This is a genomic window from Massilia sp. UMI-21 (assembly GCA_015277795.1).
Taxonomy (GTDB): Bacteria; Pseudomonadota; Gammaproteobacteria; order Burkholderiales; family Burkholderiaceae_D; genus Telluria.
The window spans coordinates 3271031-3328701 of sequence record CP063848.1 but is presented as its reverse complement, the minus strand read 5'-3'; the positions used below and the strand labels follow the sequence as shown (position 1 = coordinate 3328701).

The following is a 57671-nucleotide window of genomic DNA, read 5'->3' as shown; positions in this document are numbered from 1 at the left end:
TGTCTCCGCTGTACCTGCTGTCGGTGATGGCCATCGTCTGGGCCGCCGACATCTTCGCCTATTTCTCGGGCAAGGCTTTCGGCAAGCGCAAGCTGGCGCCCTCGATCTCGCCCGGCAAGTCCTGGGAAGGCGCGATCGGCGGCGGCATCGCCGTGCTGGTGCTGGCCACGCTCTCCATCGTGTTCGGTGGCGACGCCATGGCGGGCACCTTCGCCGCGCGCGTGCAGGCCAGCCTCGGCTGGGCGGTACTGTACGCGGTGCTCATCCTCATCGTCGCGGCCAGCGTGGTCGGCGACCTGTTCGAATCCCAGCTCAAGCGCCGCGCCGGCATGAAGGACAGCAGCAACTTGCTGCCTGGCCACGGTGGGGTGCTGGACCGCGTGGACGCACTCGTCCCGGTCCTGCCACTGGCAGCCCTGATCGGCGCCTGGCTCTGAAGGCTAGCAAAGGAAACACACAATGCAGCGCATTACCATCCTGGGCGCCACCGGCTCGATCGGCGCCTCGACCCTTGACGTACTCGCCCGCCATCCGGAGCGCTACCGTGTCCACGCCCTGAGCGCGCACGGCCGCGTCGAGGAGCTGGCCGACGCCTGCCGCCGCTTCAAGCCGGCGCGCGCGGTGGTCGGCACTCCCGAGGCCGCCGCGCGCCTGGCCGGGCTCCTGGCGGGCCTGGACATCCAGGTCGACCATGGCGAGCAGGCCCTGTGCGAGATCGCCTCCGGTCCTGAGGTCGACACCGTGATGGCCGCCATCGTCGGCGCGGCCGGCCTGGCCCCGGCGCTGGCCGCGGCGCGCGCCGGCAAGAAGGTCCTGCTGGCCAACAAGGAGGCGCTGGTCATGTCCGGCCAGCTGTTCATGGACGCGGTGCGCGAGCACCGCGCGACGCTGCTGCCGATCGACAGCGAACACAATGCGATCTTCCAGTCGCTCCCGGGTGGCTACGCGCGCGACCCGGGCGCGGCCGGCGTGGCCAGGATCCTCCTGACCGCATCCGGCGGCCCATTCCTGAATCGCGCCGTCGAGACCCTCGGCGACGTGACCCCGCTGGAAGCCTGCAAGCACCCGAACTGGGTCATGGGCCGCAAGATCTCGGTCGACTCGGCCACCATGATGAACAAGGGCCTGGAAGTGATCGAGGCGCACTGGCTGTTTGGCGCCGAAGCAAGCCTGATCGAGGTGGTGATCCATCCGCAGAGCGTGATCCATTCGATGGTATCGTACGCCGACGGCTCGGTGCTGGCCCAGTTGGGCAACCCCGACATGCGCACCCCGATCGCGCATGCGCTCGCGTACCCGGAGCGGATCGCCTCGGGCGTGCCCCAGCTCGACCTGACCGACATGGCCGCGCTGCAGTTCTACAAGCCGGACTTCGCGCGTTTCCCCTGCCTGAAGCTCGCCTTCGACGCGCTGCGCGCGGGCGGCACCGCGCCGGCCCTGCTCAATGCCGCCAACGAGGTGGCGGTGCAGTCCTTCCTCGATTGCGAGATCGGCTTTCGCGACATCGATCGCGTCATCGCCCAGGTCATGGACGCCGTGCCGCACGGCCCGGCGACCTCGATCGACGAGGTCATGGCGCAGGACGCGCGCGCACGCGCGGCGGCGCTCGCCCTGATCGCGCGCCTGCGGGGCTGACATGAGCCTGATCTACACCGTGCTGGCCTTCGCGCTGGCCCTCGGACCGCTGATCGTCCTGCACGAGCTCGGCCACTACCTGGTGGCGCGCCTGTGCGGCGTGAAGGTGCTGCGCTTCTCGGTCGGCATGGGGCGCGTGGTGTGGTCGCGCCGCTTCGGCCCGGACCAGACCGAATGGGCGGTGTCGGCCTTGCCGCTGGGCGGCTACGTCAAGATGCTGGACAGCCGCGACCCGGAAACCGCACCCAAGGACGAGTCCGAGTTTCATCGCGAATTCACGCGCCAGAACGTGTGGCGCCGGATCGCCATCGTGGCGGCCGGCCCGATCGCCAACTTCCTGGTCGCCATCGGCCTGATGGCCGCGCTGTTCATGCATGGCGTCGAGGAGCCGTCGGCGCGGCTGCGCGCGGTGCCGCAGGGTTCTGCGGCGCAGCTGGCAGGGGTGCGCGGCGGCGATACCGTGGTGGCGGTCAACGGCAACCCGGTCCAGTCCTGGTCCGAACTGCGCTGGCAGATCGTGCATGCCACCGTCGACAAGAGCGAAGCGCGGCTGCGGCTGCGCGCCCAGGGTGGCGGCAGCTACGAGGCGAGCATTCCGGCGCAGGCCATCGCGCAACTCGATGTCGAAGGCGACGTCACCGGTGGCCTCGGGCTGGACCTGTGGCGCGCCCGCGCCCGGATCGAGAAGGTGCTGCCGGGCGGGGCAGGGGAGCGCGGCGGCCTGCGGCCGGGCGACCTGATCCTGCGCGCGGACGGCAACCCGGTCGAGGATGGCATGGCCTTCACCGAGATCATGCGCGCCGCCAGCGGGCGCACGGTGCGGCTCGAGGTCGAGCGCGCCGGGCGCGTGCTGCCGCTCGCGGTCACGCCGGACCAGGATCCCGCCAGCGGCCGCGGCGTCGCCAGGGTGCTGCTGTCGCAACCGGTCGAGATGATCACCGTGCGTTCCGGCCCGATCGATGCGCTGGCCAGGGGCGCGGAACGCACCTGGGAAACCAGCACCATGACGCTCAAGATGATCGGCAAGATGTTCACGGGAGAAGCGTCGTGGAAGAACGTGACCGGTCCGATCACGATTGCCGACTATGCCGGACAGACCGCGCGCATCGGCCTGGCCACTTATCTGCAGTTCATTGCATTTATTAGTATTAGCTTAGGCGTAATGAATTTGTTACCAATTCCGGTTCTGGATGGTGGGCATTTACTGTATTATTCGCTGGAAGTTTTGACCGGGCGCCCCCTGCCTGCACGCGTTGGAGAGCTTGCGCAACGCTTCGGGGTCGGCCTGCTGTTCATGCTGATGGCGCTCGCCGTCTTCAATGACCTGGTGCGGTTGCTATAGCGGTTGCCACACAGCGGGCCGCGCACCGGCAAAGGAATGGGCGCTAGGTGCTCAGAATATGTATGTTGTTCAATGACAGACCCAGAAATCCAGCCAATGAATTCACAACCTGATCGTTTTGCCCTGCCGTTCATCCGTCGCAGCATGATTGGCGCAGCCGTGCTGGCGCTCTGCGCCAGCAATGCCATCGCCGCCAACCCGTTCGTGGTCAAGGACATCCGGGTCGAAGGCATCCAGCGTACGGAAGCGGGCACCGTGTTCAGCTACCTCCCGGTGCGTGTGGGCGAGACCTTCGACGACGCCAAGGCCACCACCGCCATCAAGGCGCTGTTCGCCACCGGCTTCTTCAAGGACATCCGCCTGGAAGAGGAAAACGGCGTGCTGGTGGTGCTGGTCGAGGAGCGCCCGGCGATTTCCTCGGTCGATTTCACCGGCACCAAGGAATTCGAAAAAGACATGCTGGTCAAGGCGCTGCGCGAAATCGGCGTCGGCGAGACCAAGATCTTCGACAAGGCGGCCGTGGACCGCGCCGAGCAGGAGCTCAAGCGCCAGTACCTGTCGCACGGCCTGTATGGCGTGAAGATCACCACCACCGTCACCCCGATCGAGCGCAACCGCGTGACGGTCATGTTCAACGTCGACGAAGGCGATATCGCCAAGATCCGCCAGATCTCCTTCGTCGGCAACAAGGCCTTCAGCGACAAGCAGCTGCGCGAAGTCCTGCAGCTGTCGAAGTCGGGCTGGTTCACCTGGTACTCCAAGGCCGACCAGTACTCCAAGCAGAAGCTCACCGGCGACCTGGAAGCGATCAAGTCGCTGTACCTGAACAACGGCTACCTCGAAGCCAACGTCGAATCGACCCAGGTCTCGATCACGCCGGACAAGCGCGACATCTACCTGACCATCAACATCACCGAAGGCGAGCAGTACACCGTCTCGAGCGTGAAGCTGGAAGGCGAGATGTTCGGCCGCGACGAAGAACTGCGCTCGCTGATCCTGCTCAAGCCGGGCAAGACCTATTCGGGCGAGCTGCAGGAGCTCACCAACAAGCTGATCGCCGACCGCCTCGGCACCTTCGGCTACGCCTTCGCCAACGTCACGGCCAATCCGGAGATCAACCGCGAGAAGCGCGAAGCCGCCTTCACCTTCTTCATCGATCCGGGCAAGCGCGCCTACGTGCGCCACATGAACATCTCGGGCAATACCGTGACCCGCGACGAAGTGATCCGCCGCGAGTTCCGCCAGTTCGAAAGCTCGTGGTACGACGCCAACCGCGTCAAGCTCTCGCGCGACCGCGTCGACCGCCTCGGCTACTTCAAGGACGTCAAGATCGAGACCCCGGAGTCGCCCGGCACGACCGACCAGGTGGACGTCAACATGGTGGTCGAAGAAAAGCCGACCGGTAACTTCATGATCGGCGGCGCCTTCTCGCAGTCCGAGAAGTTCACCTTCACCGCGTCGATCTCGCAGGCCAACTTCGCCGGCAGCGGCAACACCGTCGCCCTCGAGCTGAACACCAGCAAGTACAACCGCACGATCGCGTTCTCGCAGACCAATCCGTACTTTACCGACGACGGCATCTCGCGCTCGTTCCAGCTCTACCTGCGCACCATGCGCCCGCCGGCGGTCAACCTCGGCCTGTACACGGTGCGCCAGACCGGCGGCACCATGACCTTCGGCGTGCCGTTCTCCGAATCCGACACCGTGTTCTTCGGCGCCGGCCTGGAACGCACCCAGATCGAGACCGACGTCACCTCGCCGCAGTTGTACAAGACCTTCGTGGCGAACAACGGCGGCCCGTCGAACGGGATCGGCAAGGCCGAGACCAATGCGATTCCGCTGACCGCCGCCTGGGGCCGCGACACCCGCGACAGCGCGGTGACGCCGACCCGCGGCCGCTACCAGCGCGCCAACCTCGAGATCGACGCGCTGGGCGATTCGAAGTACTACCGCGTGGTGTACGAACACCAGTGGTGGCGCCCGCTGACGCGCTGGATGACGCTGGCGCTGCGCGGCGAGCTCGACTACGGCAAGGGCATCGGCAGCAGCAACTACCCGGTCTTCAAGAACTTCTACGCCGGCGGCATCGGTTCGGTGCGCGGCTACGAAAGCTCGTCGCTGGGCGTGGTCGATCCGAACTACTACGATGCGGTGGGCGGCTCCAAGCGCATCATCGCCAACGCGGAACTGCAGTTCCCGTTCCCGGGCAGCGGCACCGATCGCAGCCTGCGCTGGTTCACCTTCGTCGACGGCGGCCAGGTCTACCAGGAGAACGAGAAGATCCGCCTCGACCGCATGCGCTACTCGGCCGGTATCGGCCTGTCGTGGATTTCCCCGGTGGGTCCGCTCAAGTTGAGTTATGCTAAGCCTTTGAACGCCTTGCCGGGCGACAGGCTGGAACGTTTCCAGTTCCAGATGGGTACCGGCTTCTGACCGTCCGGAACGGCGCCGCCGCCGGCGGCCCCTCGATTTACGGAGAGAGATGTTGAAAACGCTGATAGCCTCCTTGCCCCGGGCCTTGCCACGGACCCTGCTGCTGGCTGCGCTGTGCCTGGCGCCGCTGGCCCAGGTTCATGCCCAGAGCCAGATGGGCTCGGGCCGAATCGGTTTCGTCGCCACCGAGCGCCTGATGACCGAATCGAAGATGGCCAAGACCGCCGACGCCCGGATCCAGTCCGAATTCTCGAAGCGCCAGAAGGTCGTCGAGGAAACCGTCACCAGGCTCAAGCAGATGTCGGAGAAGTTCGACAACGAAGCGGCCGGCCTGAACGACGTCGAGCGCACCCGGCGCGCGCGCGAGCTGCTGAACATGGAAAAAGACGTGCAGCGCATGCAGCGCGAGTTCCAGGAAGACCTCATGCAGCGCAAGAACGAAGAACGCGCCGCCATCGCCACCCGTGCCTACAAGATCATCGAGCAGGTCGCCGAGCAGGAAAAGCTGGACGCCGTGCTGGCCGAAGCTGCCTGGTCGAGCCCGCGCATCGACATCACCGATAAAATCCTCAGGTTGCTCGACAAGTAAGGCCGGGCCGGCACCAGGCCAGGCTTGCTTGCATCGCCGCATTGGCAGCAGCTCATTCGTAAAACTTTGAACGCAGCACATTTTGACTGACACCCGACACCCCAACATGGGCATTCGACTTCAAGACCTGGTCGAGCGCTTCGGCGGACAGCTCGTCGGCGACCCGGACACCACCGTCTCGGCCATCGCGCCGCTCGACAACGCGGGCCCCACGCACATCAGCTTCCTCAGCAACAGCAAGCTGCGCGCCCTGGCGGCGCAAAGCCAGGCCGCGGCGCTGATCCTGTCGCCGCTGGACGACCCGACCGTCAGCGCCACCTATGAAGGCGCGCGCATCCTCACCACCAATCCCTACGCCTACTTCGCCCGCGCGGCGCAGTACTTCGTCTCGCTCAGCGAGATCGCGCCGGCGCCGGGCATCGATCCGAGCGCGGTGGTCTCGTCCGAGGCGATCGTCGACCCGAGCGCGCACATCGGTCCGCGCGCGATCGTGGAAGCGGGCGCAGTGATCGGCGCCCACGCCGTGATCGACGCCGGCTGCTTCATCGGCCGCGACGCCCGCATCGGCGCAGCTACCCACCTGTTCGCGAACGTGAGCTTCCACGCCCGCTGCGCGATCGGCGCGCGCGGCGTGATCCAGTCGGGCGCCGTGATCGGCGGCGACGGCTTCGGTTTCGCGGTCGAAGGCGGCAAGTACATCAAGATTCCGCAGACCGGGGCCGTGGTGATCGGCGACGACGTCGACATCGGCGCCAACACCACGATCGACCGCGGCGCGCTGGCCGACACCGTGATCGAGGACGGCGTCAAGCTCGACAACCAGATCCAGATCGGCCACAACTGCCATATCGGCGCGCACACCGCCATGGCCGGCTGCGTCGGCGTGGCCGGCAGCGCGAAGATCGGCAAGCATTGCACCTTCGGCGGCGCCGCCATGGTGCTGGGCCACCTGGAAATCGGCGACAATGTCCATATCTCGTCGGGCAGCATGGTGTCGCGCTCGGTGCTCGAACCGGGGCAGTACACCGGCTTCTACCCGCTGGCCAAGAACGCCGAGTGGGAACGCAGCGCCGCCATCGTGCGCAACCTGGCCTCGATGCGCGCGAAGATCCGTACGCTCGAAAAAACAATCAAAACACTGACAGAACAAAAAAATGACCACTGAAGTTCACAACACCGCCAAGACGCTCGACATCAACGCGATCAAGGAATACCTGCCGCACCGCTATCCGCTGCTGCTGGTCGACCGCGTGCTCGACGTCGAACTGGGCAAGCGCATCACCGCCATCAAGAACGTCACCGTCAACGAGGAATTCTTCAACGGCCACTTCCCGCACAAGCCGGTGATGCCGGGCGTGCTGATGATCGAAGCGATGGCGCAGACCGCCGCGATCCTGTCGTTCATGACCATGAACGTCAAGCCGGACGAGAATTCGGTGGTGTACTTCGTCGGCATCGACAACGCGCGCTTCAAGCGCCCGGTCGAGCCGGGCGACCAGCTCAAGATGGACGTCGAGATCCTGCGCGTCTCGCGCGGCATCTGGAAGTACAAGGCCGTGGCCAGCGTCGACGGCAAGGTCGCGGTCGAGGGCGAACTGATGTGCACGATCCGCGCCAACGACGCGGCCGCGACGCCTGCGGGACAGTAAGAAGAGCAAGGTATGAGCAAAATTCACCCGAGCGCGATCGTCGACCCCAGGGCGGAGCTGGACAGCTCGGTCGAGGTCGGCCCGTATTCGATCATCGGTCCCGACGTGCGCATCGGCGCCGGCACGACCGTGGGCCCGCACGTGGTCATCGAGGGCCACACCACGGTCGGCAAGGACAACCGCTTCTTCCAGTTCTGCTCGATCGGCGCCGCGCCCCAGGACAAGAAGTGGAAGGGCGAGCCGACCCGTCTCGAGATCGGCGACGGCAACACCATCCGCGAATTCGTCACCATGAACCTGGGCACCGCCCAGGACGAGGGCGTCACCCGCCTGGGCGACGACAACTGGATCTCGGCCTACGTCCACCTGGCGCACGACTGCCAGGTCGGCAGCCACACGATCTTCTCGAACAATGCGCAGCTGGCCGGCCACGTGCACGTGGGCGACCATGCCATCCTGTCCGGCTATGCCGGCGTGCACCAGTTCTGCAAGATCGGCGCCCATGCCTTCGTCGGCATGTACACCAGCCTGACCCAGGACGTGCCGCCGTTCGTGCTGGTTTCGGGCAACCCGGCCGGCCAGCGCGGCATCAACATCGAAGGCCTGAAGCGCCGCGGCTTCTCGCGCGAGCAGATCGACGGCATCCGCGCCGCCTACAAGCTGCTGTACCGCTCCGGCCTGACGCTCGAAGAAGCCAAGGCCGCGCTGCTGGAACAGGAGGCGCAACATCCTGCCGCCGCGGCGGACATCGGCGCGCTGCGCGCATTCCTCGACACGGCCACGCGTGGCATCGTCCGCTGAATTCGCGTTGCCGGAGGTGTCGCTGGCGATGGTCGCCGGCGAGGTGTCCGGCGACATGCTCGCGGCCCGCCTGATGGCCGGCCTGCACCCGCAGTTGCCGAACGTCCGCTTCCATGGCATCGGCGGCCCACGCATGATCGAGCAGGGCCTGGTGTCGGACGTTCCGATCGAGACGCTCACCGTGCGCGGCCTGTTCGAGATCATTCCGCGCTACCGCGAGATCAAGGGCATCCAGAACCGCCTGCGCGAGCGCCTGCTGCTCCATCCCCCGGCCGCCTTCATCGGCGCCGACTACCCGGGCTTCAACCTCGGGCTGGAAGAGCAGCTGCGTGCCGGCGGCATCCCGACGGTGCACTTCGTCAGCCCGCAGATCTGGGCCTGGCGGGGCGGGCGCATCAAGAAGATCAAGCGCGCCGTGTCGCACATGCTGGTGATCTTTCCGTTCGAGGAAGCGATCTACCGCGCGGCCGGGGTGCCGGTGACCTATATCGGGCATCCGCTGGCCGAGATGATCCCGCTGGCGCCGGACGTGGCGGCAAGCCGGGCGGCGCTGGGCATCGCGCCCGATGCGCGGGTGGTGACGATCATGCCGGGCAGCCGCATGGGCGAACTGAAGTACCTGGTCGAGCCCTTCGTGGGGGCCGCCGCTCTGCTGGCCCGGCGCGATCCGAAGCTGGTGTTCATCGCGCCGATGGCGGGCGAGCGCCAGCGCGCCTATTACACCGAGATCGTGAACAAAGCCGGCCTGGGCGAGGTGCCGGTGCGCCTGATCGACGGTCAGTCGCACGCGGCGATCGCCGCGGCCGACGCGGTGCTGGTGGCCTCGGGCACGGCGACGCTGGAAGTGGCGCTGTTCAAGAAGCCGATGGTGATCGCCTACAAGGTCATGCGTGCCTCGTGGGAGATCATGCGGCACATGGGCTACCTGCCCTGGATCGGGCTGCCGAACATCCTGGCGCGCGAATTCGTGGTTCCGGAGTATCTTCAGCATGCGGCCACGCCTGCGGTGCTGGCCGAGGCCGTGCAGCGCCAGCTGGACGACCCGGCCGGGAACGAGGCCCTGGCGCGCCGCTTCCTGGACATGCATCATGGCCTCCTGCGCAACAGTGCGCAAGCCAGCGCGGACGCCGTGCTGCGCGTGATTGGACGTAAAAAATGAGCAGAAAAAAGGTCAATTTCTATCCCGGCCTGCCGCCCCGGCTGCGGCCGTTCACCGACGCCGACATCGTGTGCGGCGTCGACGAAGCCGGCCGCGGCCCGCTGGCGGGCCCGGTGTTTGCCGCCGCCGTGATCCTCGACCCGCGCAAGCCGATCGAGGGCCTGCGCGATTCCAAGAAGCTGACCGAGGCGCGCCGCGACGAGCTGGCGCCCTTGATCAGGGAGCACGCGCTGGCCTGGGCGGTCGCCGAGTGCTCGTGCGAAGAGATCGACACCCTGAACATCCTGCACGCGACCATGCTGGCGATGCGCCGCGCGGTGGAGGCGCTGTCGACGATCCCGACCATCGCCCTGATCGACGGCAACCGCTGCCCGCCGATGGAGATCAAGGCGCACGCCGTGGTCGAAGGCGACGACAAGGTGCACGCCATCTCGGCCGCCTCGATCCTGGCCAAGACCGCGCGCGACGCCGCGCTGGTGCGGCTGCACGCCCAGTTCCCGCAGTACTGCTTCGACCAGCACAAGGGCTACTCGACCGCGCTGCACCTGGAGCGCCTGCGCCTGCACGGTCCCTCGCCGGTACACCGCCGCTCGTTCGGGCCGGTGCGCGAGCTGTTGCAGCCCGACCTGTTCGCAGCATGAGGCCGGGATCGTGAAACACATCTCTTCGCGCGACAACCCGTTCTACAAGGAGCTCAAGGGCCTTGCCACCAGCTCGCAGGCGCGCCGCAAGGCCGGGCGCAGCCTGCTGGACGGCGTCCACCTGTGCCAGAGCTGGCTCGACCTGCGCGGCGCGCCCGCGCACTGCGTGGTGTCCGAGGGTGCGCTGGACAACCCGGAAGTGGCCGCCATCGTGGGGCGGTGCGAAGGCCTGGATGCGCCCGTGACCGCGCTGCCGGACGCGCTGTTCGGCGCCATCAGCCAGGTCGAGCACGGCGTGCACATCGTGTTCGTGGTCGCCTCGCCGGCGCCGTCGCGGGCGCCGGGGCTGGTCGAATCGAGCGTGCTGCTGGACGGGGTGCAGGATCCGGGCAACGTCGGCTCGATCCTGCGCAGCGCCGCGGCCAGCGGCATCAAACAGGTCTATTGCAGCCCCGGCACCGCGTTCTGCTGGTCGCCCAAGGTGCTGCGCGCCGCCATGGGCGCCCACTTCGTGCTCGACATCTTCGAGAACATCGAACTTGCCCCGCTGGTGCGCGCGGCGCAGGTGCCGGTGCTGGCCACCAGCGGCTATGCGGCCGAGCGGCTGTACGCGCTCGACCTGCGGCGCCCGGTCGCCTGGGTGCTGGGCCATGAGGGGCAGGGCGTCTCCAGCGAGCTGCTGACGCTGGCCACGCACCGGGTCGCCGTCCCGCACGCCGGCAAGGTGGAGTCGCTGAACGTGGCGGCCTGCGCCGCGGTGTGTTTTTTCGAGCAGTTGCGGCAAAGCCAGGCATAGACGCGGGCCGGGCCTTCAGGTTAATCTGGCGCGAGTTTGTTGAGAAGCAAAAATGGAGTAGGGATGGACATCGCGCATTTGCATTTCCTGGTGGCGGAAGCCGACGCCGCCCAGCGCAGGTCGCTGGTCGAGCTGCTCGGCCAATTGGGCGTCAGCCGCGTCACCGACGTTCCGGACGGGCACCTGGCGCTGCAGCGCCTGGAGGCCGGCTTCGCGCCCCGGGTGGACGTCGCGATCGTCGACCTGGCGCTGCCGGGAATGGACGGCCTGGAACTGCTGCGCAAGCTGGGCAGCCTGGAGGTGGGGGTGCGCCTGGTGGTTACCGGCGCCCAGTCGGCCGACCTGCTGTTCGCGGTCGAGACCCTGGCGCAGGCCTACGGGGTCGACCTGCTGGGCACCACCGGCAAGCCGGTCACGGCCGCCAGGCTCAAGCCGCTGCTCGAGAACTACACGCCGCTCGCGCCGCAGGCCGAGCGCCCGACCGGTCCGCGCTTCAGCTTCCAGGAAATCGGCAACGGCCTGCAGAAGCGCCAGTTCGAGCCCTTCTTCCAGCCCAAGATCGAACTGGCGACCGGCCAGGTGAAAGGGCTGGAGGCCTTTGCGCGCTGGCGCCATCCCGAGCACGGCGTGCTGGGGCCGGGCGCCTTCATCGATGCGCTGGAGCAGAACAACCGGGTCGATTTCCTCGACTGGAGCATGATCGAAATGTCGGCCGAGCGTTGCCGCTGGTTCCAGGACCAGGGCATTCCGGTGCCGATCTCGATCAACCTCGCGCCCGAGACGCTGGCCAATGCCGCGTTCGTGCGCCAGATCACCGCCTGCATCGGCCGCCACCGCATCCTGCCGGAATACCTCACCTTCGAGATGCCGGAATCCTCGGTGCTCAATACCGACCCCGAATTCATCGAGCGCCTGGTGCGCCTGCGCATGATGGGGTTCGGGCTGGCGATCGACGACTACGGCACCGGCCGCTCCAACCTGCAGCTGCTGGCCCGGATCCCGTTCAGCGAACTGAAGATCGACCGCAGTTTCGTGGACGGCGCCTCCAGGCGCCGCCCGCTGGGCACGGTGCTGCGTTCCTGCCTCGGCCTGGCGCACAGCCTCGACCGCATGTCGGTCGCGGTCGGCGTCGAGACCCGCCAGGACTGGGACTTCTTGCAGAACCTCGGCTGCACTTACGCCCAGGGCTACCACATCGCCAACCCGATGGAAGCGGCCGCCTTCCCGGGCTGGCTGGAAGACTGGCGCCACTTCTTCTGAGCGGGCGCCGGCCGCCAGCGCTCAGGCGCGCAGGCGCCCTTGCGCGGCCAGGCTGGCGCTGGCGGCTTCCGGGTCGAGCGGACGGTAGTAGTAATAGCCTTGCACGAAATCGCTGCCCATCGCGCGCAGCAGATCGAGTTCGGCCACGGTCTCGACGCCCTCGGCGACCACGTCCAGGCCCAGCGCGCGCGCCAGCATGATGACCACTTCGGCAATCTGGCGCTTGTCGCCGTGCAGGTCCATCGCGCTGACGAAGGAGCGGTCGATCTTGAGGGTGTCGATCGGCAGGCGGCGCAGGTGGCTGAGCGACGAATAGCCGGTCCCGAAGTCGTCCAGGCTGAGACGCACGCCGAGCGCCTTGAGCTGCCGGAAGATCGCGAGCGCGCGCTCCGGATCGGCCATCACGGCGCTTTCCGTCAGTTCCAGCTTCAGGCTGGCGCCGGGGATGCCGCTCTCGCGCAAGACCTCCGTGACCAGGTCGACCAGGCCGTCGTCGCCCAGCTGGACCGCGGAGAGGTTCACGCTCATGCTCAGGGGCGCGGCGCTGGCGCATCGCCAGGCCCGCAGTTGGGCGCAGGCTTCGCGCAACACCCAGCCACCGATATCGCCGATCAGGCCGATTTCCTCGGCCACCGGAACGAACTCCATCGGCGAGATCATGCCCAGCACCGGATGGCGCCAGCGCAGTAGCGCCTCGAAGCCGTGGATCAGTCCATCCCGCGGCGATACGATCGGCTGGTATTGCAGGAACAGCTGGCGGCCGGGGAGCGCCAGGCGCAGTTCCGCCTCCAGCGTGAGGCGGCGCAGCGCTCCTTCCTGCATCGACTGGTCGAACATCACCCAGCGCGCGCGTCCGTTCTGCTTGGCGTGGTACATCGCGATGTCGGCATCGCGCAGCATGACCTGCACGTCCTGGTAGCCGCTCGAACTCATGGCGATGCCGATGCTTGCCGTGACGTACACCTGCTGCTGGCCGATCGAGAGCGGCATGGCGAGGGCCTTCAGCAGGCGCTCCGCCACGCGCACCGGCGTGGTGGCGTCCTGTACCCAGTCGAGCAGGATGGTGAACTCGTCGCCACCGAGGCGCGAGACCACGGCGCCGCATTCGCCCGCGGCGGCGCTGTCGCGCGTTACCAGGTCGGTCTGGCGCAGGCATTCGGTCAGGCGGCGCGCGGTGGCGACGATGACCTGGTCGCCCGCATGGTGGCCCAGGCCGTCGTTGATCGCCTTGAACCGGTCCAGGTCCACGAACAGGACCGCGAACTGGAAACCGGGATGGCGCTGCGAGCGCAGCAGGAAGTGTCCGAGCCGGTCGAGAAACAGCTTGCGGTTGCCGAGTTCGGTCAGCGGATCGTGCAGGGCGTCGTGGACCAGCCGCTCCTGGGCGCGGCGACGCTCGATCACACGCCCCAGCTGGGTCCCGACCTGCGCCATCAGGCGCAGCATCGATTCGTCCGGCGTCTGCAGTTCGCGGCTGAAGAACTCGACCACGGCGACGACATCGCTCCCGATCATGACCGGGAAGGCGAACAGCGAGGACAGGCCGAGCCGGACCAGCATCGGCATGCGCGGAAAGCATGCCGCATCGGGGGCGTCGACGTTGGCCCAGGCCGGCCTGCCGGTGCCCACGACCCGGCCCGGCAGGCCGATGCCGGCGGAGAAGTCCATGTCCTCGGTCAGCGTGCGCAGGCCGTCGAAGGCGCCGCCGCTGTCGTCATGCCAGATGGTGGTCGAGTCGAGCCGGCCGGCGCCGTGCTCGGGCGCCATCAGCAGGTGACCGAGAGGCCAGCCGGTGTAGCGGCACACCGCCTCGAGCGCATGGCGAAACGCGTCCTCGACGCCGGCGGCTTCGTTGGCGGCCGCGGCGATCCGCTCCAGCAGGACGATTTCCTGCTGGCGCTGGAACAGGTCGCGCAGGCCCTGCTCGGCGATGGCCTCGGCCGCGCGCCGGGCGGCTGTCTCGCGCTCCAGGCGCCGCCGCAGGCGGGCTATCTCGGCGCCGTCGGACGGGGCTGCGGGGGCCGGGATCACGCCGTGAACTGGACGTGGAAGACGCACTTGTCGGCGCCGTCGTGCATGCACCTGGGCTGGGTCAGCCGGGCGGCCTGCCCGTAATGCGCGGCCGCGCCCTGCATGAAGCCTTCCGCCAGGGCGCACAGGCGGCGCGCCGAGTTGTAGCCGATGACCAGGGTGTCGCTGTCGCTGGTATCGAAATCGAACACGGGCGGCGTCGCGCCCGGGTACAGCTTGCGCACTTCGGGGTGGATCAGGCTGTTCAAGGTGAGCAGGAAAGCGCGCGTCGAGGCATGGGGGGCGAAGAACTGCGGGTAGCGCGCCACCAGCAGGGGCATGGCGCGCTGCCCGAACCAGCGCAGCACATCCTGGGGCGCAATCCCCAGGATGCGCGACGCCACCTCGACCAGGCGCACCACTTCGGCATCGTCGTAGCTGCCGAGGGAGGTGTAGGCGCCATCCAGGCCGGCTTCGTCGAGCAGGCGGTCCCATGTTTCCTCGCCGAACTCCGCGCTGACCGCCTCTTCCATCAAATTGAAGACAATACCCTTCATGCCATCCTCAAAACTAAGTAATTTGAGGATATTCTACAGGTGTATCCACAGGGAAACATCAAGATGTTACAAATCGAAGGCCGTAGCAGGCGTTTTGTTGACAAACCACGACGCCGGTTCGGCACGACGATTCAATATTCCCGCCTGTCCGGCTTGATCTCTTGCAGGATGGTGGTGGCGATCTCCTCGATCGACTTGGTGGTCGAGGACAGCCAGCGGATCCCTTCGCGGCGCATCATCGCCTCGGCTTCGTTGACCTCGTAGCGGCAGTTCTCGAGCGCGGCGTACTTGCTGCCGGCGCGGCGTTCGTTCCGGATCTGCGACAGGCGCTCCGGCGTGATCGTCAGCCCGAACAGCTTGGACTTGAACGGCGGCAGCGAGGAGGGCAGCCTGCCGCGCTCGAAGTCGTCGGGAATCAGGGGGTAGTTGGCGGCCTTCAGCCCGTACTGCATCGCCAGGTACAGGCTGGTCGGGGTCTTGCCGGAACGCGACACGCCCACCAGGATCACGTCGGCCTCGGCCAGGTTCTTGTGCGACTGGCCGTCGTCGTGCGCGAGCGAAAAGTTGATCGCTTCGATCCGGTTCTTGTATTCCTCGGTGTCCACGGCGTTGTGGATGCGCCCGATGGTGTGGGTCGACTTCACGCCCAGTTCCTGCTCGAGCGGCGAGACGAAGGTCTGGAACAGGTCCATGTGCATGCCCTTGGCGGCCCGGATCACGCTCGACAGGTCGTGCGTGACCAGGGTCGAGAACACGATCGGACGCTGGCCGTCGCGCGCGAAGCTGTCGTTGATGCGGCGCGCCGCGTCGTGCGCCTTTTCGAGCGAGTCGATGAAGGGCAGGCGGATCTGGCGAAAGCGCATTTCGAACTGGCTCAGCACCGCATGACCGAAGGTCTCTGCCGTGATGCCGGTACCGTCGGAAACGAAGAAAACGGTACGCGAAGTAGGAGGGGACGGAACAGTGGTTTCTACGGTCATGGTGTCGAAATGCTAAGTCTTGCTGCCAAACTTGCAGCATGGTGCGGCGGTCACGGGTTAAAATGCTCGGCAACGGGTCTGCATTGTGCTGCACGACGGCCAGAATAACAAGAATACCCCGTCGCCCAGCGCATTGGACAAGCAGCCACAAGGTTTCTATCATCAAGTAAGGGTGTTTTACCATGTCTAACCTGTCTGCAGCAGCATTGAAGGAGCCTGATCAAGACGCACGCGCCGCATCGCGCACCTACGTCGCCGCGTTCGACAACCTGCGCATGACCGACGTCGAGTCGGTCGGCGGCAAGAACGCCTCGCTGGGCGAGATGATCTCGCAGCTGGCCAGCGCCGGCGTGCGCGTGCCGGGCGGCTTCGCCACCACGGCCGATGCCTTCCGCGATTTCCTCGAGCACAGCGTCGATGGGGGCGCGTCGCTGGCCCAGCGCATCGCCACTCGCCTCGAAGGCCTGGACATCGACGACGTGCGCGCGCTGGCCGCGGCCGGCGCCGAGATCCGCCAATGGATCGTCGACACCCCGTTCCAGCCGCGCCTGGAACAGGAGATCCGCGACTACTACGAGCGGCTGGTGGCCGACTCCGAGACCGAGATGTCCTTCGCGGTGCGCTCCTCGGCCACCGCCGAAGACCTGCCGGACGCGTCGTTTGCCGGCCAGCAGGAGACCTTCCTGAACGTGGTCGGCATCGACAACGTGCTCGAAGCCATGAAGCACGTGTTCGCCTCGCTCTACAACGACCGCGCGATCTCCTACCGTGTCCACAAGGGTTTCACCCACGCCGAGGTGGCCCTGTCGGCCGGCGTGCAGCGCATGGTGCGTTCGGATACCGGCGCCGCCGGCGTGATGTTCACCATCGACACCGAATCGGGCTTCAAGGACGTGGTCTTCGTCACCTCGAGCTACGGCCTGGGCGAGACCGTGGTGCAGGGCGCCGTCAACCCGGACGAGTTCTACGTGCACAAGCCGATGCTGGCCCAGGGCAAGCTGCCGGTCATCCGCCGCAACATCGGCTCCAAGCTGATCAAGATGGAGTTCACCAGCGAAGCCAAGGCCGGCCGCTCGGTGCGCACCGTCGACGTGCCGATCGAGATGCGCAACCGCTATTCGCTCACCGATGCCGAAGTGGTCGAACTGGCCAAGTATGCTGTCATCATCGAGAATCACTACGGCCGTCCGATGGACATCGAGTGGGGCAAGGACGGCCGCGACGGCAAACTGTACATCCTGCAGGCGCGCCCGGAAACGGTGAAGTCGCAGCAGAAGGCCACCGACTCGCAGCAGCGCTTCAGCCTGAAGGGCTCGGGCACCGTGCTCACGGCCGGTCGCGCGATCGGCCAGAAGATCGGCGCCGGTCCGGTGCGGGTGATCACCGATCCGTCCGAGATGGAGCGGGTGCAGCCGGGCGACGTGCTGGTGGCCGACATGACCGATCCGAACTGGGAGCCGGTGATGAAGCGCGCCTCGGCGATCGTCACCAACCGCGGCGGCCGTACCTGCCACGCGGCGATCATCGCGCGTGAACTGGGCGTGCCGGCGGTCGTGGGCTGCGGCGACGCCACCGATGCGCTCAAGGACGGCACCTTCGTCACCGTCTCGTGCGCCGAAGGCGACGAAGGCAAGATCTACGACGGCCTGCTGGAAACCGAGATCACCGAAGTCTCGCGCGGCGAGCTGCCGCCGATCCCGACCAAGATCATGCTCAACGTCGGCAACCCGCAGCTGGCCTTCGACTTCCAGTCGGTGCCGAACGGCGGCGTGGGCCTGGCGCGCCTCGAGTTCATCATCAACAACAACATCGGCGTGCACCCGAAGGCCATCCTCGAGTACCCGAACATCGACAACGACCTCAAGAAGGCGGTCGAGTCGGTGGCACGCGGCCATGCCTCGCCGCGCGCCTTCTACGTCGACAAGCTGGCCGAGGGCGTGGCCACCATCGCCGCGGCCTTCTGGCCCAAGCCGGTGATCGTGCGCCTGTCCGACTTCAAGTCGAACGAGTACAAGAAGCTGATCGGCGGTTCGCGCTACGAACCCGACGAAGAGAACCCGATGCTGGGCTTCCGCGGCGCCGCGCGCTACCTGGCCGAGGACTTCGCCGAAGCCTTCGAGATGGAATGCATGGCCATGAAGCGCGTGCGCGAAGACATGGGCCTGACCAACGTCGAGCTGATGATCCCGTTCGTGCGCACCCTGGGCCAGGCCGAGAAGGTCATCGAGCTGCTGGGCCAGTACGGTCTGAAGCGCGGCGAAGGTGGAGGTGAAGGCGGCCTGCGCGTCATCATGATGTGCGAAGTGCCGTCCAACGCCATCCTGGCCGAGCAGTTCCTGGAGTACTTCGACGGCTTCTCGATCGGCTCGAACGACCTGACCCAGCTCACCCTGGGCCTGGACCGCGACTCCGGCATGGAGCTGCTGGCCAAGGACTTCGACGAGCGCGACCCGGCTGTCAAGGCCATGCTGTCGCTGGCGATCAAGGCCTGCCGCGCGAAAGGCAAGTACATCGGCATCTGCGGCCAGGGGCCGTCGGACCACCCGGACTTCGCCGAGTGGCTGGTGGAGCAGGGCATCGAGTCGATGTCGCTGAACCCGGATTCGGTGATCGAGACCTGGCAGAAGCTGGCCGCGAAGTAAGACATTTGCATGGACGCGCGGCCCGGTCGGCGGCCGCCTCGCGCAGGGTGGCCGGCTTGCCCGGCCGCGCGTTCGAGCAGATCGTGATTTACCTCAACAGTAAGATTATGCGCCTGCGATAAACATCAAACCGGGGCCTTCCACTGCCGGATAGACCTGCTACACTGACATCGAACACTCTTTGCCAGAAAGCACACAATAAGCAAGCGCATCGACATCGTTGAACCCTCGCCGCCTGTTGCAGGCCGCGGGGGTTTTTTACTTTCCTAAAACGAGAAGGAGACACAATCATGACCCACTGGATGATCTGGCTGGTCGTTGCCGGCGTCCTGGTGATCGCCGAGCTGTTCAGCGGCACCTTTTACCTGTTGATGATCGCGATCGGCCTCGGCGCCGGCGCCCTGGCAGCCTGGGCCGGCGCGAGCTGGCCGCTGCAGGTCCTGGCCGCCGCCGCGGTCGGCCTGGCCGCCACCGCCGTCCTGCACCGCAGCCGCTTCGGCAAGCCGGCCAAGAACAACGCCGCGCGCGACCGCAACGTCAACCTCGACATCGGCCAGCGCGTCGCGGTGCCGGCCTGGCAGGACGGCCGCGCCCGCGTGATGTACCGCGGCGCCCTGTGGGACGTCGAACTCGGCCCGGGTGCGCAGGCCGACGCCGGCGATTACCGCATCGTCGAAGTCCTCGGCAGCCGGCTCATTGTCGCCAATGCCCACCATTCATAAGTTCAACTAATAAATGCCTATATATCTAGAAGGGATGCTCATGGAATTCTCGTTCGGCACGGTCGCGCTCGTCATCTTCATCATCGCGCTGGTATTCATCTTCAAGACCATCAACGTGGTGCCGCAGCAGCACGCGGTGGTGGTCGAACGCCTCGGCAAGTTCCATGCGGTGCTGGCGCCCGGCCTGAACATCGTGGTGCCCTTCATCGACCGCATCGCCTACAAGCACAGCCTCAAGGAGATCCCGCTCGACGTGCCGCCCCAGGTCTGCATCACGCGCGACAACACCCAGCTGCAGGTGGACGGGATCCTGTACTTCCAGGTGACCGACGCCATGCGCGCGTCCTACGGCTCGTCGAACTACATCCAGGCGATCACCCAGTTGGCCCAGACCACCTTGCGCTCGGTGATCGGCAAGATGGAGCTGGATAAAACCTTCGAGGAACGCGACCACATCAACACCACCATCGTCAACGCGATCGACGAGTCGGCCGCCAACTGGGGCGTGAAGGTGCTGCGCTACGAGATCAAGGACCTGACCCCGCCGGCCGAGATCCTGCATGCGATGCAGCGCCAGATCACCGCCGAGCGCGAAAAGCGGGCCTTGATCGCGGCCTCCGAAGGGCGGCGCCAGGAGCAGATCAACATCGCCAGCGGCGAGCGCGAAGCGGCGATCGCCCGCTCGGAAGGCGAGCGCCAGGCGGCCATCAACCGCGCCCAGGGCGAGGCCAGCGCCATCGTCGCGCTGGCCGACGCCAGCGCCGCCGCGCTGCGCCAGGTGGGCGCGGCGATCCGCGAGCCGGGCGGCATGGATGCGGTCAACCTGCGCGTGGCCGAGCACTACGTCGACGCCTTCGGCAAGCTGGCCAAGACCAACAACTCGCTGATCGTGCCGGCCAACATGGGCGACATGAGCAGCCTGGTCGCCAGCGCGCTGCAGGTGGTGAAGTCGCAACAGCCGGACATCGTTCGATGACCCGCGTGGTGCTCATCACCGGGGCATCCGACGGCATCGGCGCCGAGATCGCGCGCCAGCTGGCGGCGAAGGAGGGCGCTGCGCATGGTGAAGGGATCGCCCTGGTGCTGGCGGCGCGCAACGCCGCCCAACTGGAGGCGGTGGCCGGCGAATGCGCGGCGCTCGGGGCCCGGACGCTGGTGGTGCCGACCGACGTCGGCATCCAGATCCAGTGCCGCCGGCTGGTGGTCAGCGCGGTGGAACACTTCGGCCGCATCGACGTGCTGGTCAACAACGCCGGCCGCTCGGCGCATGCGCTGTTCGAGGAGGTCGAAGACCTGTCCTGGTACGAGGAACTGATGCGGGTGAACCTGTGGGGCGCGCTCTGGTGCACCCAGGCGGCGCTGCCGGCGCTGAAGGCATCGCAGGGGAAGATCGTCGCGGTGTCTTCGCTGGCGGGGCTGGTGGGCGTGCCGGGACGCACCGCCTACAGCGCCACCAAGTTCGCGATGACCGGCTTTTTCGAAGCGCTGCGCGCCGAAATGAAGGCTTACGGCGTCAGCGTCACCACCGCCTATCCGGGCGTGGTGGCCACCCGGATCCGCTACCGCGGCTTCAACGCCCACGGCGAAGAGATGGGCGCGAGCGCGCTGAAGGAAGAAGGCGCGATGCGCGTGGAGGAGTGCGCGCGCCTCATCATCGAAGGCATGGACGCGCGCCGGCGCGAGGTGGTGATGACGGCCAAGGGCAAGTTCGGGCGCTTCCTGAAGCTGGTCGCGCCGGGCCTGGTGGAGAAGATGGCGCTGGCGGCCGTCAAGCAGGACCTGCGGCCGCCGCAATAGCGGCCGCGGCCCGCATCAGAAGTCGACCGTCGCCGACACCGCCAGCGTGCGCGGCGCACCCTGCACCAGGTAGCCGAAGCCCGGATAGCCGCCGCTCGACGCCCAGTAGTCCTTGTCCGCCAGGTTGTCGATGCGCGCGCGCAGCGTCAGGTTGCGGTCCATGAAGCGGGTGAGGTAGTTGGCGCCGATGTCCAGGCGTGACCAGGACGGCAGCTTCTGGAAATTGGCCGCGTCCGCGAACTGCGAGGAGGTATGCAGGGCCCTGGCATTGAGCGACAGGCCTTGCACGCCCGGCACCTCCCACTCGGCGCCGATGTTCAGCTGGGTGCCCGGCACGCCGATCGCGTCCTTGCCGTCGTTGACGCCGTCGGCAGTGCGGCGCTGCTCGGCTTCCAGCACCGTCAGGCCGCCCAGCAGGCGCAGGCCGCGCGTGGGCATGCCGAATACGCTCAGCTCCAGGCCGCGGTTGCGCTGTTCGCCGAACAGGCCGAAGCGGCGCTCCGCCACGTAGGCGCTCGGCTGCGCGGTGGTGAAGAAGGCTGCCGTCATGCCCAGCTTGCCGCTGTCGACCTTGACGCCGACTTCCTTCTGGCGCGAGACGTAGGGGGCGAACACCTCGCCCTGGTTGACGATGTCGGTGCCGAAGGCCACCGGGCCTTGCTGCAGCGCTTCGCTGTAGTTGGCGTAGACCGATACCCCTTTGGCGGGCTTGTAGACGACGCCCGCCACCGGCGTGAGTTCGCTTTCTTCGTAGCGCGCGCTGGATGCGCCGCTGTTGTAGTCGTAGCCGGCATCCTTGATCTTCTGGTGGCGCGCGCCCACGGTCACCAGGAGGCGATCGTCCATGAAGCCCAGGGTATCTGCCAGCGCCACGCTCGACAGGATCGCCTTGTGGGTCAGCAGCGGCTTGTCCAGGCGGCCGCCGGTGAAGAAGGCGTTCGAGGGCGCGGCCACGTCGCGCGGCGTGTAGATGTTCGAGGCGAAACCGGCGAAGTCGCTCATGGCGTAGGCGTTCTTCGACTCGGAATGGAAGCCGGATGCGCTCGCGCTCAGCTTGTGGGTCACGGCGCCGGTGCGCAGTTCGCCGCGTACGCCGACTTCGCCGGTGCGCACCTTGTCTTCGCGCACGTTGTCGAAGCGGCTCATGCTGGTGTCGCCGTTGGCGTCGATGACGGTCGCCGACGACAGGATGTTCGATTCCACGCTGGAGCGCAGGCCCAGGGCCGCCCAGGCGGTGGCGCCGCCCGGCAGGTCGACTTCCGCGCGGAGGGTGCCGAAGGTGTCGCGCTCGCCCGAGAAGGTCCAGGGCTGGGCGTAGTTGCTGTCGCTGTCGGGGGCGGCGACGATCGGCACCCCGGCCGCCACGGTCACGCTGGGACGCGCACCGGTGAGCTGGTGATCCTGGTGGCCGACGTCGGCCGACAGGCGGTAGCCGCGGCCGCGGTAGTCGAGGCCCACCGAATACAGGCTCAGTTCGCGGCCTTCGCGGTCCACCGCGGTATCGCCGTCGCGGCGCACCGCGTTCACGCGCAGGCCCAGGCGCTCGCCTTCGCCGAAGCGGCGCGCGGCGTCCAGCGCCACATAGCCCTGGCCGCCCGATTCGGCGCCCACGGTCAGCTGGGTCAGCGGCGCATTCGGCGCCCGCTTGGGCAACAGGTTGATGGCGCCGCCGATGGCGCCGCCGCCCGGCGCCGCGCCGTTCACGAAGCTGTTCGCGCCGCGCAGCACTTCCACCCGTTCCAGCAGTTCCGCGGCCACGTACTGGCGCGGCAGCATGCCGTACAGGCCGTTGTAGGCCAGGTCGTCGGAGTTCAGGGCGAAGCCGCGGATCACGTACAGCTCCTGGTAGTTGCCGAAGCCGCGCGCCACGCGCACCGAGGGGTCGTTCTGCACCACGTCGGCCACGCTGCGCGCCTGCTGGTCCTGGATCAGCGCCTGCGTGTAGTTCATGCTGTTGAAGGGCGTGTCCATGATGTCCACGTTGCCCAGCAGGCCGAGGCGGCCGCCGCGCGCGACCTGGCCGCCGGCGTAGGCGGCCGGCAGGCCCTGGCTCGATGCGTCGGCCGACGCGCTGACGACGACGGTGGCGACCGGCTCGGTGGCAGTGTCCTGGGCCTGGGCGGCAAACACGGCGGCGGCAAGGGCGATCGGGGAAAGGCGGAGCAGTTTCATGAGGCGAACTCGTTTTTCTTAATGAGAATGATTGTTATTCTAGCCGCTCCGGCTTGCTTCTGTAAATGAGAACGATTATTATTTGCGGAAGTTTACATTTCCCACGCCCCATGTCACCTATCTCCCTGCGCCGCTGGAGCTGGATCCACAAGTGGAGCAGCCTGGTCTGCACCGTCTTCATGCTGCTGCTGTGCCTCACCGGCCTGCCGCTGATCTATCACCACGAGATCGGCCACCTGCTCGGCACCGACGTCGAGGCGCCAGCCTTGCCGGCGGCGTGGCCACAGGATGCCCCGCGCGGGAACATCGACGCGGTGCTGGCCTCGGCCAGGGAGCTCTACCCGAACAAGATTGCGATGTACATGTCGCAGGAAATCGACGAACCGGCGATCTGGAACGTCACCCTGGGCGACCACCCGACCGACGAACACTACAAGCCGATCGCGGTCGACGCGCGCACCACGAAAGTGATCACCGAGCCGGCCTTCGAGGGCGGCGCCTTCATGTCCACCATGTTCAGCCTGCACGTCGACCTGTTCGCGGGCATCTACGGCAAGCTGTTTTTGGGCTTGATGGGCCTGCTCCTGATCGTGGCCGTGGTCAGCGGCGCGGTGCTGTACGCCCCCTTCATGCGCAAGCTCGACTTCGGCGAGGTGCGGCGCGAGCGCAGCCGGGTCATCCAATGGCTGGACCTGCACAACCTGCTCGGCATCGTCACCCTGGTCTGGGTGTTCGTGGTGGGCGCCACCGGCATGGTCAACACCTGGGCCGACCTGCTGCTGAAGCTGTGGCAGAACACCGAGGTCGCCGCGATGCTCGAGCCTTATGAAGGGCAGCCGAGGGTAGAACGGCTGGCCTCGATCCACGACGCTATCCTGCGCGCCGAACGTGCCGAGCCGGGCATGCAGGTAGCCTTCGTGGCCTTCCCCGGCACGCCCTTCGCCAGCCCGCATCACTACGGAATCTTCATGCGCGGCAGCGAAGCCTTCAGTGCGCGCCTGTACAAGCCGGTGCTGGTCGACGCCGCCACCGGCGAGATCACCGACCGCCGCGCGCTGCCCTGGTACCTCAAGGCGCTGCTGCTGTCGCAGCCGCTGCATTTCGGCGACTACGGCGGCCAGCCCATGAAGCTGCTGTGGGCGCTGCTCGACATCGGCACCATCCTGATCCTGGGCAGCGGGCTGTATCTGTGGCTCAAGCGCAGCCGCAAGGTCGGCACCGCCAAGGACGCCCCGGCCGCGGTCCGGGACCGCCCGGCGCTGGCCCGCTCGACCGAGACGCCATGATCCGCACCCGCACCCAAATCTGGGCCATGCCGATTCTGCTGGCGGTGCTCACGGCGGTCGGCCTGGTGGCGGCCCTGCTGGGCGACGGCGCCTGGGACCTGGTCTCGGCGGTGACGCTCGGCGTCCCGGTTGCGGTGGGCGCCTGCCATGCGCTGCGGCGCCCGCGCACGCGCCGCTAGCGCCCACCGGGCGCCGCGCTTGGCTTTTAAGCATGCTTAAAGCCTGGCCGCGTATAAGCTTCTCATCGTCGTCGTCAACAGAGGAGAGAAGCTCGATGAAAGCCTTCGTGCGTGCCAACAAGGGGTTCCTGATGTTCATGCTGCTGTTCGGTGTGTTCCGCACCGCGGTGGCCGACTGGAACCCGATCCCGTCCGCTTCGATGCGGCCCAACCTGCTCGAGGGCGACGTGGTGTTCGTCAACCGGCTGGCCTACAACCTCAAGCTCCCGCTCACCGATGTCGTGCTCGCGCGCACCGGCGAACCACGGCGCGGCGACGTCGTCACCTTCGCCTCGCCGCTTGACGGCACGCGCCTGATCAAGCGCGTGCTGGCGCTGCCGGGTGACCGCGTCGAGATGCGCAACGAGCGCCTGGTGATCAATGGCGTCGAGTCGCAGTATTCGGTGGAGGAGCTGGTGCGCGAATCCACCGCGCAGGGCGGCATGGATGCGCTGCGCATGCTGGAAGTCGTCGACGGCCGCCGCCATCGTATCCAGGTGCTGCCGCAGCGGCTGGTGGCGCGCGATTTCGGGCCGGTCGTGGTGCCGCGGGACGCCTACCTGATGTTGGGCGACAACCGGGACAACAGCGCCGATTCGCGCTACATCGGTTTCGTGCCGCGCCACCTGCTGATCGGGCGCGCCGAGCGCATCCTGGTCTCGGCCGACTACCAGGGCAACTGGATGCCGCGCACCGAGCGTTTCGGGATGTCGCTGCGCTGAAGAATGCACTGCCATCCCGCTTTTGAAGGGGTGGCAGATTTGTTTTATTGAAATCCAGTACAATCGCGTCCCCTCCGGACGCGCGCCTGTCGCAGTGCCGGTTTCCACTCCAAGGCACTGCCATGCAACGACTCCTTACCACCATCCTCGCCTGCCTCGGCATGATCGGGGCCCTCGCGATCGACACCTATCTGCCCTCGATGCCGGCGATCGGCGCCGAGTTCCGGGTCGGGCCGGTGGCGGTGCAGCAGACCCTGAGCGTATTCCTGTTCACCTTTGCGTCCATGATGCTGTTCTACGGGACGCTGTCGGACTCGTTCGGCCGGCGGCCGGTGATCCTGGGGGCGCTGTCGCTGTATACGCTGGCCTCGATCGGCGCCGCCTGCGCCCCGAGCTTCGGCTGGCTGCTGTTCTTCCGCGCGCTGCAGGGCCTGGCGGCCGGCGCCGGCTCGGTGGTCGGCCAGGCCATCGTGCAGGACCGCTTCGAGGGCGCCCAGGCGCAGAAGATGATGTCGCACATCATGATGGTGTTCGGGCTGGCGCCGGCGATCGCGCCGGTGCTGGGCGGCTGGCTGCACGTCACCTTCGGCTGGCGCTCCACCTTCCTGTTCCTGGCCGTGTTCGGCGCGACCATGATCGTGCTGGTGACGCGCCTGCTGCCGGAAAGCCTGCCGCGAGACAAGCGCCAGGTCTTCCATCCGGGAACGATCGCCGGCAACTATCTGATGGTGCTGCGCAATCCGCAGTTCGTGATGCTGGCGCTGGCGCTCGGCCTGGTGTTCGGTGGCCTGTCGCTGTACATCGGCTCGGCCGCCAACTTCGTGATGGAGATCCTGGGCCTGCCGGAAACCGCCTTCGGCTGGATGTTCATCCCGCTGATCGGCGGCATGGTGATCGGCTCGGCCTGGGGCGGCAAGCGCGCGGCCAAGGCGCCACCGGGGCGCCTGCTGTGGATCGGCTACGCGGTGATGGCGCTGGCATCGGTCCTGAACGTCGGCTACAACGCACTGTTCCCGGCCAGCGTGCCATGGGCGGTGCTGCCCCTGGCCGTGTTCACCTTCGGCCTGGCGGTCGCCATGCCGGGCATCCAGCTGTCGGCCATGCGCCTGTTCCCGCGCAACCGCGGGCTGGCGGCCTCGATGGTCGGCTTCATCCAGATGATGTCGTTCGCGCTGGTGTCGGGCCTGGTGGCGCCCTTGCTGTTCGGCAGCGCCCTGAAACTGGCCTGCGGCACCGCGGTCGGCTGCCTGCTGAGCTTCCTGATGTGGCGCCTGAGCCGGCGCTTCGCCGCGCCGGCCGCCTGAGCAGGGCAGGGGAAGGGCGGCGCGGCCGCCCGGATCAGCGGCGGTGCGTTTTCATCGCCGCAGCGACTTCGCGCTTGGCGTCGCGGTCTTTCTCGGTGGCGCGCTTGTCGTGCTGCTTCTTGCCCTTGGCCAGGCCGATCTCGCACTTCACACGGCCGCCCTTGAAGTGCAGGTTGAGCGGCACCAGCGTATAGCCTGATCGCTCGACCTTGCCGACCAGCTTGTCCAGTTCGGCGCGGTGCAGCAGCAGCTTGCGGGTGCGCAGCGCTTCGGGGTGGCTGAAGGCGGATGCCGTGACCAGCGCGCTGATGTGGGCGCCGAACAGGAACAGCTCGCCGTTGCGCACGACCACGTACGCTTCCTTGATCTGTACCTTGCCTTCGCGGATGGCCTTGACTTCCCACCCTTCGAGCACGAGGCCGGCCTCGTACCGGTCCTCGATGAAGTAGTCGAAGAAAGCTTTTTTATTGTCAACAATACTCATGAGATAGCGAAAATCCGCGTGTCGGTTAAACTACTGCTGTGGCGCCACGGCGAAATTCATCGAACTCGCGTGGCGCAAAATGCAACTCGTCCAACATCATAACAAACGGTTGACCAATGGCAGTAGTGCACAAATCAGTTTTTCTCGGCTACAGCACCGAGCAGATGTTCGACCTCGTCGCCAAGGTCGAGGATTATCCAAAATTCCTGCCCTGGTGCGGCGGGGTCAAGGTGATCGAGCGGTCCGAAGACACATTGGTCGCCAGTTTGCAGATCAACTTCCATGGCGTGAAGCAAAGCTTTACCACCTCGAACCATAACAATCGCCCTACCCAGATGAAGATGCACCTGGTCGACGGCCCATTCAAGGTGCTGGAAGGGACCTGGAATTTCAAGCCCCTGCGCGCCGACGCCTGCAAGATCGATTTCGAGCTGCATTACGAGTTCTCGAGCATTATCCTGGAACAGATCATCGGCCCGGTGTTCGGCATGATCGCCAACACCATGGTCGATTCCTTCAGCAAGCGTGCCGAGGCGATCTATGGCTGAGGCAGCGGACGGCCGCTTGCAGGTTGCGGTGTGCTACGCCAGCGCAAACCAGGAATTCCTGCGCTCCTTCATGGTAGCGCCTGGCACGACAATCGGGGCGGCCATCGAAATGAGCGGCGTGCTCGAGGCCTGTCCGGAGATTAACCTGAGCACCCAGCCGGTGGGCATCTACGCCCGGAAGAAGACGCTCGACACGGTACTGCGCGGACACGACCGGATCGAGATCTACCGGCCGCTGGTGGCCGATCCGAAAGACTCGCGCCGCCGGCGCGCGGCCAGGAGGGACGGCGGCGCAGCGGCCGCCTGAGTCTTGCAGGCTGGGCAGTATTGACGAATTGCTTAGTTGTAAAATTCCAACCAGGCAAATATTCCAGTGCGCTTCAGGGTATCATGGCGGCTACCTCCGAGCCGGTAAGCGAATGGATGCTGCCTGGGAGGCCGATCGCGCAGGGCGCTTCGGCCCGGCGCGAGGCTTTCATCTTCGTTGGCTGCCTGCCCCATGCTGATTACCGTGAGTTTGTTGTTGGTTACCACTGCATTGTCGGTGGTCATGTTGCTGGTCCTGTCGTCGCTCGCCGGCAGCAAGGTGGCGGGCCTGACCGAATGGCGGCAGGCAAATGGCCTGGCGGTGATCGCGCTGCTGATGTTCGCGGCGCGCGGCGCGGCGCCCGAGCTGCTCAGCATCGAAGTCGCCAATGGCTTGTTCCTGATGACCATCAGCCTGATGTATGCGGGCTTCCGGCGCTACTGCGGCCGGCCGGTGCCCTGGCGCCTGCTGGCGGCCGGCAGTCTTGCCGCTTTCTGCGGCGTCGTGTGGTTCCACCGCGTGCACGACTCGCTGCCCCTGCGCGTGGTGGCGATGTCGGCCTACCATGCGGCCATCTGCTTCGCCATCCGCGCCAGCCTGCCCGGCGTCGCCGACGGGCGCCTGCGCTACCCCAGCGCCTTTACCCGCACCGCCGCGCTCCTGCTGGGGCTCGCGCATCTGGTGCGCGGCGGCTTCTATGCGTTCGACGCCTACGACCCGGTGGCGCTGCTGGCGCCCGACACCGCCAACCTGGTGTTCTTCGCGATCGGCACGCTGGCCCTGCCGGCGCTGAGCCTGGGTGCGGTGATGCTGGCGAATGCGCGCATCCTGTCCGAGACCGCGTATGCCGCCGAGCACGACCACCTCACCGGCGCGCCCTCGCGGCGGGCCTTTTTCGACATCGCCGAGCGCGAGCTGGCGCGGGCCAGGCGACACGGCAGCGGCCTGGGCCTGCTGCTGCTCGATGCCGACCACTTCAAGCGCATCAACGATACCTACGGCCACGGCGTCGGCGACGAGGTCCTGCGCGACCTGGTGCGACGGACCCAGGACGTGATCCGGAAGATCGACTATTGCGCCCGCCTCGGCGGCGAAGAGTTCGGCGTGCTGCTGCCGGATGCGAACTACCAGACGGCCGAGGCGGTCGCGGAACGGCTGCGCGCCGCGCTCGACCGCTCGGCTGCGCGCAGGCCGGACGACGCCGGCGTCGCCTATACCGTCAGCATCGGCCTGGCGATGCTGGAGCGCGGAGAAGATATCGCGGGCCTGATGCGGCGAGCGGACGCGGCCTTGTACCAGGCCAAGGCCGAAGGCCGCAACCGGGTGGTGTGCGCGCAGACTACCGCGCCGGTCACGAAGCAGGGCGGCAGCGCGCAGGTGATCAGGCTGCGGCCCTGACCCCTGCCTGGTTCGCGGTCAGCGGCACTCGGCCAGGATCCGGTCGGCCCGGGCCAGCTGCGCCGCGCGCTCCTCGTCGCTGACGAAGCTGCGTTCGCCGCTGGCGTCGAAGCGCGCGATGCGCGCCCCCGATGCCACCTGGGCCCGCACGTCGCGCGCGGCCTGGCAATGCTCGGCCTGCGCGCGCCGGCGCTGCGCTTCGGCGGCTTCCTTCTTGTCCTGTTCCTCGCGCTGCAGCAGGCGCTTGCGGTAATCGGCCTCGCGCTGGGCCAGTGTCGGGGCCGGCTTTGCCGCAGGGGCGTCGGCATCCGGCGCGCTGCGGGGCGCAAGTGCGGGCAGGCTGCGACCGGGCGCCTTGAGGATCTTGTGCGGCGGCGTGTCCGGCGGAGGAGGGCGGTCCGAGAACTGGCGCACGCCGTTCTCGCCGATCCACGCGTATTGGGCATGGGCCAGACCGCTGCTCAGTACCAGGGTGCAAACGGCGATCAGGCGCAAGGGAAGGGATGAGCGCAGCATAAAAGTTTTCCTTGGGTAACAAGCGGATTTCGCCATGCTTCGCTGGCGCTGTCAATCCCGCCTCTCGCAAAAGGCCGAATTTTGGGCAGGGCTGCGACAGTCCTGGCTACATTCTGTATAATTCACTTTTGCGCCTATAGGAAAATGCTATGCGTCTACTCCAAAAAGCACTCACGTTCGATGATGTGCTGCTCGTCCCGGCTTACTCCAATGTTCTTCCGGCCAACACTTCCCTTCGCACCAAGCTGACCCGGAACATCACCCTGAACATCCCGCTGCTGTCGGCGGCGATGGACACCGTGACCGAAGCACGCCTGGCGATCGCGATGGCTCAGGAGGGCGGCATCGGCATCATCCACAAGAACCTCAGGCCAAGCGACCAGGCCCGTGAAGTAGCGCGCGTCAAGCGTTTCGAGGCAGGCGTCCTGCGCGACCCGATCACCATTCCTCCCACCATGAAGATCCGTGAAGTGCTGGCGCTGTCGCAACAGCACGGCATCAGCGGCTTCCCGGTGGTCGAGGGCAAGCAGGTGATCGGCATCATCACCAACCGCGACCTGCGCTTCGAGGAAGACCTGGACGCCGAAGCGCGCGCCAAGATGACCCCGCGCGAAGACGTCGTGACCGTGAAGGAAGACGCCGACCTGGCCGAAGCCAAGCGCCTGATGAACAAGCACCGCCTCGAGCGCGTGCTGGTCGTCAACGACGACTTCGAACTGCGCGGCCTGATCACGGTCAAGGACATCCAGAAGTCGCACGAGCACCCGCTGGCGTCGAAAGATTCGCAGGGCAAGCTGCTGGTCGGCGCGGCCGTGGGCGTGGGCGCACGCGACGAAGAGCGCATCGAGCTGCTGGTCCAGGCCGGCGTCGACGTGTTGGTGGTCGACACCGCCCACGGCCACTCGCAGGGCATCCTCGACCGCGTCAAGTGGATCAAGGACCGCTTCCCGCACGTGGACGTCATCGGCGGCAACATCGCCACCGCGGCCGCCGCCAAGGCGCTGGTCGAGTTCGGCGCGGACGCGGTCAAGGTCGGCATCGGCCCGGGCTCGATCTGCACCACCCGCATCGTGGCCGGCGTCGGCGTGCCGCAGATCACCGCGATCTCGAACGTGGCCAAGGCGCTGGAAGGCACGGGTGTGCCCTGCATCGCCGACGGCGGCATCCGCTTCTCGGGCGACATCTCCAAGGCCCTGGCTGCCGGTGCGCACACCGTCATGATGGGCAGCATGTTCGCCGGCACCGAGGAAGCGCCGGGCGAAGTCATCCTGTACCAGGGCCGCAGCTACAAGTCCTACCGCGGCATGGGCAGCCTGGGCGCGATGGCCGAAGGCTCGGCCGACCGCTACTTCCAGGAAGCCTCGAGCAAGGCCGACAAGTTCGTCCCGGAAGGCATCGAAGGCCGCGTCGCCTACAAGGGCAGCGTGCTGGCGATCATCTTCCAGCTGATCGGCGGCGTGCGCCAGTCGATGGGCTATTGCGGCTGCGCCACCATCGAAGAACTGCGCGAGAAAGCGGAGTTCGTCGAGATCACCTCGGCCGGCATGCGCGAATCGCACGTGCACGACGTGCAGATCACCAAGGAAGCGCCGAACTACCGTTCCGAGTAAGACATCCAATGAAACGCGGCCCCCATCGGCCGCGTTTTTGCATCACCCGATTCATCTTCTATCGTTGCCTATCCACATGCATTCGAAAATCCTCATCCTCGATTTCGGTTCCCAGGTTACCCAGCTGATCGCGCGCCGCGTGCGCGATGCGGGCGTGTTTTCCGAAGTCTTCCCGTATGACGTCAGCGACGAGTTCGTGCGCAACTACGGCGCCAGCGGCATCATCCTGTCGGGCAGCCACAATTCCACCCTGGAGGGCGACTCGCCGCGCGCCCCGCAGGCCGTGTTCGAGGCCGGCGTGCCGGTGCTGGGCATCTGCTACGGCATGCAGACCATGGCCGCCCAGCTCGGCGGCAGGGTCGAGAACGGCAAGCTGCGCGAGTTCGGCTACGCCGAAGTGCGCGCACGCGGCCATACCGCGCTGCTGAACGGCATCAACGATTTCGTGACCGATGAAGGCCACGGCATGCTGCGCGTCTGGATGAGCCACGGCGACAAGGTGCTGGAGATGCCGGACGGCTTCAAGCTGATGGGCTCCACCGACAGCTGCCCGATCGCCGCCATGGCCGACGAGGAGCGCCGCTTCTACGCGCTGCAGTTCCATCCGGAAGTCACCCACACCACCCAGGGCGAAGCCATCATCGGCCGCTTCGTGCACGAGATCTGCGGCTGCAAGTCGGACTGGAACATGCCCGACTACATCGGCGAAGCCGTGCAGAAGATCCGCGACCAGGTCGGCAGCGACGAGGTGATCCTGGGCCTGTCCGGCGGCGTCGATTCGAGCGTGGCCGCAGCCCTGATCCACCGCGCCATCGGCGACCAGCTCACCTGCGTGTTCGTCGACCACGGCCTGCTGCGCAAGGACGAGGGCAAGATGGTCATGGACATGTTCTCGAAAAACCTCGGCGTGAAAGTGCTGCGCATCGACGCCGAAGACCAGTTCATGGGCCACCTGGCCGGCGTGACCGACCCCGAGCAGAAGCGCAAGATCATCGGCCGCGAGTTCGTCGAGGTGTTCCAGGTCGAGGCGGGCAAGCTGAGCAATGCCAAGTGGCTGGCGCAGGGCACCATCTACCCGGACGTGATCGAGTCGGCCGGTAAAGGTAAGAAAGGCCAGACCATCAAGAGCCACCACAACGTGGGCGGGCTGCCGGAGACCCTGAACCTGAAACTGCTGGAGCCGCTGCGCGAGCTGTTCAAGGACGAAGTGCGCAAACTCGGCGTCGCGCTGGGCCTGCCGCACGACATGGTCTACCGCCACCCGTTCCCGGGCCCGGGCCTGGGAGTGCGCATCCTCGGCGAAGTCAAGAAGGAATACGCCGACCTGCTGCGCGAAGCCGATGCGATCTTCATCGAGGAGCTGCGCAACGCGCCGTTCGAGTTGCCTGCAGTGGCAGGCATCGACCCGGGCAAGGCGCCGCTGAACTGGTACGAGGCGACCAGCCAGGCCTTTGCCGTGTTCCTGCCGGTGAAGTCGGTCGGCGTGATGGGCGACGGCCGCACCTACGAATACGTGGTGGCGCTGCGCGCCGTGCAGACCCTGGACTTCATGACGGCGCAGTGGGCGCACCTGCCGCATGCGCTGCTGGGCAAGGTGTCGAACCGGATCATCAACGAGGTGCGCGGCTTGAATCGCGTGGTGTATGACATTTCGGGGAAGCCGCCGGCGACGATTGAGTGGGAGTGAGCAGCGTAAAGCTAGCCGCTGAATTCTAAGAGAATCAGGCAAGCCGTTGAGCGTTCGATTGAATGCTCAACGGCTTTTTTCTTCGCTAAAGCGATGCACCGATTGTTCCGTAAAAAAGTAACTAACCCACGTTGGAATACTGCGCGACGCACTATCTCGACGCTAAGGACTTCGGCCGGGACAACGACCCATCAACAGGCATCCAGGAAGCACCCGGCCACAGCGCCCAAGCCGGCTACTTGCTCAGCCATCGACGCTGCTGCACATGACTTCAGGACGGCCCCGCCGACGATGTCGGCCTGTCGCCGCGCTTGCGCAACCCATGGTCCAACCGAGCGTGCCGTGTCCGGTATACAGGCAAAGATTTGGATAAGGGGTTCTTCCGATACACGGCAGCTTGGGTGGCGTAAGCGGGCGTCATCCTGTCGAGTAGTGCGGTCGCTCGTAGTCGCCGGCCTCGGGAAGGCGTTCTCGGCCCATGCGCGTGATCGCCTCGCAGCGTAGGGTATTCAGATCGCCCGTACAGCTGTTCAGCGTACAGTTTCCGGACACCCGTAGGCGCGATCCCGGGCGTGACAGCTAGAGCTTTTCACTGTCGTCCGACAGCGAAACGCTTGGGGCGGCGTGGGCGTCAGTGATGTCATCGGTCGCCGAGTAGCCCTGGCGGGATAGATCAGCAGCGTGATGCCCGCCGATTCCGGCGGCTTCGCCGTTGGCTGTCAGCGCGGAAGCGGGCTTGTAGACGTCTCCCGATTCCCAATGCAGTCGATCGGCGCGCAAGTGAAACAGCAGCGGCGCGTCTTTGTGCGCGAGGGAGCGCGGAATGCTCGGCAAGCCGGCGGGATTGGCCCAGGGCTGTGAATGCGACACCGCCGGGGTGCCGGCTTCGGCTTGCTCGAGGATGGCGGCCATATGGCTATCGGTAAAGCGGGACGACGATGGGTAGTGCTTTCTGCGTCCTGCGTACGACATTTTGCTTCTGGTGAGATCGTCATGCCGGTGTTCCGGTACGCGCGGCCGGGGCGTCGGGCCGCCGACTCCCACCGAATTCCGCCGAATCCCGCCGAGGACATCGCATCCGGTTCTGTTTGAAAAAATCCCGTTCAAGTCTTGTCGATTACCTGGAATATGACCGGGCGATTGGAGCACTCGGGCGGGCGGAGATCTGCACAGAGTGTTGTATTTTTCGAACATCGACAGGAGCTTGCATTAAGCCTTACGCGATTTTTTCATTCAACCGGAATAGTGCATGAATATTGCCGCACTTATTACGGCCTACGCTGATTGCATAATAATTCGAGCCCAGTGGAATAGAGAACGGCTATTGCCACAGGCGATATTGCTAAAAGCCGGGAATTTTAAATATGCATATTGCGTGAAAAGCGATCAGCATGACCGGCGACGGCGCCAGACTGCGTTTGCGCGCCAGTTGAACGGCTCGGCGGCTTCACTCGGCAGCACTAGGGGCGGGATGGTGCCGAGCCAAGGAGAGAAACTTTCCTCATTACTAAATGAGCGTAAGAATTTCTCTAAAAAATGTTCTAAGCGAGTAACAGGCATTTTCATTTTTCCGGATGGTGGACTCCGCTGCGCGATCGCGTTTTCTGCCGCCGGCCGCCCTGGCGGGTGGTACAAGCAGGTGCCGGTGGGCATACATATTTTGATTTCATAAAATTACTTTGCCGATATTTTCTGTGCTACATTTGATTCATCGCAAAGCCGCTAACAAAGCGTCGCGACTGAAACAAGTTTCCTCTCCGTGGTATTCGATAAGAGTAATGACAGGGATATGGTTGACTTTATGATTCAGTTTGGTGTGAGCACTGAAAGCGTTGTTGGATCGTCGATTGCACTCGCTTCTCGCGGCTTTGTTTTTCTTGCGCCAAAGCAAGAAATTACTCAGCAGCGCTTATTGCAGACTCTTTGTGGCTTGCCTGTATTTAAAGGCTTTCTCTCATCTGGTCTCGCTTCCCCCCGGCGTCGGTTTTTCCGATCGGCCCGATCATTCAAATCCGGTCACTCTCGTATTCCCTGACTGACTGTATCCCACACTGATTCATGGCTCGGCCGGTATAGCGGCACGATGAATCAGCGTTAGCCCCCTGGATTCGCGCCGCGAGGTAGCGTCACGTCCTTCCATGCCATATGCAATCCGCATGGGCCGTGTCGCGGGCCAGCCGTGCGTCCGTTGGAATTGTGATTTCGGCGCGCGAAACCGCAGCCGCATATTGATCCGCTTGGAGACCCCATGGCCATCTCGAGACTTTCTGAAGTTCAGGCAGAACTGTTTGTCGAGCAGTCGCTCGTTCCTGCCAGTCCCCTCAATAATTTCGCCGCTGCCTATCAGGTGGAGGGGGCGGTCGATGAGCTCGTCCTTCTGCGCGCGATCGACATGACGGTCGCCGCGACCGACATGCTGCGCGCGATGGTACGCGAACGTGAAGGTGGCCAGGTCCAGGAGGTGTTGTCGAGCGTGAATGCACCGATCGCGACACACTGCTTCGACAGCGACGAGGCCTTGCAGGACTGGATGGCGTCGGATTACCAGCGTCCGTTCGAGATGGTCGATGCGCTTCTCTACCGGTTTGCAGTACTGCGTTCGAGAAGCACTCCAGGCAAGCTCATCGTCTATTTCGCGTTTCACCACCTGATCGCCGACGGCTGGTGCGTCTCCGTAATGCTGAAGCGGCTGGCGGAAATCTACAGCGCACTGGAGGCCGGAAAAGCACCGAGGAATGACTATCCGGGCTACCTCGGGTTCATCGAGAACAAGCCTGCCTACGACGACGCCGAGCGCGAACGCGATCTCGCGTTCTGGTCCGGCCATCTGGCCGACCTGCCGCCGGCGGCCTTCCCGCGCCTGCATGGCGGCGACGGCATCGGCCGCGGCGCGGAGGCCACCATCGTGAACATCGAGATTCCAGCCGAGCGATTCGAACGCTTCGCGCGGCAAGGCAAGGCAGCCGGCGGCAGCGCACCCTGGGCGCTGATGGCCGCAATGTATGTGTTCTTTGCACGGCTCCAGGGTGTGGACGACATGGTCATGGGCGTGCCCATGCTGAACCGGGACACCGCCGCCGAGCTGGACACCGTGGGCGTGCTGACGAATATCCTGCCTGTGCGCATCAGTGGCGGCGTTGACCGTTCGTTCGACGACATAGTGCGTGCGATTTCGCGCGAAATCCGACGGGTGTACCGCCACCGGCGGGTGCCGATCACGGCGTTGAACCGCCAACTGGGCTTGTCGCGCTCCGGTCGTGACCAGGTGTTCGAAATCGCGTTCTCCTACATGCGTCAGGCGCACGACGGCGTGAGTTTTGGCGCCGCACCGGCGCATACCCAGTTGTTCCTGAACCGGCACCAGCGTTCGGCCTTGCAGATCTACGTGCGCGAGTGGACGCAGGGTGGACCTGTGCTGCTGGACCTGGTGTGCGGCGCACCGCATTTCGATCCTACCTCTGTCGAGCGCATGGCCGAACGCGTGAACACGTTCCTGGACACGCTCGCAAACGACTGGACGCAGAAGCTGGGCCAGATTCCCCTGATGCCCGCGGCCGAGCGCACGCAGCTGCTGGTGGAATGGAACGACACCGCGGCCGGCTGGCCGCAGGAGCGCTGCCTGCACGCGTTGTTCGCCGAACAGGCGGCGCGCACGCCGGAGGCCTTGGCCCTGATCGACGCGGCCGGCCAACTGAGCTACGCCGAACTCGATCGCCGCAGCAACCAGCTGGCGCACCACCTGCAGACGCTGGGCATCGGCCCGGAACGCCTGGTCGGCGTGGGCATGGAACGCTCACGCGAGCTGGCGGTGGCGGTGCTGGCCGTGCTCAAGGCCGGCGGCGCCTACCTGCCGCTGGACCCGAGCTACCCGGCCGAGCGCCTGGCCTACATGCTCGAGGATTCAGGCGCGGCGCTGGTGCTGACCCGCCAGGCGCTGGCCGCGCGCCTGCCGCTGGAGGGCAGGCAGGTGCTGTGCGTCGATGCCGAGCAGGACGCGATCGCGGCCCGGCCGGAGACGGCGCCGGCCGCCGCGGCCACGGCGCACAACCTGGCCTACGTGATCTATACCTCGGGCTCGACCGGCAAGCCGAAGGCGGTCGGGGCGCCGCACGCGGGGATGGTCAACCGCATCGCGGCCGATGCGGCGATCGCCGGCAGCGATGCCGCCGACGTGTTCTGCCAGAAGACCTCGATCGGCTTCGTCGACGCGGTGCAGGAGCTGTTCGGCCCGCTGCTGTTGGGCCGGGCGCTGGTGGTGGCGGACGACGAGACCGCGCGCAGCCCGCAGGCGCTGGCGGCGCTGTTGGCCGCGAGCGGGGTGACGCGTTTGGTGACGGTGCCGTCGCTGGCGCAGGCGATGGCCGAGGCGCCGGACGCGGCGCGCCAACTGGCCGGACTGCGCCAGTGGACGCTGTCGGGCGAAGCCTTGAATGCGGACGTGCTGGCGCAGCTGGCGCAGGCGCTGCCGGGTTGCCGCTTCGTCAACCTGTACGGCTCGACCGAGGTGGCGGCCGACGCCACCATGTACCTGGCGCGCGGCGACGAGCGCGGCGTGGCGCCGATCGGCCGGCCGATCGCGAACGTGCGGGCGTATGTGCTGGACGGCGCGATGAACCTGGCCCCGGTGGGCGTGGTGGGCGAACTGCACGTCGGCGGGGCCGGGCTGGCGCGCGGCTACCTGGGACGTGGTGGCTTGGGACGCGGCGGCCTGACGGCCGAGCGCTTCGTGGCCGACCCCTTCGGCGAGGCCGGGGCGCGCCTGTACCGCACCGGCGACCTGGCGCGCTACCGCGCCGACGGCACGCTGGAATACATGGGCCGGCAAGACCACCAGGTCAAGATCCGTGGCTTCCGCATCGAGCTGGGCGAAATCGAGGCGGCGCTGCGCGCGCATCCCGCGGTGGCGCAGGCGGTGGTGGTGGCGCTGGACGAGGCGGGTGGGGGCAGGCGCCTGGCGGGCTACGTGGTCGGCACGGTCGATGGCGGCGAACTGCGCGCGCACCTGCTGCGCAGCCTGCCGGAGTACATGGTGCCGGCGGTGTTCGTGCAGCTGGATGCGCTGCCGCTGTCGCCGAACGGCAAGGTGGACCGCAAGGCGCTGCCGGCGCCGCAGGCGCAGGCGGCCGGCGACGCCCACGTGGCGCCGCGCACACCGCTGGAAGAGACCCTGGCGGCGATCTGGAGCGAAGTGCTGGAAGTCGGGCAGATCGGCATCCACGACAACTTCTTCGAGCTGGGCGGGCACTCGCTGATGGCGGCGCGGGTGGTGGCGAGGATCCGCGACAGCTTCGGTGTCGAGCTGCCCCTGCGTACCGTGTTCGAGGCGGCGACAGTGGCCCAGCTGGGGGAACGCATCGAAGACCTGCGCGAGGAAAGCCAGGGTCTGGTGGTGACGCCGCTGGTAGCGCAATTGCGCGACGATCGCGCGCCGCTTTCCTTCTCCCAGGAGCGCCTGTGGTTCCTGGAACAGCTGGAGCAGCTCGGCGGTACCTATAACGAATCGCTGTCCTTCCGCCTGGTTGGCGCACTGGAAGTCGATGCGCTCGAGCGCAGCTTCACCGAGATGATCCGCCGCCACGAGACCTTGCGCACGCGCGTGGAGTCGGTGGAGGGGGAGGGCTGGCAGGTGGTGGAGCCGGCGCGGCCGTTCCGACTGACCACGATCGATCTGACCGGCATGGCTGGCGAAGCACGCGACGCCGAGCTCGAACGCCTGACGCAGTCGGAGATGCTGCGCCCATTCGACCTCGGGCACAGCCCGCTGTTCCGAGCCACGCTGTTCCGCCTGGAGCAGGACGCGAACCTGCTCCTGATCACCCTGCACCACATCATTTCCGATGGCTGGTCGCTGCGCGTGGTCCTCACGCGTGAACTGCAGGCGCTGTACGCCGCCAATGTTACCGGACGTCCCTCGCCGCTGCCGGAACTGCCGGTCCAGTATGCCGATTACGCCATGTGGCAGCGCGAGTGGCTGCATGGCGAAGCGCTGGGGCGCCAGCTGTCGTACTGGAAGTCGCAGCTGAGTGGTGCGCCCGCCGCGCTGGAGCTGCCGACCGACCGTCCACGCCCCTCGGTGAAAAGCTATGCGGGCCGTCGGCTGCCGATCGATCTTTCGCCCGCGCTCAGCGCCGCGGTGACCCGGCTCGCGCACCACGCCGGCGCCACGCCGTTCATGGTGCTCATGGCCTCGTTCCAGCTATTGCTCTCGCGCTGGAGTGGACAGGACGACATCGTCGTGGGTTCGCCGATTGCAGGTCGCAGCGCGCGCCAGACCGAAGGCCTGATCGGTTTCTTCGTCAATATGCTGGCCTACCGCAGCCGTCTCGACGGCGACGCCAGTTTCCGCGACCTTCTTGCGCAAGTGAAAAGCACGGCCTTGGCCAACTATGCGCACCAGGACCTGCCGTTCGAGAAGCTGGTGCAGGAGCTGCAGCCGGTGCGCGACCTGAGCCGCCATCCCCTGTTCCAGGTGACGTTCGCCTTGCAGAACGTGCCGGAGCAATTCCTGAATCTCGACTCGATCGCGCTGACGGCGGTCTACGGCGAGAACACCACCGCCAAGTTCGACCTCTTCCTGCAGATGGTCGAAACCCCGGACGGGATGCAGGGCTTCTTCGAATACGCGACCGACCTGTTCGACCGTTCCACGATCGAACGGATGGCGCGCCACTTCGGGAACCTGGTGGCGGCCGTGGTCGCCGAGCCCGACGCGGCGATCGGCACGCTGCCGATGCTGGACGCGGACGAGCGCGAACGGCTGCTGGTCGAATGGAACCGCAGCGCCGCGCCGTTCCCGGCGGAGCAGGGGCTGTACGCGCGCTTTGCCGAACAGGTGGCGCGCGATGCGGCGGCGGTCGCGGTGGTCGACGACGGGCGTGACCATTCCTACGGCGAGCTGGATGCCTGGAGCGGACGGATCGCGGCGGCGCTGCAGGCGCAGGGCCTGCGCGCGGGTGAAGCGGTCGGCCTGTCGGGCCAGCGCTCGGCCGCGATGGTGGCCGGCATGCTGGGCATCGTGCGCGCAGGCGGCGCCTACCTGCCGCTCGACCCGGACTACCCGGCCGAGCGCCTGGCCTTCATGGCCGCCGACGCCGGTCTGCGCATGATGGTCGGCGCGCCGGGCGGGGCTGCGCTGGACGGGCTGGCGCTGGTCGATACCGGCGCCGTGCCGGACGCCGTTCCCGCCGACGCGCCGGCGCTGGGCGGCGACGCCCCGGCCTGCATCATCTACACCTCCGGTTCGACCGGCACGCCGAAAGGCACGCTGGTGCCGCAGCGCGCCGTGATGCGCCTGGTGGTCGGCTGCGACTACGTGAGCTTCGGCCCTGGCGACCGGGTCGCCCACCTGGCCAGCCCCTCGTTCGACGCCACCAGCTTCGAGCTGTGGGGGCCGCTGCTCAACGGCGGCACGGCGGTCGTGATCGAGCGCGACACGGTGCTGTCGCCGGCCGCGTTCGCGCAGGCGCTGCAAGAACGCGCCATCGACACCGCGTTCGTGACGACGGCGCTGTTCAACCTGGTGGCGCAAGGGGCGCCGGATGCCTTCGCCGGCATGCGCGCCGTGCTGTTCGGCGGCGAGGCGGTCGATCCAAGCATGGTGCGCGCCGTGCTGCAGGGCGGCGCCCCGCAGCGCCTGCTGCACGTGTACGGACCGACCGAGGTCACCACCTTCAGCTGCTGGCATGCGGTCGATGCGGTTCCCGAACAGGCCGCGACGGTGCCGATCGGGCGTCCGCTGGCCAACGGCAGCTGCCATGTGCTGGACGGGCACATGCAGCCGGTGCCGGTGGGCGTGGTCGGCGAGCTGTACCTGGGCGGGGCCGGACTGGCGCACGGCTACCTGGCGCGCGGCGGGATGAGCGCGGCGCGTTTCGTCGCCGATCCGTTCGGCGCGCCAGGCGCGCGCCTGTACCGCACCGGCGACTTGGTGCGCCGGACGGCGCAGGGCGAGATCGTGTACGTGGGGCGGATCGACCACCAGGTCAAGATCCGCGGTTTCCGTATCGAGCCGGGCGAGGTCGAGGCGGCGCTGCGCGCGCATGCCGCGGTCGGTCAGGCCCTGGTGATGGTGGACGAGGGCCCGACGGGCAAGCGCCTGGTGGCCTACGTGGTGGCCGATACTGGCATGGCCGAGCTGCGCAGCTACCTGAAAGACAGGCTGCCCGAATACATGGTGCCGGCGGTCTTCGTGGCCCTGGCCGCGATGCCGCTCACACCGAATGGCAAGGTCGACCGCAAGGCGCTGCCGGCGCCGGACGGACATGCGTCCGGGGCCGCCTACATCGCCCCGCGCACGCCTGCGGAAACGACGCTGGCGGCGATCTGGAGCGAAGTGCTCGGTGTCGAGCAGGTCGGCATCCAGGACAACTTCTTCGAACTGGGCGGACACTCGCTGATGGCAACCCGGGTCGTCGCCCGTATCCGGGACGCGTTCGCAGTCGATCTCCCGCTACGTGGGGTATTCGAGGCGCCGACTGTCGAAGCGCAGGTGCGCCGTATCGAAGAGGCACGGCGGGAAGGGCAGGGACTCGTGCTGCCGCCCCTGCTTGCGCAGGAACGCGGCGATCGTTCCGCGCCGTCGTTTGCGCAAGAACGGCTGTGGTTCCTGGAGCAAATGGAGGAATTGAGCTCCGCTTACCACGTACCTGCCGCCTATTATTTGGAAGGAACCCCGGACCTCGAGGCCCTCGAGCGCAGCCTCGCCGAGCTCGTGAACCGGCACGAAAGTCTGCGCACCCGTTTCGAAACGGTGGGCGGTAAGAGCCTGCAAGTGATCGAGCCGTCGGGCAGTTTCGCGCTCGTCCGCAAGGACTTGACGCGCGTGCCGCCGCAGCAGCAGGCGGATGCCGTCCGGCTCGCCCTGCGCGAGGAAATGTGGCGGCCGTTCAACCTGTCGCGCGGTCCGCTGTTCCGCGTCGCGCTGCTGGCGCTGAACGCGGAGCGTCACGTGCTCGTGGTCACCATGCACCACATCGTTTCGGATGGTTGGTCGATGGGCGTGCTGCTCGATGAACTGGGTACTCTGTACACAGCCCAGGTATGCGGCCGCTCGTCGCCGCTGGCGGGGCTGCCGGTCCAGTATGCCGACTACGCGCTGTGGCAGCGCGAGTGGCTGCAAGGCGAGGTGCTGGAGCGTCAGCTGGCATACTGGAAGAAGCAACTCACCGGCGCACCGGCCGCGTTGACCTTGCCGGCCGACCGTGAACGTCCGGCCGTGCCCAGCTACGATGGCGGCTGGCTGCCGCTGTCCTTGCCGTCTCACCTGTCCCGCGCAGTCGGGCAACTGGCGCGCGCCGAAGGCGCGACGCCGTTCATGGTTCTGCTGGCGACGTTCCAGCTGCTGCTGGCGCGCTGGAGCGCACAGGACGACATCGTGGTCGGCTCGCCGATCGCCGGACGCACGGAGCGCCAGACCGAAGGCCTGATCGGCTTCTTCGTCAATACCCTGGTGTTCCGCGCCCACGTCGGACAGGATATGAGCGTACGCGAGTTGCTCGCGCAGGTGCGTGAGACCTCCCTGGGGGCGTACGCCCACCAGGACCTGCCCTTCGAGAAGCTGGTGCAGGAACTGCAGCCGGTGCGCGACCTGAGCCGCCACCCGGTGTTCCAGGCCATGTTCGCGCTGCAGAACGTGCCTCATCATCCGCTCGAGCTGGCCGGATTGGCCATCGAGCCGGTAGCGGGCGGCCAGGCCGCCGCGAAGTTCGACCTGTTCATGGAGCTGGTCGAAACCCCGGACGGATTGCGCGGTGCGATCGAATATGCCACCGACCTGTTCGACGTGGCGACCGTGGAGCGCATGGCGCGCCACTTCGAGACCCTGCTGGCGGCGATCGTGGCCGACCCGGACCGCAGCATCGGCGCCCTGCCGATGCTGGACCAGGCCGAGCGCGCGCAGCTGCTGGTGGAGTGGAACGACACGACGGCCGGCTGGCCGCACGAGCGCTGCCTGCACGCGCTGTTCGCCGAACAGGCGGCGCGCACGCCGGAGGCCGTGGCCTTGGTCGACGCGGCCGGCCAACTGAGCTACGCCGAACTCGATCGCCGCAGCAACCAGCTGGCGCACCACCTGCAGGCGCTGGGCGTCGGCCCGGAACGCCTGGTCGGCGTGGGCATGGAACGCTCGCGCGAGCTGGCGGTGGCGGTGCTGGCCGTGCTCAAGGCCGGCGGCGCCTATCTGCCGCTGGACCCGAACTACCCGGCCGAGCGCCTGGCCTACATGCTCGAGGATTCAGGCGCGGCGCTGGTCCTGACCCGCCAGGCGCTGGCGGGGCACCTGCCGCTGGAGGGCAGGCAGGTGCTGTGCGTCGATGCCGAGCAGGACGCGATCGCGTCCCGGCCGGAGACGGCGCCGGCCTGCGCGGCCACGGCGCACAACCTGGCCTACGTGATCTACACCTCGGGCTCGACCGGCAAGCCGAAGGCGGTCGGGGCGCCGCACGCGGGGATGGTCAACCGCATCGCGGCCGATGCGGCGATCGCCGGCAGCGACGCCGACGACGTGTTCTGCCAGAAGACCTCGATCGGCTTCGTCGACGCGGTCCAGGAGCTGTTCGGCCCGCTGCTGCTGGGCCGTGCGCTGGTGGTGGCGGACGACGAGACCGCGCGCAGTCCGCAGGCGCTGACGGCGCTGCTGGCGGCGCACGGGGTGACGCGCCTGGTGACGGTGCCGTCGCTGGCGCAGGCGATGGCCGAGGCGCCGGACGCGGCGCGCCAGTTGGCCGGACTGCGCCAGTGGACGCTGTCGGGCGAAGCCCTGAATGCGGACGTGCTGGCGCAGCTGGCGCAGGCGCTGCCGGGTTGCCGCTTCGTCAACCTGTACGGCTCGACCGAGGTGGCGGCCGACGCCACCATGTACGTGGCGCGCGGCGACGAGCGCGGCGTGGCGCCGATCGGCCGGCCGATCGCGAACGTGCGGGCGTATGTGCTGGACGGCGCGATGAACCTGGCCCCGGTGGGGGTGGTGGGCGAACTGCACGTCGGCGGGGCCGGGCTGGCGCGCGGCTACCTGGGACGTGGTGGCTTGGGACGCGGCGGCCTGACGGCCGAGCGCTTCGTGGCCGATCCGTTCGGCGAGGCCGGCGCGCGCCTGTACCGCACCGGCGACCTGGCGCGCTACCGCGCCGACGGCACGCTGGAATACATGGGCCGCCAAGACCATCAGGTCAAGATCCGCGGCTTCCGTATCGAGCTGGGCGAGATCGAGGCGGCGCTGCGCGCGCATCCCTCGGTGGCGCAGGCGGTGGTGGTGGCGCTGGACGAGGCGGGCGGTGGCAGGCGCCTGGCGGGCTACGTGGTCGGCACGGTCGATGGCGGCGAGCTGCGCGCGCACCTGCTGCGCAGCCTGCCGGAGTACATGGTGCCGGCGGTGTTAGTGCAGCTGGATGCGCTGCCGCTGTCGCCGAACGGCAAGGTGGACCGCAAGGCGCTGCCGGCGCCGCAGGCGCAGGCAGCCGGCGACGCCCACGTGGCGCCGCGCACGCCGCTGGAAGAGACCCTGGCGGCGATCTGGAGCGAAGTGCTGGAAGTCGGGCAGATCGGCATCCACGACAACTTCTTCGAGCTGGGCGGGCACTCGCTGATGGCGGCGCGGGTGGTGGCGAGGATCCGCGACAGCCTGGCGGTCGAGCTGCCGCTGCGCATCGTGTTCGAAGCGGCGACCGTCGAATCGCTGGCGCACCGCATCGAAGCGCTGCGCCAGGAAGACCAGGGACTGGTGCTGCCGCCGCTGCTGGCGCAGCCGCGCGACGACCGTTCCCCGGCCTCGTTCTCGCAGGAGCGCCTGTGGTTCCTGGAGCAGCTCGAGGAACTGGGACAGGCCTACCATGAAGTTCTGTCGTTCCGCCTGGAGGGAGAGCTGGACGTCCCCGCCATGGAGCGCAGCATCACCGAGCTCATCCGGCGCCACGAGACCCTGCGCACGCGCTTCGAAACCGTGGACGGCATGGGTATTCAGGTGATCGCGCCGCCGCGCCAATTTCACCTGCCGGAAGTCGACCTGATCGGCCTCCCGCAGGACCAGCGCCAGGTGCGGCTGGACATGCTGGTCCTGGAAGAAAAGCGGCGCTCTTTCGACCTCGGGCGCGGACCGCTGTTCCGTGCAGCCCTGTTCCGCCTGGCGGAACAGGAGAACGTACTGGTCATCACGATGCACCATTCGATCTGCGACGGCTGGTCGCTGCGCGCGGTGCTGACCCGTGAACTGCAGGCGCTGTACGGGGCCTACGTCAGCGGGCGGCCGTCGCCGCTGCCGGAGCTGCCGATCCAGTATGCCGACTACGCGCTGTGGCAGCGCGGCTGGCTGCAGGGCGAAGTGCTGGAGCGCCAGCTGGCGTACTGGAAGGGCCAGCTGGCCGGCGCCCCGGCGGCGCTGGAACTGCCGACCGACCATCCGCGTCCGGCCGTGCAGAGCTTCCGCGGCAGCCGGCTGGAGCTGAAGCTGCCGGTGCAGCTCTCCGACAGCCTGGCGGCGCTGGCACGCAACGAAGGCAGCACCATGTTCATGGTCCTGCTGGGCGGGTTCCAGCTGCTGCTGTCGCGCTGGAGCGGACAGGACGACGTCGTGGTCGGTTCGCCGATCGCCGGGCGCAGCGCGCGCCAGACTGAAGGCCTGATCGGCTTCTTCGTCAATACGCTGGTATTCCGTGCGCGCCTGTCGGGCGATATCAGCTTCCGCGAGCTGCTGGCGGGCGTGAAGGAGTCCGCGCTGGGTGCGTACGCGCACCAGGACCTGCCGTTCGAGAAGCTGGTGCAGGAACTGCAGCCGGTGCGTGACCTGAGCCGCCAACCCGTATTCCAGGCGATGTTCGCGTTGCAGAATGTGCCGCAACAGCTCCTTGCCTTGGAAGGCCTGAGCCTGAGCCCCCTGGTGAGCGACCAGGGATCGGCGAAATTCGACCTGTTCCTGGAGCTGGTGGAAACCCAGGACGGGGTGCAGGGTTCGCTGGAATACGCCACCGACCTGTTCGAGGTGGAAACCGTCGAGCGCATGGCGCGCCACTTCGAAACCCTGCTGGCGGCGATCGTGGCCGACCCGGACCGCAGCATCGGCACCCTGCCGCTGCTGGACCAGGCCGAGCGCGCGCAGCTGCTGGTTGAATGGAACGACACGGCGGCCGGCTGGCCGCAGGATCGCTGCCTGCACGCGCTGTTCGCCGAACAGGCTGCGCGCACGCCGGAGGCCGTGGCGCTGATCGACGCGGCCGGCCAACTGAGCTACGCCGAACTCGATCGCCGCAGCAACCAGCTGGCGCACCACCTGCAGGCGCTGGGGGTCGGTCCGGAGTGCCTGGTCGGCGTGGGCATGGAACGCTCGCGCGAGCTGGCGGTGGCGGTGCTGGCCGTGCTCAAGGCCGGCGGCGCCTACCTGCCGCTGGACCCGAGCTACCCGGTCGAGCGCCTGGCCTACATGCTCGAGGATTCGGGTGCGGCGCTGGTGCTGACCGTCCAGGCGCTGGCCGCGCACCTGCCGCTGGAGGGCAGGCAGGTGCTGTGCGTCGATGCCGAGCAGGACGCGATCGCGGCCTGGCCGGAGACGGCGCCGGCTTGCGCGGTCATGGCGCACAACCTGGCCTACGTGATCTATACCTCGGGCTCGACCGGCAAGCCGAAGGCGGTCGGGGCGCCGCACGCGGGGATGGTCAACCGCATCGCGGCCGATGCGGCGATCGCCGGCAGCGACGCCGACGACGTGTTCTGCCAGAAGACCTCGATCGGCTTCGTCGATGCGGTGCAGGAGCTGTTCGGCCCGCTGCTGCTGGGCCGGGCGCTGGTGGTGGCGGACGACGAGACCGCGCGCAGTCCGCAGGCGCTGGCGGCGCTGCTGGCGGCGAGCGGGGTGACGCGCCTGGTGACGGTGCCGTCGCTGGCGCAGGCGATGGCCGAGGCGCCGGACGCGGCGCGCCAGTTGGCCGGACTGCGCCAGTGGACGCTGTCGGGCGAAGCCTTGAATGCGGACGTGCTGGCGCAGCTGGCGCAGGCGCTGCCGGGTTGCCGCTTCGTCAACCTGTACGGCTCGACCGAGGTGGCGGCCGACGCCACCATGTACGTGGCGCGCGGCGACGAGCGCGGCGTGGCGCCGATCGGCCGGCCGATCGCGAACGTGCGGGCGTATGTGCTGGACGGCGCGATGAACCTGGCCCCGGTGGGGGTGGTGGGCGAACTGCACGTCGGCGGGGCCGGGCTGGCGCGCGGCTACCTGGGACGTGGTGGCCTGACGGCCGAGCGCTTCGTGGCCGATCCGTTCGGCCAGGCCGGGGCGCGTCTATACCGCACCGGCGACCTGGCGCGCTACCGCGCCGACGGCACGCTGGAATACATGGGCCGGCAAGACCACCAGGTCAAGATCCGTGGCTTCCGCATCGAGCTGGGCGAGATCGAGGCGGCGCTGCGCGCGCATCCCGCGGTGGCGCAGGCGGTGGTGGTGGCGCTGGACGAGGCGGGCGGAGGCAGGCGCCTGGCGGGCTACGTGGTCGGCACGGTCGATGGCGGCGAACTGCGCGCGCACCTGCTGCGCAGCCTGCCGGAGTACATGGTGCCGGCGGTGTTCGTGCAGCTGGATGCGCTGCCGCTGTCGCCGAACGGCAAAGTGGACCGCAAGGCGCTGCCGGCGCCGCAGGCGCAGGCGGCCGGCGACACCCACGTGGCGCCGCGCACGCCGCTGGAAGAGACCCTGGCGGCGATCTGGAGCGAAGTGCTGGAAGTCGAGCAGATCGGCATCCACGACAACTTCTTCGAGCTGGGCGGGCACTCGCTGATGGCGGCGCGGGTGGTGGCGAGGATCCGCGACAGCCTGGCGGTCGAGCTGCCGCTGCGCATCGTGTTCGAAGCGGCCACCGTCGAATCGCTGGCGCACCGCATCGAAGCGCTGCGCCAGGAAGACCAGGGACTGGTGCTGCCGCCGCTGCTGGCGCAACTGCGCGACGACCGTTCCCCGGCCTCGTTCTCGCAGGAGCGCCTGTGGTTCCTGGAGCAGCTCGAGGAGCTGGGACAGGCTTACCATGAAGTCCTGTCGTTCCGCCTGTCGGGCGCGCTCGAGCTCCCGGCGCTGGAACGCGCATTCACGGAACTGGTGCGTCGTCACGAAACCTTGCGCACCCACTTCGAGACCGTCGAGGGCAAGGGCGTGCAGGTAGTGGAACCGGCACGGGCCTTCCACTTCGCGCTGTTCGACCTGTCCGGGGAGCCGGAGGCGGAGCGCGAGGCAAGGATGGTGGAGCTGGTCCTGAACGAACAGAAGCGTTCGTTCGACCTCGGCCGAGGACCACTGTTCCGTGCGGCGCTGCTGTGCCTCTCGGACCGCGAACATGTCCTGACGATTACGATGCACCATTCGATCTGCGACGGCTGGTCGCTGCGCGCGGTGCTGACCCGTGAACTGCAGGCGCTGTACGGGGCCTACGTCAGCGGGCGGCCGTCGCCGCTGCCGGAACTGCCGATCCAGTATGCCGACTACGCGCTGTGGCAGCGCGGCTGGCTGCAGGGAGAGGCGCTGGAGCGCCAGCTGGCGTTCTGGAAGGACAAGTTGGCCGGTGCCCCGGCCGCACTGGAGTTGCCGACCGACCGTCCGCGTCCGGCCGTGCAAAGCTTCCGCGGCAGCCGGCTGGAGCTGAAGCTGCCGGTGCAGCTCTCCGACAGCCTGGCGGCGCTGGCGCGCAACGAAGGCAGCACCCTGTTCATGGTGTTGTTGGCAAGCTACCAGCTCCTGCTGTCGCGCTGGAGCGGGCAGGACGACATCGTGGTCGGTTCGCCGATCGCCGGGCGCAGCGCGCGCCAGACCGAAGGCCTGATCGGCCTGTTCGTCAACACGCTGGTGTTCCGTTCGCGCCTGTCGGGCGATATCAGCTTCCGCGAGCTGCTGGCGGGCGTGAAGGAGTCCGCGCTGGGCGCGTACGCGCACCAGGACCTGCCGTTCGAGAAGCTGGTGCAGGAACTGCAGCCGGTGCGCGACCTGAGCCGCCAGCCCGTGTTCCAGACCATGTTCGCGCTGCAGAACGTTCCGCAACAGCTCCTCAGCCTGCAGGACGTCGAACTGCGTCCGCTGACTGGGGGGCATTCGGCTGCGAAATTCGACCTGTTCCTGGAGCTGGTGGAAACCCAGGACGGGGTGCAGGGTTCGCTGGAATACGCCACCGACCTGTTCGAGGTGGAGACCGTCGAGCGCATGGCGCGCCACTTCGAGACCCTGCTGGCGGCGATCGTGGCCGACCCTGACCGCAGCATCGGCACCCTGCCGCTGCTGGACCAGGCCGAGCGCGCGCAGCTGCTGGAGGAATGGAACGACACCGCGGCCGGCTGGCCCCAGGAGCGCTGCCTGCACGCGCTGTTCGCCGAACAGGCGGCGCGCACGCCGGAGGCCGTGGCGCTGGTCGACGCCGCCGGCCAGCTGAGCTACGCCGAACTCGATCGCCGCAGCAACCAGCTGGCGCACCACCTGGAGACGCTGGGCGTCGGTCCGGAGCGCCTGGTCGGCGTGGGCATGGAACGCTCGCGCGAACTGGCGGTGGCGGTGCTGGCCGTGCTCAAGGCCGGCGGCGCCTACCTGCCGCTGGACCCGAGCTACCCGGCCGAGCGCCTGGCCTACATGCTCGAGGATTCGGGCGCGGCGCTGGTGCTGACCCGCCAGGCGCTGGCGGGGCACCTGCCGCTGGAGGGCAGGCAGGTGCTGTGCGTCGATGCCGAGCAGGACGCGATCGCGGCCTGGCCGGAGACGGCGCCGGCCTGCGCGGCCACGGCGCACAACCTGGCCTACGTGATCTACACCTCGGGCTCGACCGGCAAGCCGAAGGCGGTCGGGGCGCCGCACGCGGGGATGGTCAACCGCATCGCGGCCGATGCGGCGATCGCCGGCAGCGATGCCGCCGATGTGTTCTGCCAGAAGACTTCGATCGGCTTCGTCGACGCGGTGCAGGAGCTGTTCGGCCCGCTGCTGCTGGGCCGGGCGCTGGTGGTGGCGGACGACGAGACCGCGCGCAGTCCGCAGGCGCTGGCGGCGCTGCTGGCGGCGCACGGGGTGACGCGCCTGGTGACGGTGCCGTCGCTGGCGCAGGCGATGGCCGAGGCGCCGGACGCGGCGCACCAGCTGGCCGGACTGCGCCAGTGGACGCTGTCGGGCGAAGCCCTGAATGCGGACGTGCTGGCGCAGCTGGCGCAGGCGCTGCCGGGTTGCCGCTTCGTCAACCTGTACGGCTCGACCGAGGTGGCGGCCGACGCCACCATGTACGTGGCGCGCGGCGACGAGCGCGGCGTGGCGCCGATCGGCCGGCCGATCGCGAACGTGCGGGCGTATGTGCTGGACGGCGCGATGAACCTGGCCCCGGTGGGGGTGGTGGGCGAACTGCACGTCGGCGGGGCCGGGCTGGCGCGCGGCTACCTGGGACGTGGTGGCTTGGGACGCGGCGGCCTGACGGCCGAGCGCTTCGTGGCCGACCCGTTCGGCCAGGCCGGGGCGCGCCTGTACCGCACCGGCGACCTGGCGCGCTACCGCGCCGACGGCACGCTGGAATACATGGGCCGGCAAGACCACCAGGTCAAGATCCGTGGCTTCCGCATCGAGCTGGGCGAGATCGAGGCGGCGCTGCGCGCGCATCCCGCGGTGGCGCAGGCGGTGGTGGTGGCGCTGGACGAGGCGGGCGGAGGCCGGCGCCTGGCGGGCTACGTGGTCGGCACGGTCGATGGCGGCGAGCTGCGCGCGCACCTGCTGCGCAGCCTGCCGGAATACATGGTGCCGGCGGTGTTCGTGCAGCTGGATGCGCTGCCGCTGTCGCCGAACGGCAAGGTGGACCGCAAGGCGCTGCCGGCGCCGCAGGCGCAGACGGCCGGCGACGCCCACGTGGCGCCGCGCACGCCGCTGGAAGAGACCCTGGCGGCGATCTGGAGCGAAGTGCTGGAAGTCGAGCAGATCGGCATCCACGACAACTTCTTCGAGCTGGGCGGGCACTCGCTGATGGCGGCGCGGGTGGTGGCGAGGATCCGCGACAGCCTGGCGGTCGAGCTACCGCTGCGCATCGTGTTCGAAGCGGCGACCGTCGAATCGCTGGCGCACCGCATCGAAGCGCTGCGCCAGCAAGACCAGGGACTGGTGCTGCCGCCGCTGCTGGCGCAGCTGCGCGACGACCATTCGCCGATGTCGTTCGCCCAGGAGCGCCTGTGGTTCCTCGAGCAGCTCGAGCACCTTGGGGGCACCTACAACGAATCGCTGTTGTTCCGGCTGGACGGCGACCTCGAGATTCCTGCGCTGGAACGCGCGTTCACGGAACTGGTGCGGCGCCACGAAACCTTGCGCACCCGTTTCGAAACGGTCGACGGCGAAGGCGTCCAGGTGGTCGACCCACCGCGGCCGGTGCTGATGGCCATGACCGACCTGTCGGGCCATCGGGGGGAGCAGCGCGAAGCGGCCCTGGCCGCCATGGTGCAAAGCGACATGCAGCGCGTGTTCGACCTGGCGCGCGGCCCGCTGTTCAGGGCAACGCTGTATTGCCTGGAACAGGAATCGCACGTGCTGTTGATATCGATGCACCACGTGATTTCCGACGGCTGGTCGATGCGCGTCGTGCTGACCCGCGAATTGCAGGCACTGTACGACGCTTACCTGGCCGGCCGGCCGTCGCCGCTGCCGGAACTGCCGATCCAGTATGTCGACTACGCGCTGTGGCAGCGCGGCTGGCTGCAGGGCGACGTGCTGGAGCGCCAGCTGGCGTACTGGAAGGGCCAGCTGGCCGGGGCTCCGGCGGCGCTGGAACTGCCGACCGACCGCACGCGTCCACCGATGCAGAGTTTCCGCGGCCGCCGCCTGCCGGTGACGCTGCCGCGCGCGCTGTCCGATTCGGTCGGGGAACTCGCACGTAGCGCGGGCGCCACCCCGTTCATGGTACTGCTGGCGGCGTTCCAGCTGCTGCTGTCGCGCTGGAGCGGACAGGACGACATCGTGGTCGGTTCGCCGATCGCCGGCCGCACCGCGCGCCAGACGGAGGGCCTGATCGGCTTCTTCGTCAACATGCTGGCCTACCGCAGCAAGCTGTCGAGCGACCCGAGCTTCCGTACCTTGCTGGGACGGGTGAAGGAAACGGCCCTGGGCGGATACGCCCACCAGGACCTGCCGTTCGAGAAGCTGGTGCAGGAATTGCATCCGGCGCGCGACCTGAGCCGCCAGCCGCTGTTCCAGGTGGCCTTCGCCCTGCAAAACGTGCCCCAGCAGCTGCTCGACCTGGAAGGCCTGCGCCTGGTGCCTGTCGAGTCCGAGCACACCAGCGCGAAATTCGACCTTTACCTGCAAATGGTCGAGACGTCGGAAGGCATCGAAGGCACGCTCGAATATGCGAGCGACCTGTTCGAGGCCGCCACCATCGAGCGCATGATCGGCCACTTCACGACCCTGTTGCAGTCGATCGTCGCCGATCCGGACTGCCGGGTCGGGGCCCTTGAGATGCTTGGCGAGGCCGAGCGCGCACGCCTGCTGGTGGAGTGGAATGATACCGACACGGCCGAGCCGCAGGCGCAGACGCTGCACCAGCTGTTCGCGGCGCAGGCGCGCCGGCGGCCGGCGGCACCCGCCCTGGTCCACGGCGGCGCGACCTGGAGCTACGCCGAACTCGACCGGCGTAGCAACCAGCTGGCGCACCGCCTGCAGGCGCTCGGCGTCGGAACCGAGAGCGTGGTGGCCCTGAGTGTGGAGCGCTCGTTCGACCTGGCTCTGGGGATCCTCGCGATCCTGAAGGCCGGCGGCGCCTACCTGCCGCTGGACCCGAATTACCCGGCCGAGCGCCTGGCCTACATGCTCGAGGATTCCCGTGCCGCGCTGGTGCTGACCCAGACCGGCGTCGCGGCGCGGCTGCCGGTGCACGGCAAGCCCGCCCTGACCATCGACGAGGACCGGGACGCGATCGCGTCGTGCCCGGCGACGCCGCCGGCATGCGCGGTCGATGCGGACAACCTGGCCTACGTGATCTACACTTCCGGTTCGACAGGCCGCCCGAAAGCCAGTGCGCTGGCGCATCGCGGCGCCACCAGGCTGGCCGCGGCTGCCGACTGCTTCGGCATCGGCGCCGCCAGCCGGATGCTGCAGTTCGCCTCGATCAGCTTCGACGCCGCGGTATGGGAGTGCATTTCCGCCCTCTGCAACGGTGCCGCCCTCTATACGGCCGACAGCGAGACGCTGACGTCGGCGGCCGCGCTGACCGGCCTGCTGGAGTCGCAGGCAATCACCCACGCCCTGTTGCCGCCGTCGCTGCTGCCGGCGTTGCGGACGGAACTCTTGACTTCCCTGGAGTGCCTGGTGGTGGGCGGTGAAGCGCTGCCGCTCGACGTTGCCGGACAGTGGTCGGCCGGGCGCCGGCTGATCAATGCCTACGGGCCAACCGAGTGCACCGTCATGGTCAGCTACGCCGAGATCCACCCCGACGCGTCGGCGGTACCGATCGGGCGCCCGCTGCAGAACGTGCGGGTCTACGTGCTCGATGCGCGGATGGCGCCCACGCCGGTCGGGGTCCCCGGCGAACTATACGTGGGCGGGGCCGGCGTCGGCCGCGGCTACCTGCATCGTCCGGGCTTGACCGCGGAGCGCTTCGTCGCCTCGCCATTCGGCGCCGGCGATCGCCTGTACCGTACCGGCGACCGCGTGCGCTGGGGCGCGGACGGGCAGCTGGAATACCTGGGCCGTCTCGACCACCAGGTCAAGATCCGCGGCTTCCGCATCGAACTCGGCGAAGTCGAAGCAGCGCTGCGGGCCAGCCCCGCAGTGCGCCAGGCGGTCGTCACGGCGGTGAGCGACGATGCCGGCAACAAGCGCCTGCTGGCATATGTCGTCGGCGACGCCGACACCGCCGAACTGAAGGCGCATCTGCAGGAGCTGCTGCCGGAATACATGGTGCCCTCGGTGATCATGGTGCTCGACGCCTTGCCGTTGACGGGCAACGGCAAGGTGGACTACAAGCTGCTGCCGGCGCCGGAAGGGCGCCTGGACGGCGTCGATTTCGTGGCCCCTCGCAGCGATACCGAGCAAGCGCTGGCGGCGATCTGGAGCGACGTGCTGAAGATCGACCGCATTGGCGTGCATGACAACTTCTTCGAGTTGGGCGGCGACTCGATCCAGTCGATCAAGGTCGTGGCGCGCGCCGCAGCCGCCGGGATCAAGGTCACGGTGCGCCAGATCTTCGACCACCAGACCGTGGCCGGCCTGGCCGGCGTGGCGAGCGCGGTGAACCTTGCCGCGGGCGAGCAGGGCGCGGTCGAGGGCAGCGTGCCGCTCACGCCGATCCAGCGCTGGTTCTTCGACGGCGAACGCGCGGAGCACAATCATTTCAACCAGGCTTTCCTGCTCGAGACAGGCGAAGCGCTGTCGCTCGGGGCGATGGAGCGGGCGCTCCAGGCCGTGATCCGCCACCACGACGCCCTGCGCCTGCGCTTCGCCCGGAACGGCGCCGGCTGGGAACAGCACCACGACGCACATCCGGCCGCGCTCCACATCGAGCCGATCGACCTCGGCGCGCTCGACGCCGCGGCGCAGGACGCAGCCCTGGCCGATGCTGCGCAGCGCCTGCACGCCAGCCTCGACGTGACGGCCGGCCCGCTGCTGCGCGCGGCCCTGGTCGACCTTGGCGCCGGGCGCGGACAGCGCCTGCTGCTGGTCGTCCACCACCTGGTGGTCGACATCGTCTCGTGGGGACCGATGCTCGAGGACCTGCAGACCGCTTATGCGCAGCTGCGCGACGGGGTGCCGGTCGTGCTGCCGGCCAAGACGACCTCGTTCAAGTCCTGGTCCGAGCGGCTGCTGGCGTACGGCCAGTCGGCGGCGGCGCAAGACGAGGCCGCTTATTGGCTCGACTTGCCGTGGCATCGCAGCCCCGCGCTGCCGGTCGACCATGCCGGCGGCGGCAACGAGGTCGCAGCGGCAGGCACCATCGAGCTCGTGCTCGGCGCGGACGAGACCGAAGCGCTGCTGCGTGACGTGCCGGGCGTCTACCATACGCACATCAACGACGCGCTGCTGGCGGCGGTGGCCATCGCCTTCGCGGAGTGGACCGGCGGCCCGGCGCTGTCGGTGGCTCTGGAAGGCCATGGACGCGAAGACCTGTTCCACGATGTCGATCTGTCGCGTACGGTCGGCTGGTTTACCAGCATGTATCCGGCGCTGCTCGACCTCGGCGGTGCGCGCGATCCGGGCGCCGTGCTGAAGGCGGTCAAGGAGCAGCTGCGCGGCGTGCCGAACCGGGGGATCGGTTTCGGCGTCCTGAGCTACCTGGCCGGCGACGAACGGATCCGTGCGCTGCCGCAGCCGGAGGTCAGCTTCAACTACCTGGGGCAGCTGGGTGACGCGATCTCCAGCGGCAAGCTGTTGACGATCGCGCGCGAGGATAGCGGTCCGCTGCGCAGTGCGAGAGGCGAGCGCAAGCAGCTGATCGATATCGAGGCGAGCGTCATCGATGGCCGCCTGCACATGGGGTGGACCTATGGCGCGGCGCTGCACGATGAGTCGACCATCGCACGGCTGGCCGCGCGTTGCGTGGCCGCGCTGCAGGAATTGATCGCGCACTGCAGCACCAGCGAGGGCGGGTACACGCCGTCCGACTTCCCGCTGGTGCGCCTCGACCAGCCGGCCCTCGACGCCATCGTGGCGATGCTGGGCGGCGCGAAAGCGGTACAGGACGTTTATCCGCTGTCGCCGCTGCAGCAGGGCATGCTGTTCCATTGCCAGTACATGCCGCACGCGCCGCTGTACGTGACGACGCTGAGCTGGCGCTTCACGGGCCCGCTCGACGCCAGCGCCTTCCAGCGCGCATGGCAGCATGTGGTCGACCGCCACGACGTGCTGCGTACGGGCTTCGTCGGCGACTACCTGAAGTCGCCGCTGCAGGTGGTCATGCGGCGGGCCGCGGTGCCCTTTGAAGCTCACGACTGGAGCGACATGCCGGAAGCGGCTTCGATGGAGCGGCTGCTCGCCTTGCAGAAGTCGGACCGCGAACGCGGGTTCGACGTGATGCGGGCGCCGCTGATGCGGCTGTCGCTGGTGAAGACGGCGCCGCAGGTGCATTACATGCTGTGGACCCATCATCACATCATCCTCGACGGCTGGTCCCTGCCGGTCCTGCTGGGCGAAGTCTTCGCCGCCTACGAGGCGTGCACGCGCCAGCAGTCGCTGGAAGTGGCGGCGGTGCGTCCGTACCGCGAATACATCGGCTGGCTGCTGGACCAGGACGCGGCCGCCGCGGACGCATACTGGCGCCGCCAGATGGACGGATTCGACACCCCCACCCGCATCGGCGTGGAGCGTCCGGCCTCGAACCTGACGCTGGTGGGCGACCAGCATGCAGAGCTCGACCACAAGTTCGGGATCGACTACGGCCTGCTCGAAGCGTTCGGCCGGAAGCACCAGGTAACGGTCAACACCCTGGTGCAGGCCACCTGGGCAATCCTGCTGAGTCGTTACAGCGGACATGACGACGTGGTGTTCGGCGTGACACTGTCTGTGCGTCCGGTCGAACTCGCGGACAGCGACAGCCGGGTCGGCTGCTTCGTCAATACGCTTCCGCTGCGTATCGGCATCGACCACGGCATGCCGCTCCACCGTTGGCTGGCCGAGGTGCAACGCAGCCAGAGCGAGTTGTTCGAGTACCAGTACACACCGCTGGTCGACGTCCAGCGGCTCAGCGCAATGGCGCCGGGCGCCTCGCTGTTCGAGACCATCATGGTATTCGAGAACTACCCTGGCGAAATCGGCGCGGTCGCGCAGGCGAAGTCCGAGATCCAGGTCGATGGCATTCAAATGGTCGAGCGGCCGCACTATCCGCTCAACCTGACCTTCTTCCCGCGCGACGCCTTGTCCCTGACCGTCACCTACGACAGGGGGCATTTCGCAGCGGCGGCCGTCGAGCGCATCGTGCGCCACTTCGAGACCCTGCTGGCGGCGATCGTGGCCGACCCGGACCGCAGCATCGGCACCCTGCCGATGCTGGACCAGGCCGAGCGCGCGCAGCTGCTGGTGGAATGGAACGACACGGCGGCCGGCTGGCCGCAGGAGCGCTGCCTGCACGCGCTGTTCGCCGAACAGGCTGCGCGCACGCCGGAGGCCGTGGCGCTGACCGACGCGGCCGGCCAACTGAGCTACGCCGAACTCGATCGCCGCAGCAACCAGCTGGCGCACCACCTGCAGGCGCTGGGCGTCGGCCCGGAACGCCTGGTCGGCGTGGGCATGGAACGCTCGCGCGAGCTGGCGGTGGCGGTGCTGGCCGTGCTCAAGGCCGGCGGCGCATACCTGCCGCTGGACCCGAGCTACCCGGCCGAGCGCCTGGCCTACATGCTCGAGGATTCGGGTGCGGCGCTGGTGCTGACCGTCCAGGCGCTGGCCGCGCACCTGCCGCTGGAGGGCAGGCAGGTGCTGTGCGTCGATGCCGAGCAGGACGCGATCGCGGCC

At 67.6% G+C, this 57671-nt stretch carries 35 protein-coding genes (2 of these 35 running past the window's edge); 27 read left to right on the top strand and 8 right to left on the bottom strand.

The annotated features are described in order from the left end of the window. From IM543_14670 to IM543_14615, 12 genes are all read left to right on the top strand, one after another. Positions 1-437 carry the 3' portion of a phosphatidate cytidylyltransferase gene (locus tag IM543_14670; GenBank protein QOY92842.1) on the top strand. The gene continues 394 nt to the left of window position 1, outside the view, so only the last 437 of its 831 coding nucleotides appear in the window; its start codon lies beyond the left edge, outside the window; the stop codon is at positions 435-437. A gap of 22 nt (positions 438-459) precedes the next feature. After that, complete coding sequence (locus tag IM543_14665; GenBank protein ID QOY92841.1) at positions 460-1635, top strand: 1-deoxy-D-xylulose-5-phosphate reductoisomerase; 1176 nt, start codon at positions 460-462, stop codon at positions 1633-1635. A 1-nt stretch (position 1636) separates the two neighbouring features. Next, positions 1637-2977, top strand: a complete 1341-nt coding sequence (gene rseP / locus IM543_14660) for an RIP metalloprotease RseP (GenBank protein ID QOY92840.1) — start codon at positions 1637-1639, stop codon at positions 2975-2977. Between the two features lie 96 nt (positions 2978-3073). Further along, complete coding sequence (bamA, locus tag IM543_14655; protein ID QOY92839.1) at positions 3074-5410, top strand: outer membrane protein assembly factor BamA; 2337 nt, start codon at positions 3074-3076, stop codon at positions 5408-5410. Positions 5411-5459: 49 nt separating this feature from the next. Next, positions 5460-5999 (top strand): OmpH family outer membrane protein, encoded by a 540-nt coding sequence (locus IM543_14650; protein QOY92838.1) that lies wholly within the window; start codon positions 5460-5462, stop codon positions 5997-5999. Positions 6000-6105: 106 nt separating this feature from the next. Then, the gene (lpxD, locus tag IM543_14645) at positions 6106-7164 is read left to right on the top strand and encodes a UDP-3-O-(3-hydroxymyristoyl)glucosamine N-acyltransferase (GenBank protein ID QOY92837.1); all 1059 of its coding nucleotides are present in this window, start codon (positions 6106-6108) and stop codon (positions 7162-7164) included. Next, a complete protein-coding gene (fabZ, locus tag IM543_14640; GenBank protein ID QOY92836.1) occupies positions 7154-7648 on the top strand; it encodes a 3-hydroxyacyl-ACP dehydratase FabZ in 495 nt (164 codons plus the stop codon). The genes lpxD and fabZ overlap by 11 nt, the downstream gene beginning before the upstream one ends. Positions 7649-7660: 12 nt before the next feature. Then, the gene (gene lpxA / locus IM543_14635; GenBank protein QOY92835.1) at positions 7661-8449 is read left to right on the top strand and encodes an acyl-ACP--UDP-N-acetylglucosamine O-acyltransferase; all 789 of its coding nucleotides are present in this window, start codon (positions 7661-7663) and stop codon (positions 8447-8449) included. A 28-nt stretch (positions 8450-8477) separates the two neighbouring features. Beyond that, entirely contained in the window at positions 8478-9608 is a 1131-nt protein-coding gene (lpxB, locus tag IM543_14630) for a lipid-A-disaccharide synthase (protein QOY96695.1), read from the top strand. After that, positions 9605-10249 (top strand): ribonuclease HII, encoded by a 645-nt coding sequence (gene rnhB / locus IM543_14625; GenBank protein QOY92834.1) that lies wholly within the window; start codon positions 9605-9607, stop codon positions 10247-10249. Before lpxB ends, rnhB begins: the two co-directional genes overlap by 4 nt. Before the next feature lie 10 nt (positions 10250-10259). Continuing rightward, positions 10260-11045, top strand: a complete 786-nt coding sequence (locus IM543_14620) for an RNA methyltransferase (protein QOY92833.1) — start codon at positions 10260-10262, stop codon at positions 11043-11045. Positions 11046-11108: 63 nt separating this feature from the next. Continuing rightward, positions 11109-12305 carry an EAL domain-containing response regulator gene (locus tag IM543_14615; protein QOY92832.1) on the top strand — a complete coding sequence of 399 codons (1197 nt, stop codon included), beginning with the start codon at positions 11109-11111 and terminating at the stop codon, positions 12303-12305. 21 nt (positions 12306-12326) lie between these two features. Here IM543_14615 and IM543_14610 read toward each other — a convergent pair whose 3' ends face one another. The 3 genes from IM543_14610 to IM543_14600 form a co-directional block, all read right to left on the bottom strand. After that, positions 12327-14336, bottom strand: a complete 2010-nt coding sequence (locus IM543_14610; GenBank protein ID QOY92831.1) for an EAL domain-containing protein — start codon at positions 14334-14336, stop codon at positions 12327-12329. Beyond that, the gene (locus tag IM543_14605; protein QOY92830.1) at positions 14333-14872 is read right to left on the bottom strand and encodes a heme NO-binding domain-containing protein; all 540 of its coding nucleotides are present in this window, start codon (positions 14870-14872) and stop codon (positions 14333-14335) included. Before IM543_14605 ends, IM543_14610 begins: the two co-directional genes overlap by 4 nt. Before the next feature lie 131 nt (positions 14873-15003). After that, positions 15004-15852, bottom strand: coding sequence for a kinase/pyrophosphorylase (locus IM543_14600; GenBank protein QOY92829.1), 849 nt, complete (start codon positions 15850-15852; stop codon positions 15004-15006). Positions 15853-16034: 182 nt separating this feature from the next. On the opposite strand from IM543_14600, the gene ppsA reads away from it, so the two are divergent. The 4 genes from ppsA to IM543_14580 all read left to right on the top strand — a co-directional run bounded on the left by ppsA (position 16035) and on the right by IM543_14580 (position 21013). Further along, a complete protein-coding gene (gene ppsA / locus IM543_14595; GenBank protein ID QOY92828.1) occupies positions 16035-18494 on the top strand; it encodes a phosphoenolpyruvate synthase in 2460 nt (819 codons plus the stop codon). A gap of 290 nt (positions 18495-18784) precedes the next feature. Further along, a complete protein-coding gene (locus tag IM543_14590; GenBank protein QOY92827.1) occupies positions 18785-19216 on the top strand; it encodes an NfeD family protein in 432 nt (143 codons plus the stop codon). Positions 19217-19256: 40 nt separating this feature from the next. Further along, positions 19257-20192 (top strand): paraslipin, encoded by a 936-nt coding sequence (locus IM543_14585; protein ID QOY92826.1) that lies wholly within the window; start codon positions 19257-19259, stop codon positions 20190-20192. Further along, positions 20189-21013 (top strand): SDR family oxidoreductase, encoded by an 825-nt coding sequence (locus IM543_14580; GenBank protein QOY92825.1) that lies wholly within the window; start codon positions 20189-20191, stop codon positions 21011-21013. Before IM543_14585 ends, IM543_14580 begins: the two co-directional genes overlap by 4 nt. 15 nt (positions 21014-21028) lie before the next feature. Here IM543_14580 and IM543_14575 read toward each other — a convergent pair whose 3' ends face one another. Further along, on the bottom strand, positions 21029-23185 hold the full coding sequence (locus tag IM543_14575) for a TonB-dependent receptor (GenBank protein QOY92824.1): 2157 nt from the start codon (positions 23183-23185) through the stop codon (positions 21029-21031). A gap of 110 nt (positions 23186-23295) precedes the next feature. Here IM543_14575 and IM543_14570 point away from each other — a divergent pair, with 110 nt between their 5' ends. From IM543_14570 to IM543_14555, 4 genes are all read left to right on the top strand, one after another. Further along, positions 23296-24471 (top strand): PepSY domain-containing protein, encoded by a 1176-nt coding sequence (locus tag IM543_14570; GenBank protein QOY92823.1) that lies wholly within the window; start codon positions 23296-23298, stop codon positions 24469-24471. Beyond that, a complete protein-coding gene (locus IM543_14565; protein ID QOY92822.1) occupies positions 24468-24650 on the top strand; it encodes a hypothetical protein in 183 nt (60 codons plus the stop codon). The genes IM543_14570 and IM543_14565 overlap by 4 nt, the downstream gene beginning before the upstream one ends. 95 nt (positions 24651-24745) lie before the next feature. Next, positions 24746-25411 carry a signal peptidase I gene (gene lepB / locus IM543_14560; GenBank protein QOY92821.1) on the top strand — a complete coding sequence of 222 codons (666 nt, stop codon included), beginning with the start codon at positions 24746-24748 and terminating at the stop codon, positions 25409-25411. A 122-nt stretch (positions 25412-25533) separates the two neighbouring features. Continuing rightward, positions 25534-26715 (top strand): multidrug effflux MFS transporter, encoded by a 1182-nt coding sequence (locus IM543_14555; protein ID QOY92820.1) that lies wholly within the window; start codon positions 25534-25536, stop codon positions 26713-26715. A gap of 34 nt (positions 26716-26749) precedes the next feature. On the opposite strand, the gene smpB is transcribed toward IM543_14555, so the two are convergent. After that, on the bottom strand, positions 26750-27199 hold the full coding sequence (gene smpB / locus IM543_14550) for an SsrA-binding protein SmpB (GenBank protein QOY92819.1): 450 nt from the start codon (positions 27197-27199) through the stop codon (positions 26750-26752). A 116-nt stretch (positions 27200-27315) separates the two neighbouring features. Here smpB and IM543_14545 point away from each other — a divergent pair, with 116 nt between their 5' ends. Together IM543_14545 and IM543_14540 are read left to right on the top strand one after the other, a co-directional pair. Continuing rightward, positions 27316-27747: a type II toxin-antitoxin system RatA family toxin gene (locus tag IM543_14545; GenBank protein QOY92818.1), complete on the top strand. Its 432-nt coding sequence runs from the start codon at positions 27316-27318 to the stop codon at positions 27745-27747. Next, entirely contained in the window at positions 27740-28054 is a 315-nt protein-coding gene (locus IM543_14540) for an RnfH family protein (protein ID QOY92817.1), read from the top strand. Before IM543_14545 ends, IM543_14540 begins: the two co-directional genes overlap by 8 nt. Before the next feature lie 32 nt (positions 28055-28086). On the opposite strand, the gene IM543_14535 is transcribed toward IM543_14540, so the two are convergent. Then, the gene (locus IM543_14535; GenBank protein ID QOY92816.1) at positions 28087-28299 is read right to left on the bottom strand and encodes a hypothetical protein; all 213 of its coding nucleotides are present in this window, start codon (positions 28297-28299) and stop codon (positions 28087-28089) included. Here IM543_14535 and IM543_14530 point away from each other — a divergent pair. Further along, positions 28298-29452 carry a GGDEF domain-containing protein gene (locus IM543_14530; protein ID QOY92815.1) on the top strand — a complete coding sequence of 385 codons (1155 nt, stop codon included), beginning with the start codon at positions 28298-28300 and terminating at the stop codon, positions 29450-29452. The genes IM543_14535 and IM543_14530 overlap by 2 nt on opposite strands. An 18-nt stretch (positions 29453-29470) precedes the next feature. On the opposite strand, the gene IM543_14525 is transcribed toward IM543_14530, so the two are convergent. Beyond that, entirely contained in the window at positions 29471-29968 is a 498-nt protein-coding gene (locus IM543_14525) for a DUF4124 domain-containing protein (GenBank protein QOY92814.1), read from the bottom strand. Between the two features lie 149 nt (positions 29969-30117). Between IM543_14525 and guaB the strand changes: the two genes are divergently transcribed. Together guaB and guaA are read left to right on the top strand one after the other, a co-directional pair. Then, positions 30118-31578, top strand: coding sequence for an IMP dehydrogenase (gene guaB, locus IM543_14520; GenBank protein QOY92813.1), 1461 nt, complete (start codon positions 30118-30120; stop codon positions 31576-31578). Between the two features lie 76 nt (positions 31579-31654). Further along, positions 31655-33265, top strand: a complete 1611-nt coding sequence (guaA, locus tag IM543_14515; GenBank protein ID QOY92812.1) for a glutamine-hydrolyzing GMP synthase — start codon at positions 31655-31657, stop codon at positions 33263-33265. A gap of 579 nt (positions 33266-33844) precedes the next feature. Here guaA and IM543_14510 read toward each other — a convergent pair. Further along, a complete protein-coding gene (locus IM543_14510) occupies positions 33845-34177 on the bottom strand; it encodes a hypothetical protein (GenBank protein ID QOY92811.1) in 333 nt (110 codons plus the stop codon). 337 nt (positions 34178-34514) lie between these two features. Here IM543_14510 and IM543_14505 point away from each other — a divergent pair, with 337 nt between their 5' ends. Further along, entirely contained in the window at positions 34515-34937 is a 423-nt protein-coding gene (locus tag IM543_14505) for a hypothetical protein (GenBank protein QOY92810.1), read from the top strand. Positions 34938-35513: 576 nt separating this feature from the next. After that, positions 35514-57671, top strand: the 5' portion of a protein-coding gene (locus tag IM543_14500) for a non-ribosomal peptide synthase/polyketide synthase (GenBank protein ID QOY92809.1). Its footprint extends 1476 nt past the window's final position; 22158 of the gene's 23634 nt are visible here — the first part of the coding sequence; its start codon is at positions 35514-35516; its stop codon lies beyond the right edge, outside the window.

Bases quoted from the DNA above. Each gene is read 5' to 3' on its own strand.
- IM543_14540 (QOY92817.1), top strand. From the start codon at position 27,740: ATGGCTGAGGCAGCGGACGGCCGCTTGCAGGTTGCGGTGTGCTACGCC.
- lpxB (QOY96695.1), top strand. From the start codon at position 8,478: ATGGTCGCCGGCGAGGTGTCCGGCGACATGCTCGCGGCCCGCCTGATG.
- IM543_14510 (QOY92811.1), bottom strand. From the start codon at position 34,177: ATGGCCGCCATCCTCGAGCAAGCCGAAGCCGGCACCCCGGCGGTGTCG.
- IM543_14570 (QOY92823.1), top strand. From the start codon at position 23,296: ATGTCACCTATCTCCCTGCGCCGCTGGAGCTGGATCCACAAGTGGAGC.
- lepB (QOY92821.1), top strand. From the start codon at position 24,746: ATGAAAGCCTTCGTGCGTGCCAACAAGGGGTTCCTGATGTTCATGCTG.
- guaA (QOY92812.1), top strand. From the start codon at position 31,655: ATGCATTCGAAAATCCTCATCCTCGATTTCGGTTCCCAGGTTACCCAG.
- IM543_14555 (QOY92820.1), top strand. From the start codon at position 25,534: ATGCAACGACTCCTTACCACCATCCTCGCCTGCCTCGGCATGATCGGG.
- lpxD (QOY92837.1), top strand. From the start codon at position 6,106: ATGGGCATTCGACTTCAAGACCTGGTCGAGCGCTTCGGCGGACAGCTC.
- rnhB (QOY92834.1), top strand. From the start codon at position 9,605: ATGAGCAGAAAAAAGGTCAATTTCTATCCCGGCCTGCCGCCCCGGCTG.
- IM543_14525 (QOY92814.1), bottom strand. From the start codon at position 29,968: ATGCTGCGCTCATCCCTTCCCTTGCGCCTGATCGCCGTTTGCACCCTG.
- IM543_14530 (QOY92815.1), top strand. From the start codon at position 28,298: ATGTTGCTGGTCCTGTCGTCGCTCGCCGGCAGCAAGGTGGCGGGCCTG.
- IM543_14665 (QOY92841.1), top strand. From the start codon at position 460: ATGCAGCGCATTACCATCCTGGGCGCCACCGGCTCGATCGGCGCCTCG.
- IM543_14565 (QOY92822.1), top strand. From the start codon at position 24,468: ATGATCCGCACCCGCACCCAAATCTGGGCCATGCCGATTCTGCTGGCG.
- ppsA (QOY92828.1), top strand. From the start codon at position 16,035: ATGTCTAACCTGTCTGCAGCAGCATTGAAGGAGCCTGATCAAGACGCA.
- lpxA (QOY92835.1), top strand. From the start codon at position 7,661: ATGAGCAAAATTCACCCGAGCGCGATCGTCGACCCCAGGGCGGAGCTG.
- guaB (QOY92813.1), top strand. From the start codon at position 30,118: ATGCGTCTACTCCAAAAAGCACTCACGTTCGATGATGTGCTGCTCGTC.
- IM543_14535 (QOY92816.1), bottom strand. From the start codon at position 28,299: ATGACCACCGACAATGCAGTGGTAACCAACAACAAACTCACGGTAATC.
- IM543_14650 (QOY92838.1), top strand. From the start codon at position 5,460: ATGTTGAAAACGCTGATAGCCTCCTTGCCCCGGGCCTTGCCACGGACC.
- IM543_14585 (QOY92826.1), top strand. From the start codon at position 19,257: ATGGAATTCTCGTTCGGCACGGTCGCGCTCGTCATCTTCATCATCGCG.
- IM543_14605 (QOY92830.1), bottom strand. From the start codon at position 14,872: ATGAAGGGTATTGTCTTCAATTTGATGGAAGAGGCGGTCAGCGCGGAG.
- bamA (QOY92839.1), top strand. From the start codon at position 3,074: ATGAATTCACAACCTGATCGTTTTGCCCTGCCGTTCATCCGTCGCAGC.
- IM543_14580 (QOY92825.1), top strand. From the start codon at position 20,189: ATGACCCGCGTGGTGCTCATCACCGGGGCATCCGACGGCATCGGCGCC.
- IM543_14615 (QOY92832.1), top strand. From the start codon at position 11,109: ATGGACATCGCGCATTTGCATTTCCTGGTGGCGGAAGCCGACGCCGCC.
- smpB (QOY92819.1), bottom strand. From the start codon at position 27,199: ATGAGTATTGTTGACAATAAAAAAGCTTTCTTCGACTACTTCATCGAG.
- IM543_14590 (QOY92827.1), top strand. From the start codon at position 18,785: ATGACCCACTGGATGATCTGGCTGGTCGTTGCCGGCGTCCTGGTGATC.
- IM543_14505 (QOY92810.1), top strand. From the start codon at position 34,515: ATGAATATTGCCGCACTTATTACGGCCTACGCTGATTGCATAATAATT.
- IM543_14545 (QOY92818.1), top strand. From the start codon at position 27,316: ATGGCAGTAGTGCACAAATCAGTTTTTCTCGGCTACAGCACCGAGCAG.
- fabZ (QOY92836.1), top strand. From the start codon at position 7,154: ATGACCACTGAAGTTCACAACACCGCCAAGACGCTCGACATCAACGCG.
- rseP (QOY92840.1), top strand. From the start codon at position 1,637: ATGAGCCTGATCTACACCGTGCTGGCCTTCGCGCTGGCCCTCGGACCG.
- IM543_14600 (QOY92829.1), bottom strand. From the start codon at position 15,852: ATGACCGTAGAAACCACTGTTCCGTCCCCTCCTACTTCGCGTACCGTT.
- IM543_14575 (QOY92824.1), bottom strand. From the start codon at position 23,185: ATGAAACTGCTCCGCCTTTCCCCGATCGCCCTTGCCGCCGCCGTGTTT.